Origin of the sequence: Streptococcus sp. FSL K6-1323 (genome assembly GCF_038630745.1) — a bacterium.
Taxonomy (GTDB): domain Bacteria; phylum Bacillota; class Bacilli; order Lactobacillales; family Streptococcaceae; genus Streptococcus; species Streptococcus salivarius_D.
The window spans coordinates 1,165,757-1,223,427 of the sequence record NZ_CP152039.1; the positions used below are offsets into that span (position 1 = coordinate 1,165,757).

At 37.5% G+C, this 57,671-nt stretch carries 56 protein-coding genes and 1 other annotated feature (2 of these 57 running past the window's edge); of the genes, 6 read left to right on the forward strand and 50 right to left on the reverse strand.

Going from position 1 to position 57,671, the window contains the following annotated elements; genetic code table 11:
• The 4 genes from lpdA to NST80_RS05200 all read right to left on the reverse strand — a co-directional run.
• Positions 1-1,358 carry the 5' portion of a dihydrolipoyl dehydrogenase gene (gene lpdA / locus NST80_RS05185; RefSeq protein ID WP_049529174.1) on the reverse strand. The gene continues 400 nt to the left of window position 1, outside the view, so 1,358 of the gene's 1,758 nt are visible here — the first part of the coding sequence; its start codon is at positions 1,356-1,358; its stop codon lies beyond the left edge, outside the window.
• Positions 1,359-1,529: 171 nt separating this feature from the next.
• Positions 1,530-2,912, reverse strand: a complete 1,383-nt coding sequence (locus tag NST80_RS05190; protein ID WP_004182553.1) for a dihydrolipoamide acetyltransferase — start codon at positions 2,910-2,912, stop codon at positions 1,530-1,532.
• 235 nt (positions 2,913-3,147) lie between these two features.
• The gene (locus NST80_RS05195) at positions 3,148-4,146 is read right to left on the reverse strand and encodes an alpha-ketoacid dehydrogenase subunit beta (protein ID WP_004182554.1); all 999 of its coding nucleotides are present in this window, start codon (positions 4,144-4,146) and stop codon (positions 3,148-3,150) included.
• 24 nt (positions 4,147-4,170) lie between these two features.
• On the reverse strand, positions 4,171-5,142 hold the full coding sequence (locus NST80_RS05200) for a thiamine pyrophosphate-dependent dehydrogenase E1 component subunit alpha (RefSeq protein WP_004182555.1): 972 nt from the start codon (positions 5,140-5,142) through the stop codon (positions 4,171-4,173).
• 186 nt (positions 5,143-5,328) lie between these two features.
• Here NST80_RS05200 and NST80_RS05205 point away from each other — a divergent pair, with 186 nt between their 5' ends.
• Positions 5,329-6,585, forward strand: a complete 1,257-nt coding sequence (locus NST80_RS05205; protein WP_004182556.1) for a membrane protein — start codon at positions 5,329-5,331, stop codon at positions 6,583-6,585.
• On the forward strand, positions 6,575-7,864 hold the full coding sequence (locus NST80_RS05210; protein ID WP_183138210.1) for a hypothetical protein: 1,290 nt from the start codon (positions 6,575-6,577) through the stop codon (positions 7,862-7,864). Before NST80_RS05205 ends, NST80_RS05210 begins: the two co-directional genes overlap by 11 nt.
• Positions 7,865-8,031: 167 nt before the next feature.
• Here the strand turns inward: NST80_RS05210 and NST80_RS05215 are convergent, their stop codons facing one another.
• The 3 genes from NST80_RS05215 to NST80_RS05225 all read right to left on the reverse strand — a co-directional run bounded on the left by NST80_RS05215 (position 8,032) and on the right by NST80_RS05225 (position 11,986).
• Positions 8,032-9,969, reverse strand: coding sequence for a DUF2207 domain-containing protein (locus NST80_RS05215; RefSeq protein WP_004182558.1), 1,938 nt, complete (start codon positions 9,967-9,969; stop codon positions 8,032-8,034).
• A 75-nt stretch (positions 9,970-10,044) separates the two neighbouring features.
• A complete protein-coding gene (locus tag NST80_RS05220) occupies positions 10,045-11,313 on the reverse strand; it encodes a dihydroorotase (RefSeq protein ID WP_004182559.1) in 1,269 nt (422 codons plus the stop codon).
• A gap of 19 nt (positions 11,314-11,332) precedes the next feature.
• Positions 11,333-11,986 (reverse strand): uracil-DNA glycosylase, encoded by a 654-nt coding sequence (locus tag NST80_RS05225; RefSeq protein ID WP_013990636.1) that lies wholly within the window; start codon positions 11,984-11,986, stop codon positions 11,333-11,335.
• Positions 11,987-12,199: 213 nt separating this feature from the next.
• Between NST80_RS05225 and NST80_RS05230 the strand changes: the two genes are divergently transcribed.
• Together NST80_RS05230 and NST80_RS05235 are read left to right on the forward strand one after the other, a co-directional pair.
• Complete coding sequence (locus NST80_RS05230) at positions 12,200-13,396, forward strand: cation diffusion facilitator family transporter (RefSeq protein ID WP_014633165.1); 1,197 nt, start codon at positions 12,200-12,202, stop codon at positions 13,394-13,396.
• A gap of 232 nt (positions 13,397-13,628) precedes the next feature.
• Positions 13,629-14,975: a DUF1958 domain-containing protein gene (locus NST80_RS05235; RefSeq protein ID WP_014633166.1), complete on the forward strand. Its 1,347-nt coding sequence runs from the start codon at positions 13,629-13,631 to the stop codon at positions 14,973-14,975.
• A 26-nt stretch (positions 14,976-15,001) separates the two neighbouring features.
• Here the strand turns inward: NST80_RS05235 and NST80_RS05240 are convergent, their stop codons facing one another.
• The 26 genes from NST80_RS05240 to pepV all read right to left on the reverse strand — a co-directional run bounded on the left by NST80_RS05240 (position 15,002) and on the right by pepV (position 42,607).
• Complete coding sequence (locus NST80_RS05240) at positions 15,002-15,853, reverse strand: patatin family protein (protein ID WP_004182564.1); 852 nt, start codon at positions 15,851-15,853, stop codon at positions 15,002-15,004.
• Entirely contained in the window at positions 15,850-16,470 is a 621-nt protein-coding gene (locus NST80_RS05245; RefSeq protein WP_004182565.1) for an SGNH/GDSL hydrolase family protein, read from the reverse strand. The genes NST80_RS05240 and NST80_RS05245 overlap by 4 nt, the downstream gene beginning before the upstream one ends.
• 3 nt (positions 16,471-16,473) lie before the next feature.
• Positions 16,474-18,051, reverse strand: coding sequence for a lipopolysaccharide core heptose(II) kinase RfaY (locus tag NST80_RS05250; protein WP_045001760.1), 1,578 nt, complete (start codon positions 18,049-18,051; stop codon positions 16,474-16,476).
• Positions 18,052-18,068: 17 nt separating this feature from the next.
• Entirely contained in the window at positions 18,069-18,347 is a 279-nt protein-coding gene (locus NST80_RS05255) for a hypothetical protein (protein WP_004182567.1), read from the reverse strand.
• Between the two features lie 247 nt (positions 18,348-18,594).
• A complete protein-coding gene (locus tag NST80_RS05260; protein WP_118171821.1) occupies positions 18,595-20,031 on the reverse strand; it encodes a glycoside hydrolase family 1 protein in 1,437 nt (478 codons plus the stop codon).
• 123 nt (positions 20,032-20,154) lie between these two features.
• On the reverse strand, positions 20,155-21,291 hold the full coding sequence (locus NST80_RS05265) for an AI-2E family transporter (protein WP_004182569.1): 1,137 nt from the start codon (positions 21,289-21,291) through the stop codon (positions 20,155-20,157).
• A 78-nt stretch (positions 21,292-21,369) separates the two neighbouring features.
• Positions 21,370-21,966 (reverse strand): histidine phosphatase family protein, encoded by a 597-nt coding sequence (locus tag NST80_RS05270; protein WP_004182570.1) that lies wholly within the window; start codon positions 21,964-21,966, stop codon positions 21,370-21,372.
• Entirely contained in the window at positions 21,963-22,571 is a 609-nt protein-coding gene (locus tag NST80_RS05275) for a histidine phosphatase family protein (RefSeq protein WP_004182571.1), read from the reverse strand. Before NST80_RS05275 ends, NST80_RS05270 begins: the two co-directional genes overlap by 4 nt.
• Positions 22,568-23,170, reverse strand: coding sequence for a histidine phosphatase family protein (locus NST80_RS05280; RefSeq protein ID WP_004182572.1), 603 nt, complete (start codon positions 23,168-23,170; stop codon positions 22,568-22,570). Before NST80_RS05280 ends, NST80_RS05275 begins: the two co-directional genes overlap by 4 nt.
• A gap of 18 nt (positions 23,171-23,188) precedes the next feature.
• Entirely contained in the window at positions 23,189-24,007 is an 819-nt protein-coding gene (locus NST80_RS05285) for a Cof-type HAD-IIB family hydrolase (protein WP_049554298.1), read from the reverse strand.
• 331 nt (positions 24,008-24,338) lie between these two features.
• Entirely contained in the window at positions 24,339-25,775 is a 1,437-nt protein-coding gene (locus NST80_RS05290; protein WP_004182574.1) for a flippase, read from the reverse strand.
• A gap of 2 nt (positions 25,776-25,777) precedes the next feature.
• Entirely contained in the window at positions 25,778-27,718 is a 1,941-nt protein-coding gene (locus NST80_RS05295; RefSeq protein ID WP_004182575.1) for an HAD-IA family hydrolase, read from the reverse strand.
• Between the two features lie 8 nt (positions 27,719-27,726).
• Positions 27,727-28,815, reverse strand: coding sequence for a UDP-N-acetylglucosamine 2-epimerase (non-hydrolyzing) (gene wecB / locus NST80_RS05300; protein ID WP_004182576.1), 1,089 nt, complete (start codon positions 28,813-28,815; stop codon positions 27,727-27,729).
• An 18-nt stretch (positions 28,816-28,833) separates the two neighbouring features.
• Complete coding sequence (locus NST80_RS05305) at positions 28,834-29,742, reverse strand: glycosyltransferase family 2 protein (protein ID WP_004182577.1); 909 nt, start codon at positions 29,740-29,742, stop codon at positions 28,834-28,836.
• The gene (locus NST80_RS05310) at positions 29,743-30,984 is read right to left on the reverse strand and encodes a hypothetical protein (protein WP_037605573.1); all 1,242 of its coding nucleotides are present in this window, start codon (positions 30,982-30,984) and stop codon (positions 29,743-29,745) included.
• A gap of 30 nt (positions 30,985-31,014) precedes the next feature.
• Entirely contained in the window at positions 31,015-32,094 is a 1,080-nt protein-coding gene (locus tag NST80_RS05315) for a glycosyltransferase (RefSeq protein ID WP_045769158.1), read from the reverse strand.
• 1 nt (position 32,095) lies between these two features.
• On the reverse strand, positions 32,096-32,965 hold the full coding sequence (locus NST80_RS05320) for a glycosyltransferase (RefSeq protein WP_004182580.1): 870 nt from the start codon (positions 32,963-32,965) through the stop codon (positions 32,096-32,098).
• A 4-nt stretch (positions 32,966-32,969) separates the two neighbouring features.
• Entirely contained in the window at positions 32,970-33,791 is an 822-nt protein-coding gene (locus NST80_RS05325) for a LicD family protein (protein ID WP_004182581.1), read from the reverse strand.
• Positions 33,791-34,531, reverse strand: a complete 741-nt coding sequence (locus NST80_RS05330) for a WecB/TagA/CpsF family glycosyltransferase (RefSeq protein WP_004182582.1) — start codon at positions 34,529-34,531, stop codon at positions 33,791-33,793. Before NST80_RS05330 ends, NST80_RS05325 begins: the two co-directional genes overlap by 1 nt.
• A gap of 5 nt (positions 34,532-34,536) precedes the next feature.
• Positions 34,537-35,904 (reverse strand): sugar transferase, encoded by a 1,368-nt coding sequence (locus NST80_RS05335; protein WP_004182583.1) that lies wholly within the window; start codon positions 35,902-35,904, stop codon positions 34,537-34,539.
• 80 nt (positions 35,905-35,984) lie between these two features.
• Positions 35,985-36,731 carry a tyrosine-protein kinase gene (locus tag NST80_RS05340; protein ID WP_004182584.1) on the reverse strand — a complete coding sequence of 249 codons (747 nt, stop codon included), beginning with the start codon at positions 36,729-36,731 and terminating at the stop codon, positions 35,985-35,987.
• A 9-nt stretch (positions 36,732-36,740) separates the two neighbouring features.
• Entirely contained in the window at positions 36,741-37,433 is a 693-nt protein-coding gene (locus NST80_RS05345) for a capsular polysaccharide biosynthesis protein (RefSeq protein WP_004182585.1), read from the reverse strand.
• Between the two features lie 8 nt (positions 37,434-37,441).
• Complete coding sequence (cps4B, locus tag NST80_RS05350; protein WP_004182586.1) at positions 37,442-38,173, reverse strand: capsular polysaccharide biosynthesis protein Cps4B; 732 nt, start codon at positions 38,171-38,173, stop codon at positions 37,442-37,444.
• Entirely contained in the window at positions 38,174-39,634 is a 1,461-nt protein-coding gene (locus NST80_RS05355) for an LCP family protein (protein WP_004182587.1), read from the reverse strand.
• Positions 39,635-40,575: 941 nt separating this feature from the next.
• The gene (locus tag NST80_RS05360; protein ID WP_004182588.1) at positions 40,576-41,160 is read right to left on the reverse strand and encodes a uracil-DNA glycosylase family protein; all 585 of its coding nucleotides are present in this window, start codon (positions 41,158-41,160) and stop codon (positions 40,576-40,578) included.
• A gap of 40 nt (positions 41,161-41,200) precedes the next feature.
• A complete protein-coding gene (gene pepV, locus NST80_RS05365) occupies positions 41,201-42,607 on the reverse strand; it encodes a dipeptidase PepV (RefSeq protein ID WP_004182589.1) in 1,407 nt (468 codons plus the stop codon).
• A gap of 361 nt (positions 42,608-42,968) precedes the next feature.
• Here pepV and NST80_RS05370 point away from each other — a divergent pair, with 361 nt between their 5' ends.
• Positions 42,969-43,154: a 4-oxalocrotonate tautomerase gene (locus NST80_RS05370; protein WP_002885057.1), complete on the forward strand. Its 186-nt coding sequence runs from the start codon at positions 42,969-42,971 to the stop codon at positions 43,152-43,154.
• A 71-nt stretch (positions 43,155-43,225) separates the two neighbouring features.
• Here the strand turns inward: NST80_RS05370 and NST80_RS05375 are convergent, their stop codons facing one another.
• The 7 genes from NST80_RS05375 to NST80_RS05405 all read right to left on the reverse strand — a co-directional run bounded on the left by NST80_RS05375 (position 43,226) and on the right by NST80_RS05405 (position 47,035).
• Complete coding sequence (locus NST80_RS05375) at positions 43,226-43,747, reverse strand: hypothetical protein (RefSeq protein ID WP_004182590.1); 522 nt, start codon at positions 43,745-43,747, stop codon at positions 43,226-43,228.
• Positions 43,748-43,832: 85 nt separating this feature from the next.
• Positions 43,833-44,306 (reverse strand): GNAT family N-acetyltransferase, encoded by a 474-nt coding sequence (locus tag NST80_RS05380; protein ID WP_004182591.1) that lies wholly within the window; start codon positions 44,304-44,306, stop codon positions 43,833-43,835.
• A gap of 43 nt (positions 44,307-44,349) precedes the next feature.
• On the reverse strand, positions 44,350-44,709 hold the full coding sequence (gene rplT, locus NST80_RS05385) for a 50S ribosomal protein L20 (RefSeq protein ID WP_002885090.1): 360 nt from the start codon (positions 44,707-44,709) through the stop codon (positions 44,350-44,352).
• A gap of 56 nt (positions 44,710-44,765) precedes the next feature.
• Positions 44,766-44,966: a 50S ribosomal protein L35 gene (gene rpmI, locus NST80_RS05390; protein ID WP_002885093.1), complete on the reverse strand. Its 201-nt coding sequence runs from the start codon at positions 44,964-44,966 to the stop codon at positions 44,766-44,768.
• A 38-nt stretch (positions 44,967-45,004) separates the two neighbouring features.
• Entirely contained in the window at positions 45,005-45,535 is a 531-nt protein-coding gene (infC, locus tag NST80_RS05395; RefSeq protein ID WP_004182592.1) for a translation initiation factor IF-3, read from the reverse strand.
• Between the two features lie 13 nt (positions 45,536-45,548).
• Positions 45,549-45,671 (reverse strand) — a sequence feature (ribosomal protein L20 leader region).
• A gap of 23 nt (positions 45,672-45,694) precedes the next feature.
• Positions 45,695-46,375 (reverse strand): (d)CMP kinase, encoded by a 681-nt coding sequence (gene cmk / locus NST80_RS05400; protein WP_002885119.1) that lies wholly within the window; start codon positions 46,373-46,375, stop codon positions 45,695-45,697.
• A gap of 21 nt (positions 46,376-46,396) precedes the next feature.
• The gene (locus NST80_RS05405; RefSeq protein ID WP_004182593.1) at positions 46,397-47,035 is read right to left on the reverse strand and encodes an SAG1386/EF1546 family surface-associated protein; all 639 of its coding nucleotides are present in this window, start codon (positions 47,033-47,035) and stop codon (positions 46,397-46,399) included.
• Between the two features lie 45 nt (positions 47,036-47,080).
• Between NST80_RS05405 and NST80_RS05410 the strand changes: the two genes are divergently transcribed.
• Complete coding sequence (locus tag NST80_RS05410; protein WP_004182594.1) at positions 47,081-47,278, forward strand: ferredoxin; 198 nt, start codon at positions 47,081-47,083, stop codon at positions 47,276-47,278.
• On the opposite strand, the gene NST80_RS05415 is transcribed toward NST80_RS05410, so the two are convergent.
• The 10 genes from NST80_RS05415 to prfB all read right to left on the reverse strand — a co-directional run.
• On the reverse strand, positions 47,262-47,762 hold the full coding sequence (locus NST80_RS05415; RefSeq protein ID WP_002884906.1) for an EbsA family protein: 501 nt from the start codon (positions 47,760-47,762) through the stop codon (positions 47,262-47,264). The two genes, NST80_RS05410 and NST80_RS05415, sit on opposite strands and share 17 nt — an antisense overlap.
• Positions 47,763-47,818: 56 nt before the next feature.
• On the reverse strand, positions 47,819-49,042 hold the full coding sequence (pepT, locus tag NST80_RS05420; protein ID WP_004182595.1) for a peptidase T: 1,224 nt from the start codon (positions 49,040-49,042) through the stop codon (positions 47,819-47,821).
• Positions 49,043-49,121: 79 nt separating this feature from the next.
• Positions 49,122-51,248, reverse strand: coding sequence for a GBS Bsp-like repeat-containing protein (locus NST80_RS05425; protein WP_118058188.1), 2,127 nt, complete (start codon positions 51,246-51,248; stop codon positions 49,122-49,124).
• A 157-nt stretch (positions 51,249-51,405) separates the two neighbouring features.
• Positions 51,406-51,963 (reverse strand): signal peptidase I, encoded by a 558-nt coding sequence (gene lepB, locus NST80_RS05430; RefSeq protein WP_013990669.1) that lies wholly within the window; start codon positions 51,961-51,963, stop codon positions 51,406-51,408.
• A gap of 121 nt (positions 51,964-52,084) precedes the next feature.
• Positions 52,085-53,314, reverse strand: coding sequence for a tetratricopeptide repeat protein (locus NST80_RS05435; RefSeq protein ID WP_004182598.1), 1,230 nt, complete (start codon positions 53,312-53,314; stop codon positions 52,085-52,087).
• Entirely contained in the window at positions 53,304-54,482 is a 1,179-nt protein-coding gene (locus NST80_RS05440; RefSeq protein ID WP_004182599.1) for an AI-2E family transporter, read from the reverse strand. Before NST80_RS05440 ends, NST80_RS05435 begins: the two co-directional genes overlap by 11 nt.
• A 9-nt stretch (positions 54,483-54,491) precedes the next feature.
• Positions 54,492-54,974 carry an 8-oxo-dGTP diphosphatase gene (locus NST80_RS05445; RefSeq protein WP_002885066.1) on the reverse strand — a complete coding sequence of 161 codons (483 nt, stop codon included), beginning with the start codon at positions 54,972-54,974 and terminating at the stop codon, positions 54,492-54,494.
• Between the two features lie 154 nt (positions 54,975-55,128).
• Positions 55,129-56,058 (reverse strand): permease-like cell division protein FtsX, encoded by a 930-nt coding sequence (gene ftsX, locus NST80_RS05450; RefSeq protein ID WP_003092823.1) that lies wholly within the window; start codon positions 56,056-56,058, stop codon positions 55,129-55,131.
• Positions 56,051-56,743 (reverse strand): cell division ATP-binding protein FtsE, encoded by a 693-nt coding sequence (gene ftsE / locus NST80_RS05455; RefSeq protein ID WP_002885005.1) that lies wholly within the window; start codon positions 56,741-56,743, stop codon positions 56,051-56,053. The genes ftsX and ftsE overlap by 8 nt, the downstream gene beginning before the upstream one ends.
• 77 nt (positions 56,744-56,820) lie before the next feature.
• The gene (gene prfB, locus NST80_RS05460; protein ID WP_096833329.1) for a peptide chain release factor 2 occupies positions 56,821-57,671 on the reverse strand; it runs 248 nt beyond the window's last position. Within the gene, positions 56,821-57,671 belong to an annotated coding region that runs on past the window's edge; the region does not span the whole gene.

The following is a 57,671-nucleotide window of genomic DNA, read 5'->3' on the forward strand; positions in this document are numbered from 1 at the left end:
ACATTGCCACGCATAGCATTTTCAGCTGCAACTTCACCCATACGGTAAGCAGCGTGAGCAAGCATCTTAGTTCCGTTAACATCACCCGGTGCGTAGATTCCTGGGATTGATGTTTCTTGATAAGCATTAACTTTGATACGACCACGGTCAAGTTCAAGGTTAAGATTTTCAAGACCATCCAATTGAGGGACACGACCGATTGAAAGAAGGGCACGATCCGCTACAATTTCTTCACCATTATTAAGTTTAAGGGTCAATTGGTTGTTAGCTTCTACAATCTCAGAAACCCCAACAGATGTCATGATCTTCATACCCTTCTTAGCAAGGATTTTTTGAAGTTCAAGAGATACTTCCTTATCCATAGCAGGAATAATGCGGTCAGCCATCTCAACAACAGTCACTTCTACACCGTATGAGGCATAAACAAGACCAAGTTCGATACCAACGACACCACCACCCATAACTGCAAGTGATTTAGGCAATTCACGCAAGTCAAGGATATCATCTGATGTCATCACAAGTTGTGACTCAATTCCAGGGATATTGATACGAGACACTTTTGATCCAGTCGCAAGGATAATATTACGTCCCTTGATTGTTTCTGAACCAATAGTAACTGTCTTATCTGGATTAACTTGACCAAGACCATTGAAAATAGTGACCTTGTTAGCCTTCAAAAGCCCTTGAACACCACCAGTAAGTGTCTTAACGACAGAGTTCTTAAAGTCAACTGTCTTATCCATATCGATAGTGTAGTTTGTTGACGCTAGGTTGATACCACGACCTGCAGCAATCTTAAGTCCATCAAGGATTTCTGCATTTTTAAGGTAGGTCTTAGTTGGGATACATCCTTTATTCAAACATGTTCCACCAAATTCAGATTTTTCAACGATAGCAACCTTACCACCAAGTTGCGCACCACGAATGGCAGAATAGTAACCAGCAGGACCACCACCGACAACGATAATATCGTACTCATTGTCAACAAGCGGTGCTTTTTCTGCAGTAGCTGCTGGAGCAGCTTGGGCAGGAGCTTTAGGAACTTCAAGACCAGCTGATTCCAACTGAACAGTTGCTTCTGCAACAGGTGCGCTAGCAGCGTTATCAGCCACAACTTCACCTTCTGCTCCAATATAACCAATAACCTCAGTAACTGGTACAGTTTCACCAGCCTGACGCGTAATCTTCAAAAGAACACCAGAATCTTCTGCTTCAAGTTCCATGTTCGTCTTATCTGACATGATTTCAAGGAGAATATCTCCCTCATTAACCACATCACCCTCTTGTTTTTTCCACTCGATGATTTCGCCTTCCTGCATGTCCACACCAAGCTTAGGCATAATAATCTCAAAAGCCATTTATAAGATACCAAGAGCGACCAGAAAGCGACTGAAAATTAGTCGTCTGACACGTCAGCCTGCTGACGTAGACAGACGGTCTATTTTCCAAGCTTTACGCTCGGGTTCAGTTATTCCCTCTGGTTCGCCCTCTCCTTTCTATTAAAACTTCAGTTTTTAGATATTTTTTTCTTAAATCAACAATTCCATAGGATTTTCAATCAAATGTTTCAAATCAACCATGAATTTGGCACCATTCATACCATCTACAATACGGTGGTCAATTGTCAAGCATAGACCCATGATTGGACGTACGACAACTTCCCCATCAACAACAACTGGAGTTTGAATCGTTGCTGAAACACCAAGGATAGCTGAGTTTGGTTGGTTGATGATTGGGTTAAATGATTTGGTTCCAAACATTCCCAAGTTAGTAATAGAGAAGGTTGAACCTGACATTTCAGCAGCCTTCAATTTACCAGCCTGAGCTTTCTTGATGACATCCTTAGAGGCCACAACAAACTCAGACAAACTCATCTTATCTGCACCGTGAACGACAGGTACAATCAAGCCATCATCGAGACCAACGGCAATACCGAGATTAACAAATTTGTGTAATTCGATATTTTGCGCATCGTCAATCAAGGATGCATTGAGGTAACGGTGTTCCTCTTTCATAAGGGTACGCACAACTGCCAAACCAATCAAATCAGTGAAGGTTACCTTCATGCCAGTCTTATTCATGATTGGATCAAGGACTTGCTTACGAAGAGCCATTAGGTTAGTCATGTCCACGTCATAGTTAAGGGTGAAGGTTGGTGCAGTCAAGTATGAGTGCGTCATTCCCTTAGAAATCGCCTTACGCATAGCAGACATTGGGATAACTTCCACGCCTTCTGGCAAGACTTTTTCAGGTTTAGCTTCAACCACAGGTGCAGCCGCCGCTTCCTTAACTTGCGCTGGAGCACTGATTGCAAGGATGTCTTCCTTAGTAATCTTACCACCAAAGCCTGTTCCAGATACGCTAGCTAAGTCAATACCAAGGTCCGCTGCAATCTTACGTGCCAGTGGAGTCACCTTAGGTTGAGCACCTTTAAAGTTCTCAACGTCATCAGCATGAACACGACCTTTTGCTCCAGTTCCTGGAACTTGAGTGAGGTCAATACCCAACTCACGCGCCACCTTACGGGCCTTAGGCGTTGCACGTACTTTTCCACCTTCGTGTACGACAGGAGCCTGGGTTGCCACTACAGGTGCTTCTACAGTAGCAACTTCTTCAACTTTTGGAGCAGGTTCAGCAGCTGGTGCGCTAGCTACGTTATCAGCCACCACTTCACCTTCTGCTCCAATATAACCAATAACCTCAGTAACTGGTACAGTTTCACCAGCCTGACGCGTAATCTTCAAAAGGACACCTGAATCCTCTGCTTCAAGTTCCATGTTCGTCTTATCTGACATGATTTCAAGAAGGATATCTCCCTCATTAACCACATCACCCTCTTGTTTCTTCCACTCGATGATTTCGCCTTCCTGCATATCAACACCAAGCTTAGGCATAATAATCTCAAAAGCCATATTTTATGATACTAAGAACGCTAAAATGCGACAGAATTTTAGGAGTTTTACGTTAGTGTGCTTGCACACCAGTAAAACTATCTAAATTCCGAAGCATTTCGTTCGAGTTCAAATCAACTCAAACGCTTTAACGCCCTCTCCTTTCTACTTTAAATTATAATTTCCGATACTCCCACAGTGAAAACAAGAAACACATTTTACTAGCGAGAAATATCACTTAACCATCGCTAGAAAGTTAGTTTCCTTTATTGGCCATCTTGATAATTGCAGCCTTAATCTTTTCAACATCTGGAAGAACCGCTTGTTCCAAGACACGCGCATAAGGTACAGGCACATCTTCACTTGCCAAACGTACAATTGGGTGGTCAAGGTAATCAAAAGCTTCACTTTCTGTAACCATAGCAGCAATCTCACCGATGAATCCACCTGTCTTATAAGCATCATTGACCAACATAAGTTTACCAGTCTTCTTAACTGACTCGAAAATCAATTCCTTATCAAGTGGGATAAGCGTGCGTGGGTCAACAACCTCAACATTAATACCTTGTTCAGCCACTTCTTCAGCAGCCTTAAGAGCACGTTCCAACATACGACCATATGTGACAATAGTAAGGTCAGTTCCTTCACGCTTGATTTCACCTTTTCCAAGTGGAATGTAGAAATCAGGGTCTTGTGTCACTTCCTCTTTTTTACCGTAAAGTGCTTTTGGTTCCATGAAGATAACAATGTTATTGTCTTGAATAGCAGATTTCAAAAGACCTTTAGCGTCGTTAGCATTACCTGGAGCAACCACTTTAATCCCTGGAATGTGAGTCAACCATGACTCAAGAGATTGTGAGTGCTGTGCCGCAGAACCAATCCCTGAACCAGAAGCTACACGGAAGGTTACAGGAGTCTTCAAACCACCACCAAACATGTAGTTGTTTTTTGCACCATTATTAACGATAGCGTCAAGGGCAATCGTGATGAAGTCCATGAAAGTCAAGTCAACGATTGGACGAAGACCTGTAATGGCAGACCCAACAGCTGCACCAGCGATAGCTGCTTCTGAAATTGGTGTATCTTTAACACGTTTCTCACCAAACTCTGCCAACATACCAACTGATGTACCGAAGTCACCACCATAGATACCGACATCTTCACCCATAAGGAAGATATTTTCGTCTTTACGCATTTCCTCGCTCATAGCAAGGTTTACTGCCTCACGCAAGGCCATCAATTTTGTTTCACTCATACTTGTATTCCTCAACCTTTCTCTTTAGTCTACCCATACATCTTCAAAGGCAACTGAAAGTTCTGGATCTGGGCTATTTTGGGCGAACTCATAAGCTGCATCAACCTCTGCCTTAACTTGGCTTTGGATAGCATCTAACTCTTCAGCGCTTGCGATATTTTCAGCAACGAGATAGTCACGGTATTTAATAATAGGGTCGTTATTGTTCTTCCACTCGTCAACTTCTTCCTTAGTACGGTAAACACCCGCATCGGCAGTTGAGTGACCGAACCAACGGTAAGATTCTACCTCAACGATAGCAGGACCATTGCCACCACGGACATGCTCAACAGCCTTGCCCATTGTTTCATATACAGCCAAAACATCGTTACCATCTTCACAGTAGAAACCAGGAATGCCATAAGCTTCCGCACGTGTATAAAGGTGAGGTGTATTTGTAGCCTTATGGATATCCATTGAGATACCATAACGGTTATTGATGATAAAGAAGATAACAGGTAATTTCCAAGTAGCTGCCATATTGACTGACTCATGGAATGAACCTTCGTTGGTTGCGCCATCTCCAGAGAATGCCACAACAATGTTTCCTGTTTTTTTGTATTGCTGAGTGAGGGCTGCACCTACGGCAAGAGCGTAACCACCACCAACGATACCATTAGTACCATAGTTACCTTTTTTAAAGTCTGCCAAGTGCATAGAACCACCACGGCCCTTAGAAACACCGGTTGCTTTACCAGCAAGTTCTGCCATCATTTTATTCAAATCCATGTCTTGGGCGATAGATTGTCCGTGACCACGGTGATTTGAAAAGAAGATATCGTCATAGCTCAAGTGTTGAACAGCACCAACGTTGGCTGCTTCCTCACCAACTGAAAAGTGAGTCATCCCTTGAACAAAACCACGACGAACCAATTTATTAATACGTGAATCAAATTCACGAATACGTTCCATTTTAGTGAACATCTCAAGATGTGTCTCTTTAGAAAGTTTTACCATATCGATCTCCTCTATCGAAATTTTTCTATACATCTAGGATAGGTTAAAAAAACTTAATGAGCAAGAAATATGCTTGAAAGATGAAAAGCCTTACAACCTTATCACTTATAGGCAATCCGTATGCTTTTTTTAAGCGCATTATGATATAATTGTATAGATTTTACCCGAATAGGAGAATATTGGACATTGAGTGACGTCATCGTTCACGGGCTTACGGCATGTATAGCTTTTATTTTACAAATTGTTATCTTCAAAGTGACCACACAGAGACCCCTTAGATACTGGATTCTTATTTTAGCAGGTTTAGCAATTTTTGCCTCTAGTTATTTTGGTATTTCCTTTCCAAAATCCGGTTTTATTGGACTTGTACTTCTTCTAGCTAACAAATCTTACAAAAATCTGAGACATACCATTTTGGAGACTTTCTTTATACCTTTCACCTTTGCCTTAATGGTGAGACTGGTCATTTTCCTGATTATTCCAATCTTTTTCCCTTCTGTCCTAGATTATTATTATGCTGGTCCATTTATACTTTTTCTTGCGTTTTTACTATGGTTTGCCCAAAGTGCCCTTCTTCAAGTGGACTACTCTCGAATGATGCAAATTGATAAAGCGAGACCTTGGTACAAATCAACCTCTGTCGCCCTTTGTGGCCTAGCCTTTATCTACTTTGCTTCTGAACTTCTTTCAACAAACATTCACTTTACTATTGCCTTTCTTATTATTACAGCTCTGATTCTATCTGGACAGGTTAATCTCTATAGAAAGGACCTCAGTGCACAAACACAAGAAGCTCAAGAGGAACATTCTCAGCTTCTTCAAAAATCAAGCCAGAACATCAATACTTGGTACCAGAAAAAGACTAGCCAAGAGCTCTTTATCAAGGACGAAGCTGAAAATCTCTACGATATCATCCGTTTCAAACAAAACGAGGAAGCTCAGGAGTTAATTGACTACTTGCTGACTCCGAATCCATTAGATAAGAAGATTGATCATTTTTATCGAGATAAACTTGAAAATATTAAACTTCCTGATTTGCGAGTCATCTTTGAAGCTAAATTCCTAAAGGCAAAAGAATTGGATGTTTGGGTTAGTATGGAGGTCCCAGAACCCATTACCGTTTATCCTATTTATCCTTTAGATTGGGTATATAGCCTTTCAACGATCTTGGATCATGTCATTGTCCAAGCACAAGATAGTGAACAGAAATACCTTAGCTATGCTTATTTTAAAGATGAGGATAGTCAACACTTTGTCGTTGAAAGTTCAAGCACTAAAGAAGATTCTGCCATTACATCTGATTTCTCTGATCCCGAACTAAAACGCGTCAACAGCATCCTATCCACATATCCAAACGTTAACATTGTTTCAAATACACGTGCTGGTATTTACCGCTTACAAATCGAGATTGACATGACAAAAGGAGGTTACAATGATTACTAATATTATCAATCCTCTCTTACAGGCTGTTAGTTTCATTTCTATTTGGTACCTCTACCAGACTATGTCTAAGGTTAAGCCACTGCGAGGACACCTCTTACTTCTATTTTTGTCCTATGTAGCTGCAGCATCCTATTTTAGTCTCGTAAAAATCGTTATAGATCCTCTTTTCTTCCTTGTTGCTGATTTGGCCCTTGTCAAAGAGCGTTCTTTCTATCATCGATTGCTTTACGCTTTTTATCCAACTATCCTTTTTGATATGGCTACACGACTACTTTCAATTGTCATTCTCCCTCACGTCTTACATATCAAAGGTGATATTACCCTCGACACTAACTTACATATCTTGACCTACATCTTAGCTCCATTAATCATTTACCTAATGCTTAAAATCTTCGCTGTAGACCTAAGTCAGATGAGTAGTCTTGACGAGGCTTGGGCTAGACGTAACTGGTTGCGAAGCACTGCCTTCCTTGCTGTCTATTATGTCTTCTTTACTGTTATCCATGGTCTTAACAGCATTCTTCCAACAGCCAATGACCCTAAAAATTTATTTGAAATAATTTTCAAGGTCAGTCCCAATAGTTCTGTTATCTTTGTTCTATATATTGCTCTACTACTATGGGATTTTTACAATTGGAACCAGGCTATCCACCAACAATCTATTGATAGGCTGAACAAAGAACGTCATAAATTGTTGGGAACTATGACTAACTACAGCAAATCCTTTATCCAAATTATCACGCAAAAGCAAAAATCCTTCGACCTATTCAAAAAAAATCTCAAGGACGTTTCTCTTGCCTTGGAAAATGAAGATACCGCCAAAGCTACTAGCCTACTTGAAATTTATAAAACGGACAATGCTAGCATTGGTAATCCAGAGACTCAAGAACACTTGGATAAGCTTAGCAATCCAATAATAGCAAGTTTTCTTTCAAATCGTATTTTGGAAATGAGAGCGTCGCATGTCGATATCTCCATTAATATCAGTCCTCAGTTTGGTGAGATTCCTTTACCTGACTTAGATTTATATCAACTGCTCCAAGCTTCGGATAAAGCGATATTTAAACTACTTCGTCCTGATATCAAGGTCAACAGTAGTTACCTTCAACTAGATCACTCACAACTCCTTGTCGTTGAATTGCCAGTTTTGGCTGATAAGGTTAGCAAAGATAAAGAACTGAATGAGTTGGTTAAGACTTTGCCAAATGTTGACTATCGTATCGGTTTACATGCAGGTTATCTGACTCAAATAATTGAAATCTTTGAACCTGGTTATTAAGATGATATTGAAAAAGAGCCGGTGGCTCTTTTTTTGTTGCTTTTTATCTCTTCACTCTCAAACTTCCTAGCATTTTTGAACGAAGATAATTCTTCGACATACAAAAAGACACCCAAAATCATATAGACTGAGTGTCTCTACAAATAGTAAACTCCGACTAGTGTAGCTTAGAAGGCACCGCCTCCGCCTCCTCCGCCACCACCAGAGAAGCCACCGCCTCCAAAGCCGCCACTACCACTGTTCGAATTGATAGAGAAGCTACTTACGCTATCTGAGGCAGAAACGTAAGATTCTAGATAATTGACATTATTCATCATGATAAACGGTGCTGCTGAATAAGTAAACTCATCTAGAGATGGATTGCTGAGGTGGATGTTGTAACGTTTTAACACATCACTAACTTTTTTCGCCTGTCCATAGAGTGTCGCATAAACCAAGATACGATTCCAAAGGATAACAGATTCTAGTTCGGATTCTTTAAAACTAGGAATACTCTTAATCATATTTTTAAAGCTATGCCACTGGTAATAGGTTGAAATTTGAGTTGCATCAAGACATCTCTGACGACGTCTTTTCACTAAGTACCAGAATAAAATGGTAACTCCTGCTATAGGTAGAAGACCAAGAATATAGTAAAAACCTAGTCCTGATCCAAAGGCAGCAAATAAGAACAAGGTTGAAAGAATACAAAGCACCATTGAAAGTACCAAAGCTGCTACTCCCAATATGTTAAATGTCTTTTCTTTCGGACTAAAATCTCTATAAATTTTAGGAAGTCCAAGCGCAAATTCCTCTTTTTCTACGCCTTTTGCTACTTGATAGCCGTCATTAGTGAATTGATATTTGACACGTTTTCCTTGGGAACGTATTGCTTCACGCTCATAGCTTGTTCTAGCACTCTTAAATTGTTTTTCTAAGCCATCTTTATCAAGATAATAGCGCGAGAACATTTCCGTATCTCTAATTTCCATGCGACCATCAAACAACATATCCAAGAAAGACACTTCAAATGAAGAGAGCACCTCCTTTTCAATACGTGTCAGAATATTACTATCACCTTCTTGTCTATAGGTGAGATGACCTCTATCAATCAAATCAAGGATGGTAGCTTGTACCATATATTTAAACTTCAGAGGACCCGTTTCTTCTTTTAGACCTGTTTTGTCGAACGACTGATTATAAACATTCTTGGCTAGGACCAAAGGTGCTAAATTTTGAGGGGCTTCATAAAGACGGGCATCTCGAGGGAAAGAAGGCATCCTAGTGCTATAAAGAACAATGAGGTAACAGAAAATACCAATAAGAACAAAGCTTAAGATCACAAGTGGTAAGATGACATAAAAAATGCGTCGAAAGTTTTCTTTAGATTTCTTGATATCTGCTTCTTTTTTTAGAAAGTCTGCCTTATTCGTCTTATTTAATAAGTAAGCCTGATTATTTTCTCGTAAAGCACTGGTCATCGGCCAGTAGGCGTGTAATTCCAATTTACCTGATGCTGGTAAATTGTCTACATGAACCTGATAACCTGTAGAAGTACGCTTAACCTGTGGGTCTTTTCCAAAATAGCCAGCGTGAGCGTAAAGCTCTCCTTGACTTGCATCCAGACCATCAACTGTGAAGTCAACTTGTCCAAATCCTTTATCCCAATCAGAAATAGGAAACCAATTTAAAACTGCAATATCTGAATATAGATTCAATAGGTGTTGGATCTGCCAAGTAACTTTGAGGACAACCCTATCACCATCTGAACCTGAATTATAAACTTTGAGTTTAACACCTTCATAGGAGTCTGTTTTTTCAACTGTAATATCTGTTTTTTCTTTCCCATTTACAGTTGCTGAAACCTTGGGATCATCCATAATAGAATAACCACCAATTTTCCCCAAGGTTACATACTGACCTTTATAATCACTATCAAAATCATAAGTCACTTCCTGAGTAAATGTCGCATTACCATCATCATGAATTGAAAGATGACCAACATAGGAAGGGAGACTATACTCTACCTCATCAGCTTTGACGTGATGCAAAGACAATGGCAGAAAACAGACTAACAAAACAGTTAAAGTAACATATTTAACAAGACCTTTCAGTATCTTTTTCATCATTTTGCTCCTTCAAAGATTAAAAAAGCAGGTGCAACACCAAGTGTCTCGATGTGCCCTGCTCTGATCCCTTATTTAGGCTTGATAAACAATCTCACCGTCACAGATAGTGTATTTAACACTGCCAGTAAGCTCTTCGCCTACAAATGGTGAATTAGCCGCCTTAGACTTAAAGTCTGCTGTGACCTGACGTTTTTCCTTGTCCGCAAAGATTACAAGGTCAGCTGGTCCATTTTCAGCCAAATAACCGGCATCGAAGCCATAAAGATCAGATGGGTTGCTAGTCATTACTTTCAAGAGTTCCGTCAAACTTAAGTGACCTGCTTCAACCAAGTAGGTCAATCCAAGAGATAGAGATGTTTCAAGACCAGTCATTCCTGATGGTGCTTTAGTCACATCATCGACATTCTTTTCATCGGCATGGTGTGGCGCGTGGTCTGTGGCAATAACTGAGATAACTCCAGATTTCAACCCTTCGATAACGGCCTGACGGTCAGATTCCAAACGAAGTGGTGGGTTCATCTTGGCATTAGCACCTTTTGAGAGCAAGAGGTCTTCAGTCTTAGAGAAATGCTGCGGTGCCACTTCGGCAGTAACTTGCGCTCCAAGTTTTTGGGCAAATTCAACCACTTTTACAGATTCAGCTTTTGACAAGTGTTGAATATGAACATGTGCTTGTGTATCATAAGCAATCATGACATCACGCGCAATCATACTGTACTCAGCTACACCAGTTGCCCCACAAATATGGAATTCTTTTTTAGCAATATTTTCATTGAAACCGAGAATACCATTTAGATCAGGATCCTCCTCGTGAAGGCTGATAAAGGTATTATTTTCTTTAGCAAGTTCCATGGCTTTTTTGACAATACCAGCATTGGTCAATGGAATACCATCATCTGAGAATCCGACAGCACCAACCTCAAGCAAGCCCTTGAAATCAGTGATGTTTTCACCATCAAAGTTCTTTGTAATAGTCGCAACAGACTTAACATGGATATTTTCCTTAGCTGCTGAAGTCAAGACCTCCTCCAAGGTTTCCTTGTCTGAAATCGTTGGATTAGTGTTAGCCATCATGACAACTGTTGTAAAACCACCGGCAGCCGCTGCCAAGGCGCCAGTATGAATGTCTTCTTTGTGGGTTTGACCTGGCTCACGGAAATGAACATGGATATCCACCAAACCAGGAGCAACCACAAGACCAGTCGCATCGATGACTTGAGCATCTCCAGCTTCGATGTTTTCCGCAATCTTAACGACTTTTTTACCATCAACAAGAACATCAGCTTGCGTATCCAAACCAGACTTAGGGTCTACAACACGACCATTTTTAATCAGTAACATAATCTTCCAACTTTCTATTTTACTTCAACCAATCAATTGGGGATTGGCCTTGAGATACAAGGTAGGCATTGGCTTTTGAAAAAGGCTTGCTGCCAAAAAAACCACGATAGGCCGACAAAGGACTCGGATGGGCACTCTCAATAATGGCATGCTTTGGATTGGTAACCAGAGCCTTCTTCTTACGAGCATAGCCACCCCAAAGTATAAAGACAACAGGAGTATCCTTTTGATTGAGAACCTTAATCACAGCATCTGTAAATGGTTCCCAAACCTGACCAGCATGCCCATTGGCTTGACCAGCTGGAACCGTCAGACAGGCATTAAGCAAAAGCACCCCCTGCTCAGCCCATGAAGTTAAATCATGAAAGGGTCTAGGACCCAAATCTTCCTCTAACTCCTTAAGAATATTTTTCAAAGACGGGGGAGCAGGAAGGCTATCAGGTACTGAGAAGGATAGTCCCTGTGCTTGATGAGGCCCATGATAAGGGTCCTGACCAAGAATTACCACCCGCACTTCTTCAAATGGAGTCTCCAACAAGGCATTAAAAACCTTTTCACGTGGCGGATAAACCGTTCCCTGACTATAAACCTGATCCATAAACTGATTTATCTTTGAAAAATAATGATCTGGCAGTTCCTCTTTCAGAAGCTTGTGCCATGTCGAATGTTCCATAAAAACCTCTTTTTAGACTGTTTTACACCCTAAATTATACCATAATTTGTAGGGAATATTCGGAAAATACTGAAAAAGCATCCTGAATACGAGGCATTTTCTATAAAGTTTAAAAAATGAGTGACTCCACAAGTTTAAAGGGCTTACAACCTTTAACTCGTTATAGTTTTATGCTATAATTTAAACTTGTATCTTAACAGAAAAGGTAACCCTATGACTACGTATGAAAATTTAAGAGCAGCCAGACGAGGTCCTATTGTCAGCATCGCCGCCTACGTTCTTCTTACCATTGCAAAACTTCTAGCTGGACACTTTTTAAACTCTAGCTCTTTGATTGCCGATGGTTTCAATAACTTGTCAGATATTTTAGGGAACGTTGCCCTACTCATTGGATTGCACCTAGCTAGTCAACCAGCTGATGCAGATCATAGGTTTGGTCATTGGAAGATTGAAGACTTATCAAGCCTAGTCACTTCCTTTATCATGTTCGTGGTAGGTTTCCAGGTCCTCATTCAAACAGTCCGAAAGATTTTTCTAAGAGAGGAAACTGTGGTTGATCCACTTGGTGCCACTGTTGGTATCCTATCTGCTATCGTCATGTGTGGCGTTTACTTTTACAATAAAAGACTTGCTAAAAAGCTAAAATCTAGTGCTTTGATTGCTGCTGCCAAGGACAATCTCTCCGATGCTGTAACTTCTATTGGTACCTCAATCGCTATCGTTGCAGCATCCTTCAACCTGACGATTATTGACTATATTACTGCTATTATCATTACCTTCTTCATCCTAAAGACAGCCTATGATATCTTCATGGAAGCAACCTTTAGTTTATCAGACGGTTTCGACGAGAGAAACCTCAAGGCCTATGAAAAAGCCATTCTTGAGATTCCAAAAGTCACTAAGGTTAAGAAGCAACGTGGCCGTTCTTATGGTAGCAACGTCTATCTTGATATTGTGGTTGAGATGAATCCTGACCTCTCTGTTTACGAGAGTCATGCCATTACCGAACAAATCGAGGAGGTCCTCAGCAAGCGTTTCTCTGTCTACGACACTGATGTCCACGTAGAGCCCGCTGCCATTCCCGAAGACGAAATTTATGGCAATGTCCTTCACAAACTCTCTCGTAATGAAAAGATTATTCTGTCAAAAATTCCTGACTATGAAAATCTCTTGGCACCTGACTTCTACTTAATCGATGAAAATGGTCATCACTACACTCGTGAAGAAGTCATTGCTAATCAACAACCACTTCTCAATAACTTTGACAGCTTCAAGATGACATCTGTCAGCCAAAAAACGAAATTAATTAGTTATGAGTTGGGAGGAAATTTCCACACTAGTATCTGGCGTCGAAATGAAACCTGGTTCATGATTTACCACCAAGTAACAACGATAAAAGATGAAAACTAACGAGCAAGTAAGCTCGTTTTTTTTTCTGCTTTCAACTATATTTTATTTAACATTCAATCGAATCTAAAAATTACATTAAAATACCGAATGTTAGGAAAACTCTAACTTTTATATGTTATAATGAAGGTGTTTGTCATTACTGAATTTAGGGTTTTGACAGGCAAATGTTATTAATAGATAGAAATAGGTTCTGCCAGCTACAGAACCCCATAGATATTAAAGGAGACACATTGTGAAAAAGAAAATTGTTGCCGTCCTTTTAGCAGCTTGTCTAGCTCTAGCACCGAGTTTGTCTAGTGCAGACGAATTGATGGATATCACACGCGCTGCTGGTTATACTGAAGCCACTGAGGCCTATCGCCCCAAATCAACCCTCTTAATTGATGGCAATACCGGAGATGTCCTCTGGGAAGAAAATGCTGATGAGGTGCGTGACCCTGCTTCTATGTCTAAGGCCATGACACTCTATTTGGTCTTTGAAGCTATGTCTAAAGGAGAGATTTCTGAAGATACTGTTATCACAGCTACTCCAACCGACCAAGCTATTGCCGATATTTACGAAATTTCCAACAACAAGATTGTTGCTGGGGTTGATTATACGGTTTCAGAACTCATCACTATGACGGCGGTGCCTTCCTCTAACGTTACAACCGTGATGCTGGCCAACTACTTGACCAATAATGATCCTGATAAATGGCTTGACATGATGAATGAAAAATCTAAAGAGCTAGGGATGACCAATACCAAATGGTTTAACGCTTCTGGTGCCGTTGCTGTTGCCTTCAAAGGTTACTACAGTCCTCAACGTTATGATAACAACCAAACCAACCAAACAACTGCACGTGATTTGGCTATCATGACCTATAACTTCATCAAGAAATACCCTGACATTCTCAAATACACTAGCAAACCTGTTGTCACAGTTAAAAAGGGAACACCTTATGAGGAAACCTTCGAGACTTACAACTACTCTATTCCAGGAGCTAAATACGGAATTGATGGGGTTGATGGTTTGAAGACAGGATCAAGCCCAGAAGGTGCCTTCAACTATATTGATACTATCAAGCGTGGTGATCAACGTATGATTGCTGTTATCATGGGTTCTGGTGATTGGTCTGACCAAACAGGTGAAGAAATCCGCCATACCTTTGGTAATGCTCTCGTTGAGAAAATGTATAAAGATTTCTCTTACAAGAAAGTTCTTAGCAAGGGTGAACAAGAAATCGACGGTAAAAAATACAATGTCCAAAAAGATGTCTACGCCACAGTCAAAAAAGGCAAAGACCCTAAAATCTCTGTTAAAGATGACCAAATTGTTATTGATAATGGTCTGAAGCCAGTATCACCTAAGATCAAGGCTACTTCTGTTAAGGCAACTAAAGTTAAGGGATGGTTCGATTTTGGAAGTAACCAAAAAGATAAAAAGGCTACTAAAGCAACAAATAATGGCCAACTCCCAGTTTATTTCTGGTTGCTATGCCTTATCCCAGTTGGTCTCCTCTACTTGATTTACCTTAATGAAAAAGGACGTCGTCAAAAAGTCAAAGAACGCCGTCAAGCTCGACAAATCAATAACTAAAAGAACGTGCTCAACCGAGCACGTTTTTAGTTGTCTCCAAGAAATGTTTTGAGATGAGACATCTCATTTCGCATTTGTTCCAATCCCTCTTGATAGATGGCCTCAAATTTTTCAGGATCCTTCTCCAATCGACCAACTTCAAGCGCATGCGCTGGACGAATGGCATAAAGATTGCCAGTTTTTTCCAAAGCCTCAATCTTTTCAATACTCTTATTGTAGTGGATATGGCGATTTGATGCCACATCAACGAATTCAGGATATTTGCAGTAAAAGAGCTTGTAGATCCGCTTACTCGTTTTAGATGGCTCTTTACGGTAGCCCTTAGGACGCGTCAGAACGACAATGAGTTTGTCAAAGCCCAAATTTTCCATAAAATCAATGGGAAGACTATCAGACAGTCCACCATCCATGTAGCGTTTACCCTTGTACTCGACAATTTCAGAAACCAAAGGTAGGGCGGAACTTGCACGAAGAGCTTCCATCTGCTCAAAGACATGGTCAATCTTGATATAGTCTGGTTTGCCGGTCTCAATATCTGTAGTAACCACATAGAAGGGAACGCCCGAATCAGCAAAGGCCTCCTGATCAAAAACGTCTAACTCCATTGGAACCTTATAATAGGAGAACTCCTTATTAACGAAGTTACCGGTCGTCAGCCATGACCAGAAACTCATGTAGCGACGGTCTCCCATGAATCGTTTGTTGTAGCGAAGGGCTCTTTTGGGCTGGTTAGAAAGGTAATTAACACCAAAAAGCGCTCCAGCTGATACTGATACAACGCCGTCTACTTTGATTCCAGCTTCTAAAAAAGCATCTAAAACACCAGCAGTGTATAAGCCACGCATGCCTCCGCCTTCAAGGACTAAGCCTACCTTCATTCTAAAATCTCCTTCTTGATTGGTTCTGCTAGGACTTGATAACCTTGTGGACTCAAGTGTAAACCATCCGTTGTGTAAGTGTCATTTAACTGTTCTTGGGCATCTGTCAGGTAATCATAAAGATCAACATAGGTCACACCAGGTAGAACAGCTAATTGTTGATTCAGTTCACGGACAGTTGCATTATTTCGAATCTTAACCTTAGAAGCATATTGTGATTTTTCACTAACTGGAAAAACACTCAGCAAATAGACCTCAGTAAGGAGAGATTCCTGACGAACTGTCATGATAATATCGGAAATACGATTGACAATATCTCGAATGGGGTAACCCCTTCCGATGTCGTTAATACCAATCAAGAGTACCAATTTACTGGGTTCCAAATCTAAAACTTGCTCTTTAAGGTGTTCTAAAAGCCAAACTGAGTCTGTTCCTGCAATCCCACGGTTTATCAAGGGAAAATCTCGACCCAAATATTTTTTCAACGCAAAAAACTCCGTGATGGAGTCCCCTGCAAAAACAATTTGGCCTTTGTCTAACTTCTGATTTTCATTCACAAATTTGGCTAAACGCTCTTCTTGATAGGCCACAAGCTCGGGCCTAGTTGTTTCAATCATACTTCATCCTTTTTTCTTAAATATTATACGCACTACCGTGATTAAAGCTAGAAAAGTTCCAAGTCCAAGAAATAGCCAGGCAAGATTTTCAAAACCTGATTTATTGGCCAAAAGGGCACCGGAAAGTAGAAATCCCAATGTCAGCAAGGCTAAAACCAGATTATTTAAAACTTTCTCAAAGACTTTAATTCGACCTGAAAAGTTAATAAAATCATGGTTTACCACAATTCGTCCGTTTAAAATCTGCTCCAAGAGCTGATGCAGGCGACGCGGAATATTTTTCCCATTGCGAATCAGATAAAAGAGTTCAATCAAGATACTCTCTTTATTCAGGGCCTGCTTAAGCATATCAGGGCCCATATTTTCTAGGAAATAATCCTTGGCCAAAGTCATCAAATCCATATTTGGGGCCAACTCTCGGAAAATACCTTCGATTTGAAGCGAAGCCTTCTCCAAAATGGTAATTTGAGACGAGGCTTTAAGATGGTTCTTCTGGAAAATAGCCAGTAAATCCTCTAGCAAATCTGTCATCGATAGACTTCCCAAGTCAACACCAGAATAACGACCCAACATCTGCTCGACATCCTGACTTAGAACCGCACGGTTTAGGCCATTATCAAACTGGGTGACTGACAAGATAGCCTTAGTCATGCCGTCAACATCCTGAGCAGTAAAACTATATAGGATGTCATTTAAGGACGCACGCATCCCCACTTCTAACTCACCCATAATACCAAAGTCAATGAAACAAATCTTGCCATCACGTACCAAGAGATTTCCAGGATGAGGGTCACCATGAAAATAGCCATCTTTGAAAACCTGCTTGATAAATGACAGCATTAGTTTCTTACCCACATCTTCCAGGTCATAGCCAGCCTCAATCAGTTGGCTGTAGTCATTAAGTGGAATCCCATCGATGTACTCTTCGACTATGAGGTGTGGCGTCGTAAAGGAATCATAGACCTCCGGGACACCTAGACAAGCAACAGCCCTGTTATTTGCCTTAAAACGCTTCATGGCCTCTGCTTCATTTCTGAAATCAAGTTCCTTAATTAGGGTTTCTCGCAGATTTTCCAAAACCTCCTGAACATCGACCATAGGTATAAAGTGCTTTGGAATATGGCGTGCAAGCTTAATGAGAAGCTGAATATCTTCCTTAACGACCTCATCAATACCAGGTCGCTGAATTTTTACAATCACTTCCTGAGCAGACAACAATCTAGCCCTATGGGTCTGAGCTACAGAACCAGAAGCCAAGGGCTCTTCCGAGAAATCAAGGAAACTGTCAGAAAGCCCACTGGGTAATTCTCGCCTAATGGCAGTCATGACTTCCTCTTTATTCAAGGGAGGAACTGAGCTCTGGAGTTTTGATAATTCTCTGATATAGGCCTCTGGCAAAAGGTCAGAGCGTGTGGATAGGATTTGACCAATTTTAACAAAACTAGGTCCCAATTGCTCAAAGGCTTGGCGTAGCTTGACAGGTGTTGTCTGTTGATCTTGAGGAAGGTGTTTTTCACGATAAGAAAGGAGACCAACTGACGAGAAAACCTTCAACACATGTCTCAATCGTTTACTTGCCATTTTAGTCTCCTTACATTTTATTTATTTTGACTGAGCAAAGCGTCAAGTTTTTCTTCAAGACGTTTCACGTCATCCTTAGTCGCATACTCAACTGAAGATTTCTTAGCATCAAGTTTATTCAAAAATTCTTGAGCTTCTTCCTTACTTTGACGTTTGAGCTCTTGTTCCAGTTCCTTACCTTCTTCAACAGTCAAGCGCCCCTTTTCAACCAACTCTTTGACAAAACTATCAGCTTTATCTACTGTCATAGCAGTCAATCCGATTCCAGCCAAGAGAACTTTTTTCAAATCATTCATTATCGTTACCTCCATCTAAGTAGGAAAAGCAAAGAAATAGACTAGCTACTTCTTCAGAAAATATAAGAACGTTTTCACACTTTTATTCTACCACTTTTTCAGAAAATGTGTTAATTAACATAAATTGCATTCTGTAGTAGTTTAATACTCGATATGCAAATATATTCGCCGAAATACTTATTTATCAATGTTGTACCCAAATACTAAATAAGAATCTCGAGCTTTTGCTGAGATTCTTAACGATTTTCTATTTGTAAAGAGCTTCACCATTACTTTCGATAACAGACTTATACCAAGCTAATGATTTTTTCTTATAACGAGCCAAGCTACCACTACCATCATCATTACGATCAACGTAGATGAAGCCATAACGCTTACTGAGTTCAGCCGTTGAAGCTGAGACCAAATCAATTGGTCCCCAAGTCGTATAGCCCCAAAGCTCCACACCATCTTGAAGAGCTTCACCTACTTGAATCAAGTGTTTTTGAAGGTAATCAATACGATAATCATCTTCAACTGTTGGACCATCAGGACCATCAACAAGGACATCCTTAGCACCCAAACCATTTTCGACGATAAACAATGGCAATTGATAACGATCATAGAAGTCATTCAAAACTAAACGAAGACCGATTGGATCGATAGCCCAACCCCACTCAGATTTCTCAAGGTAGGGATTTTCAACACCACCCATAATATTTCCTTTACCAATCGTATAGTCTTCTGGATTATATGCGGTTGCCACAGACATATAATAAGAGAATGAAATGAAATCAACAGTATTTTTCAAGATTTCTTCATCTTCAGGAGAGAATTGTATTTCAATACCATTATCTTTAAAATAGCGTTTAATATAGTTTGGATATTTCCCACGCGCATGGATATCTGAGAAGAGATAGTTTTGATTTTCAAACTCGTGAACAGCCAACTGATCCAAAGGATTAGCTGTCATACCATAGGCAGGCATGGCAAGAACCATACAACCAATCTTAAAATCAGGGTTGATGTCATGTCCGATCTTGGTTGCTGAAGCTGATGCGACTAATTCATGGTGGACTGCTTGGTAAAGATCCTGTTTAGAGAGCTCTTCCATAGGTGTCGCAATACCACCTGACATGAAAGGTGCATGTAGAACAGAGTTCACTTCATTAAAGGTCAACCAATATTTGACCTTATCTTTATAGCGTGTGAAGACTGTACGGACATAGTTTTCATAAAAACCAATCAATTTACGATTTGTCCATCCATTGTATTCACGTGCTAAGTTTAGAGGTGTTTCATAGTGAGACAAGGTTACAAGCGGTTCAATGCCATACTTAGCCAATTCATCAAAGACTTTATCATAGAAGTCTAGACCAGCTTCATTTGGCTCAGCATCATCACCATTTGGGAAAATACGAGACCATGCAATTGACATACGAAAGACCTTGAAGCCCATCTCTGCAAAAAGTGCTATGTCCTCTTTATAACGGTGATAGAAATCTATACCTTCTAGCTTTAGATTATCTGGTGTTGGTTGGTCTGTAATCAAAGGATTCAAAGACCCAGGTTCAAGTGGAACACCGCCCTTTGGCGTCACATCCTGCACAGACAATCCTTTGCCATCTAAGTTATAAGCACCTTCAAATTGGTTGGCAGCTGTTGCACCACCCCAGAGAAATTCTTTTGGAAATGTATAAGTCATCTTTTATCTCCTCGTCTTGTTTAATATACTAATAGTATAACACTTAGAAAACGATTACACTTATACTATCTTATTGACATCTGATACTATAGTACGAAAAAAACAGACCCAAGTCTGTTTTAATTAATCATTATTTTCAATAGTATTTGCTGCTTTGGCTTCTTCTCGCCTAACAACATTATCTTTAACAATCTGATAAAGGGTAGCGGCTACTGGCACAGAAACCAACATGCCCAAGATACCACCCAAGGCAGAACCTATGGTGATAGCGAAGATAACCCAAATACCAGGAAGTCCGGTAGAGCCACCAACCACATAAGGATAGATGAGATTTCCTTCAAACTGCTGCAAAATAACCACGTAGGCAATAAACAAAAGTGCCAAGGTCACAGAGTGCGTCATAATCAAGATGGTACCAATCGTCACACCGATATAGGCCCCTACAACTGGAATCATAGCTGAAAAACCAATCAGGATAGAGATAGTCGCAGCGTATGGAAAATCAAAGATACGCATCCCAATATAACACAAGGTTCCCAAGATACAAGCCTCAATCGACTGATAAACAAAGAAATTGCGGAAGCGATTATTGAGAATAGCAACCACATAGTGGAAAGTCTTACCATAACGTCCTAAATAGACATCTACCAAACGATTGACCTGATTTCCAAGTTTTTCTTTCCCAGCCAAAACATAGCAAGAAAAGACGATACTAATAAAGAGATTAATCAAAGTTGATGGTAGACTCGTTAACGAAGTCAAGAAGCTTGTCAAACCATTCATGATTTGTTGAAGCAACTGAGCACTGTAGCTATTGATTAGCTCTCTAACCTGTGTCACACCACCAAGATCTTGAATAATCTTTTGCAAGGACTTGTTTTTAAGCAGCCAATTAATCAAGTTATTAATAGCTGAACGGTCTTGACTAATCAAGGTGTTGATACTGTCAATCAAATCGGGAAGAACAGTGAATACGACCCAAGTAAAGACCAAACCAATGGTAGCCAATGCAGAGAGCAGAGCAATTGGACGCTTGATCTTAGCGATAAAACCAAATGGAATAAACTTAACCAGTAGCTTCTCATAAAAAGACATCAGGATATTGACCACAAAGGCAATCCCTGCTCCAACCAGGAAGGGCTGACTGGCAATGTAAATAGTGTTACAAATTGAAACAACGGTTTCCCAGTAAGTATAAATCAAGAAACAGCTGAAAAAGAGGACAGCTAACCAAATGAACTGATTTTTTGTAAATTTCATAGGTACTCCAAAATTTAAAATACCCTTCCATTATACACTAAGAAAGGGTTTCTTACTATCTTTGATCGTAGAAAGCCGCTAAAATTCCACCAACTCTTGATCAGCTATTGGATCAATCAGCTTGACAAAGTAGAAGCTAGATCCATCGTAATCAAAAACTAAGATGGCACAATTGCCTGGACACGACTCAAAGGCCCTCTCTGGCTCCACGGCATGAAGAAAAGTCATCAAGGCTCCAGCGTGACTAACAGCTAAAATAGATTGGTTAGGATGCTTATCTACTATCTCCTTAGCACTCGCAACCACACGCGCAACGAACTGATCTTGACTTTCTCCACCAAACTGGGCATAGTGGTCACCAAAATGCCCCACAACAGATGTCTTGGGATGAAGATACTCTGGCTGACCCTCAAAGATACCAAAATGCATTTCTTTAAGTCCCTTAACACGTTGATAATCAGAACGCCCAGTCGCCAATTCAATGGTATCAGAAGCTCTTTCGGTTGTCGTGCAATAATACTGATCAAAGGTCATATCATGTTTTTCAAAATAAGCACGGACCTGACGAGCTTGGTCCCGACCTTTCTCAGTCAAGGGAGAATCACACCAACCTTGAATCCGATTAAGTGTGTTAAAAAGTGTTTGTCCATGTCTCATTAAATAGAGTCGTGTCATTCTTCGCCTCCATAGATATACTCTTCTTCTACAGGATTATATACTGAAAGCAATTCAAATTGACCTTTATCATAAGTAAAATGTAAGATGCAACAATTTTTAAGACCACGAATATCTAGGTCGGGATTTAAAACACGTCTACAGAACTGCAAAATAGATGGTCCATGACTAACTAGCAAGGACTTAGAACCATCGGCCACACTCTCCATGATGGCCCTAATAGTTAACTCCATACGATCCCGAACCTGGGTCGTACTCTCACCACCAAATTGAACAAAGTAATCACCAAAGCCTTGGCCATCAGGTAAGGTTTTAGGAGTAAGATACTCTGGCTGGCCCTCAAAAGCTCCAAAATCCTGTCCCTTAAGACCTTTAAGTCTTTCATAGTCTGTTCGTCCAGTCACAATTTCTAGAGTATCACTGGCTCTCTCAGAAGTTGACGTAAAGACATGATCAAAAATCGGCTCCTGCTTGACTAGATACTGACCAGCCTTTTTAGCCTGTTCAATCCCGACTTCCGTCAAAGGGGCATCGCAGACCCCCTGAAGTCTATGCTGAACATTAAACCGTGTTTGTCCATGCCTCATTAAATAAAATTCTTTCATAATGTTACCTCTAAACCAGAAATCGGATCAATCACCTGAAGAAGCTCCAATTGACCTTGGTTATAATCATAAACACAAATATTACAATTTCCAAAGCCCACTCCTTCAGGAAAGGCCAAATCCATGAAAATGATTAATCCCCATAGAGCCGCCCCATGACTGACGAATAGGAGATTCTCAGCACCATCTTTAGTGTGTGCTTCTGCTTTCTCTAACACAGTCTTCAAGACCCTCTGACCGACCTCGCGAATATCTTCACCACCGTATGGGACCAAGAGATCTTCAAAGGATCGTGAACCTGGTCGATGTTTGGGGAGGAGGTGCTCTGGTTGAGCTTCAAAAGATCCAAAGTTCATTTCTTTTATTCCCTTGAGCTGGGTTACCGAATAGTCAGGCGCCACAATCTTTGCCGTATCAGTCGCCCTCTCTTGCGTAGAGGAGTAGACAGCATCAAAAGAAATACCTTTCTTTGCAAAGTACTGTTTCGCTTGTTCTGCCTGCCAAATCCCATTTTCAGTCAAGGGAGAGTCACACCAGCCCTGAACACGCTTTTGCGTATTAAACAGTGTCTCACCATGTCTCATTAAATATAACTTCATTACTCTACCACCCTATCTTTAAACCAATCCTAAATAATCTTCTAAGACAGTCAATACTCCTTGGTCTTTGTGGTGGGGAGCAATCTGATCAGCCACTTGTAAAATAGCTGGACTGGCATTTTCCATAGCATAAGAGTGGCCAGCCATTTGCAAGAGCTCAAGATCATTGTCTCCATCACCGAAAGCCATGACATTGGACTCAGACAAGCCCCAGTGTTTAAGAAGCTGCTTGAGTCCCCAAGCCTTATGCATGCCTTTTTGAATGAAGTCAATAGCACCAAAACCACTGGGAACAGCAACTAGATTGCCATCAAAATCACGATTAAAAGCCTGTGAAACACGATTAGCCTCTTCAGGACTCAGCAACATGGTAATCTTGATAAAATCATCATCTAAATCCTCCAGCCCATTCAAACGTTGAATGGATGCTTCCATGGCGGCTTGCTCTTCTTCTGTTATCATCTCAGCAAAATTGACCCTAGACCCTTTTAACATATAGGAGCCTTGAGCACCATTAAATATAGTTGGCCTATCCAACAAATCATAATTAAAATAGCTTAGCAAGTTTTCAACATCATTTAATGCCATGAACTCCTGACACAGAAGTTTGCCATAGCTAACCACCTGACCACCATTTTCAGCTACAAAATGCAGTCGGTCAAAAGTCTCCGCAAACATGGGTTTAAGGCGACTCATACTATTACCTGATGCAACGACAAAGTGCATATCACGCGCATCCATAGCATCTAAAATCTGACTAAAACGCTCCTTGTCATAGCTCCCTTTATCGTCTAAAAATGTACCATCCATATCTGTTGCAATCACCTTAATGGTCATAAAGCACCTCCTTGACTAACTTATCCCTATTATAACCCTTTTAGAAAACGCTTACCAGTACCATGCTAGGAAAAACTGATACTATTCTTGGATATAAAAAAAGATTCCATTGGAATCTCTTAAATAAGGCTCTATAATTTCTGTAGTGGGTAAAAGTACTGTAGAGATTATAGAGCTGCTTTTTAAGTGTACACAAAAAGTCCCGAAAAAGACAATCGACAATAGCTTCAACTAAGCCACATACGATTGCCTCTATACATCGTCTCATTCGAACAATATATTACCTCTTTTTGATCTTTACGAAAAAAATTTACTTTTTATTATATATAGTCTACTTTAAATTCCCAAATACATTCTTTATTGTTTTATCCCTAAGTAAAAGAAGTAAAGAAACATAAATTAAAAAGAACAACAAGCCTGATACAGTTAACTGAATAAGAGCATCCTTATAAATAAAAAGTGACCTAGTTAATAATAATATTAAAGCTGAAATAATAGCTGAAATAATAAATTTAAAGATTGAGCTAACAGAGATACTTTTTTGTAAGAAATCTATAGAGTATTTAACCTGTATAACCATCTGAGTAATCTCTGCAAACAAGGTTGCTAAGCCTCCCCCTAAGATTCCATATTTCGGCATGAGCAAAAAATTTAATATTAAATTAACAAATGCACCACTGCTTACTGCAAGCATAAAATATTTTTCTCGTCCTGTCGGAATCAAAATTTGATTTCCAGTAATATTTGAAAAGCCTGAAATTAACAATATAGGCATTAGAACTTGCATAGTTAATGTTGCATCTAGATATTTATTACCTCCTAAAAGTAATATACTATCTCTTGCTTCGATTAGAAAAAAAACAGTTAATGGTATTGATATTAAAAAAATCACTGAAATGGATTCTCGTAAAACTTCTCTAAATTTTGAAATATCTTTCTGACTAATATAGAACGAAAAGCGAGGTAATAAAACAGTGCTAATAGAAGTAACTAATGATAGTAAAATCCATTTAACTTTAGTAGCAACTGAATAAAGACCGACTGCTGAATTACCACTAATAAACCCTAACATCACCGTGTCTAAGTTTGTATATACATTTACCGCCAAAAGAGATGCGAATAAATACCACATGGGTTTTAGATGATGTTTGAATTTAAGATCATTTCTTAATTTAAAAGATATAAATTTCCTACTTTGAAGAATATTTAAGATATTGGAACTTAATATAGAAAATAAAGTTATACTAGCATATACGATATAATCGTTGGGCTTTTTAACCAATAAAAAAGTAAGAATCAATGATATAAACTTTAATAAGATTGACCTTTTTGTTATATAAGAATATTCTTCTATGCCACTGTAAAACCAATTAAGTGAAAAAGGTGAAGCCAATACAGTAACACAAGTAATGACTAACAACGCCATTTCAGATCTTAATTGTTCTATCCCCATTGCTAATAACAATAGTAAAACTGAAACAATGATTGCCATAAATAAATTAACTAATAATAACTCTTGAAATACTTTAGTTAATTTATTTTTATCATTACGAACCTTTGCAATAGCACGAATACCATAGGTAGAAATTCCGAGCGATGCTACTAAAGTACAGTAACTACTGATTGAAGTAAAAAAAGAAGTTACCCCAACTCCAGTGGGGTTTAAAACTCTAGAAATGTACGGAAAAGTAATTAGAGGAAAAACAATATTTGACAAAGTTAGTAAAACATTCAATATTGCATTAATTTTAATTGATTTCTCTTTCATTATTATATTCCATTTCTCAATTTCAAAATAAAGCGTTTTAAAAAGAAGACGAAATAACAATACATTTTTGAGAAAATTTTCCCAAAACTTATCTTATAAAAAGCCATATATGCAAAATCGACCCAAAGAAAGTCCATCTTTAAAAGAAATAATGATTTCTTTGAAAGTCTTACTTTCTTTTTTATAACAACTTCACCAAAATTTTCTATTACATTATCACGTAATCTTTCCTTTAAAAGGAATAATTTAGGAGCGAAGACACATTCCTTTTTTAAAGAATTAATAATAAATAAATTATAACAATCATACGGAAGTTTACAAGAATTACTATACCCTTCCAATAAAGTTTTAAATCCCGTAATCATATTTTCTTGGTAGCTATGTACCATTTCATAAACTTTAACATGTTTCCGGTCATTATCAAGGATTGGAATTACTTTTCCATTAGTTGACTTATACGCAATTGTCGGGCCATGATCAGCTACAAAAATATCCTCATAAAATTCATAATTTCTACTAATAATATCAAAAAACTCCGTCTTCTCAGGAAAATCATTAAACATTATACCGAACTTATTCTTTTTCGAAATGTTATCATTATCTTGATATTTAAGACCAAAATAATACCCTATAATAATTTTATCAGATAACGCCCTTTGAATATTATCTTGAATTGTACCTTTCCAACCTATATCAACCAAATAAATAGTATCATCACTAGTTAAACTATTCACATAATCTCTAAAATTCGAGCTCTTTGATTTCTCAAACATATATCTCTTAAGAAAAACAGGGTTGGATTTCAGTAACTCTAAAAGCTTGGAATTTTTTTCAAGAGTCTCCTTAATTTCAACTCTTAAATCACCAGCTATCTGTTTAATCTCTTCATCTGAAAAATTTAAATTCAGAAGAAAATTTTCTAAACTAATTTTTTTATATTGTCTAAAAATGATATCAAAATCTTCAACATCAGGATTAGTTAAAGATGGAATTAACGTTGAACGTCTTGAAACATAAAAATAATATGTTTGAATCTTATTCTTATGTAAAAAAGTACTTTGATAAAGATCAAATAATTCCTTTAATAACTGACCTTCACGTGAACAGAATAAAACTTTGGTCACTCTATCCTTTGTAAGTTGAACATGTAATTTCGAAACAAAATATAAAATGTCTGCTAAGAATCCATTAAATGGAGCATTCTCGGCATCGGAAAAAAGAACATCTTTATAAAGTTTCTCAAGTCCTTTATCGTCAATTAAACTATCTTCAACTGGAGTATACTCTCTAAAATATGCGTTTAACCCTATATTACTGGGATTAACGAAGTCAGAGATATAATTATCACCAATCATAGTTACTTGGTGAGGCTCCAGTCCTGTTATAGATAAGAATTTTTCAAACAACCTACCACTAGATTTACGTGCATTATATTCGCTAGAAACTATAATATCTTCGAAATAATGTTTTATACCTAAATGTTCCAAAATCTTACCTATAAGCTTACTATCGGCATAGAAATCGGAAATAACGTATAATTTTTTCCCATTTTCATAATGAAATTTTATAATATCTAAAATTTCATTATCTATATAAATATGCTCTATTTCTAAAAGTACTTCTAACTCTTTCGAAAACTCAACAAAATCTTCAATATCAGGAAAATATTCTGATTTAGAAAGATTCTTTAACCTATTATAAAGCTCAGCTAAGAGATCTTGATAAGCAACTTCTTCTAAGCCATTACTTTTTTTTTCAGTTTCAATTTTCTTTCTTATTTGATAAATTACAGATGAACTAATCGAAAATCTTAAATAGCACGAAACCTCTTTGGCCCACTTAAATAAAATAATTTCAGGATTACAATCACGATGAACAATAGTATCAAAGAAATCGAACGCGACAATGTTGGTCTTAATTTTTTTATAATCAATTACAGACATCATTTCACCTAATTATCTAATAAAATTTCAACAATCTGTTTACAAGCCGTACCATCACCATAAGGATTGCTAGCTTCACTCATTTTATTGTACTCAGTTTGATCTTCCAGCAATCGCTTGAAATTATTATAGATGTTTTCCTCACTTGTTCCAACTAATTTCAAGGTTCCGGCAGCGACACCTTCAGGACGTTCTGTTGTATCTCGCATCACTAACACAGGTTTGCCTAACGAAGGTGCTTCTTCTTGAACGCCACCTGAATCCGTTAAAATCATATAACTTTGGTTCATGAAATTATGAAAATCAATCACTTCCAAAGGTTCAATAATTTTTATTCGTTCATTATTTCCAAATACTTTATTGGCTAATTCACGAACTTTGGGATTCTTATGAATCGGATAAACCACCTTCACATCTTCGAATTCATCCAAAATACGATTGACCGCTCGGAACATATGCTCCATTGGTTCACCCAGATTTTCACGACGATGCGCTGTCAACATAATGAGCTTACTTCCTTTGGCCCAATCTAAAATAGGATGGCTATAATCATTTTGAACTGTAGTCTTCAAGGCATCAATTACAGTATTCCCAGTAACGAAAATGTTCTCTCGACCTTCTCTCACTAGGTTTTCTTTTGAAACCTCTGTAGGAGCAAAGTTGTAATCAGAAACTATAGACGTTGCTTGACGATTAAATTCTTCTGGAAACGGACTATGTAAATTATAAGTTCGAAGGCCTGCCTCAACATGCCCTACTTTAATACCTTTATAAAATGCTGCTAGAGCTGTTACAAAGGTCGTCGTTGTATCACCATGAACTAGAACAATATCTGGTTTTTCTTCATCTAAAACTGATTGTATTTTATCTAAAATAGATGTTGTTATTGTAAATAGTGTCTGATTGGTTTTCATGACACCTAGGTCATAATCAGGTATAATCTTAAAAACATCTAAAACTTGTTCTAGCATTTCCTTGTGTTGACCAGTAACGCACACTACTGTTTCAATAGTAGTATGCTGTTTCAGTTCTTTAACTAAGGGACACATTTTAATCGCTTCTGGGCGCGTTCCAAAAACCAACATTACTTTTTTCATTTTACACCTTCCAATATATTAATCATTTTCAATCACAATAAACGGATATTTCGAATCAATTACTCCTCTTATACCATCAACGTAATACCTAATAATCTTAATATTTTTTTCTTTTCCTAAAAGAAGACGATAAGTAAATCTAAAAAGTAGATACATCAGAAATCTAATATATTTAATTTTGCTATTTATATTTCTTTTAACGAAAACTACTTTATTTCTATTCATCAAATACTCTTGTAATCCATTTATAGCATTAATAGATACCGATCCCTTGTGGTAAATATAGTAGTCCGTTAGACATATATTTTTAAACCCTTGTTCTTTGGCCTTGTAACACCACTCGGTCTCCTCATAAAATAAAAAATAACTCTCCGGTATATACCCTAACTTTTTAAGAACTTCAGTTCTGAATAACATACAGGCACCACCGATATAATCGCTCTCAACAATGGGAGGTAATTTTCTTCTTGAAACTTTATTATTTTTCAGATTAACGTATCCTTTTTCAATACAAATATCACCTCCAGTAGATTGAACTAAATCATCATCTTTATATTCCACAAGTGCTGGACTTATAAAAGCAATTGAACTATCATTCTTCAAGAAATCAACACAGGGTGTTAAAAAATCAATATCAATAACAGTATCATTGTTTAATATACATATATATATATATCCTCGGCTTTCAGCAATTTTTATACCAATGTTGTTACCATTAGCATATCCTCGGTTCACCTTATTGGGAATAATTTCAACATCATTCAAGCATTTTCTCAATTGACTAACACTATCATTAGAAGAGTTATTATCAACTACAATAATGTCGTACATATCACGTCGAATCGTTGACTGTAAACTATGAATACAATTAATCGTATCGGTGTAATTATTATAATTTAGAATGATAAAACATACTTTATTTAACATTTATCTCTCCTTAGTCAACTGATAATCATAAAAGAATATTAATGCAAAGATCAACACTAAAGAGTAAATCCTCTGACTACCAAATATGTTTAATGATGCGGCAGTTACCAATATGTTAGTCAACAAACCTATAAATAGAGAACATTCACATATATATTTTTTATTCTTTGTTCTTCTTATCAAGGTCACCAATTTATATATCAAATAACCATATAAAAAGAAAGAAAGTATTCCAAATTGAACGAAAAGTTCTACGAATCCCAAGTCGTCAAGATACATCTGAACCATACCGGGACCAAACAGTATAGAAAAACTATTTGCGTTTAAGGAGGTTAATATACCTAATCCGTATATCCAATGATTGTCTCTCAACAAACTCAAATAATACTTAAGTTCCCAATATCTAAATCCTAAGCCCAAATCAGTAGATCCATTATTAAACAGATTAATATACCCTTTTATCAAGTCTAAGCCACCAGTTAATAAAAAGCATACTATTCCTGCAATAATACAAAAAAGATAAAAATGCATATAAGGTTTTTTATAGTATAAATACATTAAAAACATTGATAACAACTGAGGGAAGATTAACATACGAGTTTGATTTACAAAAACTACAAAAATCATCATAAAAAGTAGTTTATAAAAATACTTTCTTTCACCATACTTTAAGAAAAAGTAAAAGGATAAAAAAAGTGCTATAGAAATTAGAGGTGTGCCATCAATTCGAATAGAAGTTTCATTTCTATACCATAACTTTCCAAACTCCATCAATATTTTTGGAAACAATTGAAATTTAAGTAATGAAAATGACAGCCATGATATAAAACGAATAACCAATGAAACAAGTAAAATGTTTATTGTATTATCAATTACTCGTTTCATCTTTTTTTCATTATTCCCAAATAAATAAATTAAAGTAAAGAATAATAAAACCCAAATATATTGTCTTATAGCATAAAAATATTCGATAAATGAATAAGAATAAGAACTTGCGGCTTTTATCGATGAAAATAATACACACAAAATATATGCAGCACCAAAAAAAAACGCAGACCTAGATATATACCTTCTATTAGCTATTAAAAGTGGAAGCATAAGGATAATAATAAAAATAGAGATAAGTGTAAGTAAATTCCTATGAATAAATAAACTTACATTTAAAAACAAGAATAATCCCACCGAAAATGCTACAGAAATGTAATACAACAGCTCCATTAATTCTATACGAAAGCTTCTCAATTTTTCCTCCCAGAATATGTTAAATACAGATTATAATTTTTCAATCAATGCTTCTATTCTTGAAATTCGATTTTCCCAACTATTACAATTCAAGAAATCTTCTCTCATCTTTTCATTGTATTTAATTTCTTTTGATTGCATTAATATTTCAAGCTGACTCTTAAATTCGTCATAACCATCGTAAGAATAAGTAAATTTACTAAATCTTTCTATCTCCTTATAACTTATCGTCAAGATATCCTTATTAAAGTTTATGTACTCATACAATTTTACGGGATCAACTGCTTCCACAATATCATTTAATTTAAATGGCATAATCAACGCATCAGCATCTTTGATATTAGAATAGATATCTTTGTGATCTACACTACCAACATACTTTATTCTTTCATTTTCGGGAATTGTAACTCCACTTACTGGTCCTATCAAACGATATTCAATATTCTTAAAATCTTTTAAACTTTTCAACAAAATATCGAAATCAAACCAATGACTTATTGTACCAACATAAGCTAAAACATATTTTTTTGCTTTTCTTTTTTCAGCCGGAACATCCAATACATCTCCATTATAGCCGTTTCTAACAACTTCAATTTTAGACTCATCTAGTACCTCTTGATAATCTTTCAACAGATTTGATAGTAATCTTTCACTAGATACTAAAATTAGATCTGCCCTAGCAATTAATTTAGTTTCAAGTTTCTTGATTCGTTGCTGCTCGTTATTTTCAGTAATGAAAGCAGTATGATAATCCATACAGTCATAAATGACCTTTCCTTTATAGTTATTATCAAATTTCTCAAATTGATTAGGATGTGTTAAATAAACAATATCTGGATCAAACTTTCTAGCTACTTTTTTTATCTTTCGGGAAACAATCCAATCATTTACTGCCTTAAGTTTTGCAAATCTAGTTACAAAGGGGATACTATAAATTCGAGAAAGCTTCACACTATTTTCATTCCTATTTAGAGTAAGACCTTTTCTATTATACCAATACCGATAAAGAACTTCCACATGGTGATTCTTAGACAATCCTTCTGCAATAAAGTGAGGTCGTTGTTTTATCCAATTCCACTCAACGTTCATTACATAAAGTATTTTTTTCATGTTATTTTTCCTTCCCCATCAATTCTAAGAAATAACTAGTAGATTCAAAATTACACTTGTTTGAAAAGATGGTTTTTTCTACCAAATTTGAATATACCTGATTTGTCGCAACATTTTGATGATGGAGAACTTTAATCTCTGGTGTATATAAACGCTTGTATCCTTTTTTTTCACATTCATAGTCCAGAATTTCTGTTTCAAAATAGAAAAACGTATTTGGATTAAAAGCAAACTCCTCATTTTTTATATAATCTTTAGAGTATACGATAAAAGAGCCATGTAAAATTGGATTTACGACGGTTTTCTTATAATTGGTTTCTGAGTTTCTTCTTTTCTGATAGATAAGTGTTCGTAATTTTTTACTTGCTTTAAGCCAACACTTTATTTTCAAAGAAAGACTAATCTGACTTTCTTTTTTAAATTTTTGATTCAGTTTCTTGACTTCATCATAAGTATAATGCGAACATCGTTTTGGATTCTGATGAAGATGATAAGTCGTTGAATAAATATCAGGACCGAGTAAATGAAATTTTTCTCGCTCATATATTTCACTAACTTTTTCCTCAAAATTGTTAGTTTCTATTTCTACATCATTGTTCATAATGACAATAAAATCCGGTTTATATTTGAATTTAGAATATTGATAAGCGACATTATTTCCTCTAGCAAATCCTAAATTTTTATCATTTATTAACACATCAATTTCTTCATCATCTTTATAAAATTCCTGTAACTGTTCACCTGTTCCGTTATTTGAGAAATTATCAATGATGATTATTTTTTTCTGATTGCAATTACTTTCCTGTATAGATTTCACACAAGAAACCGTCTCATCATAAACCTTGTAATGTAAAATAATATAACAAAACAAATTCTTACCCTCCTATATGCGACTTTCTATCTTCTTCAGCAGGTTCTTCGTAATAATAGTTTTCACCATACAACCTCTTCAGATAACTATCATAATCAGACGGAACTCTATACTCTGTGTCTTCAAATCTCAAAAAAACACCTTTTCCCCAAATATCGGAAGGCATCACTTCTTTAGTGAATAAAGAAGCATTTACTGTACCAGCATAATGTTGTTTCTTCCAATCATATCGCTTATACAACCTATCCAGTCGGTTGTATACTGAATTTTGAGGAAACAGTTTTGCAAAACCTAATTTTTTAAATAATCCAATCAGCAATTTCTGCTTTTTAGAATGCATATCAATATGATCGCCTTTATAAGTTGTTCCCAAACTAGCTAAAAAACGGTACCAATACACTTTAAGGTAATACACCTTTCTGACTAAACTATTGTTAGGAGCGCCATCAAGAGGTATGATATCAATAAGATGCAAGCCAAGATTTGTATTCCTGGGTAGTCCCAATTTTATTCTCTCATCTTCAAGTAGAAAAAGACGTGGAAAATAACAGTGTAATTCTTCACAATACTGATGACAAAGAACCTGATACTTACCTGCAATTATTTTATTTTCAAAAATTTGTGGTAGCTGATCATAATCTTCTCTGGGAACGGCAATATCCACATCATCATCCCAAGGGATAAACCCTTGGTATTTAACTGCTCCCATCACACTTCCGCCTCTCAAGAAGAACATTAGATTATTTTCTTTACAAATCTTGTTGAATTCTTTTAAAGCATCCAGCTCAATTTCTTGAATTTTTTTTAAGACTTCAAACTGTCCCATTATTTCACCCGCTTTTTCTCTTTTACAACTTTATAAATAAAACTAACATTTCCCACAAAATAACGCTTAAAGAGCCGTTTGGGTTCATTGGCCACACGAAACAACCACTCTAAATTTGCTTTCTGCATCCACATTGGCGCGCGCTTGATATGACCTGATAGGACATCAAAACTTCCTCCAACTCCCATAAACACAGAGTTTACTCCATTATCCATAAACTTCTGGATCAAGTACTCCTTTTTAGGAGAAGTAATGCCGACAAAGACAAAATCTGGATTTTTTTTTCGAATATCTTCTTGAATAATTTCTTCCTCTTCAGCAGAAAAATAACCATTTCGATGGCCAACTACCTGTAAATTCGGATAATTCTTTTTAAAAATGGCCAACATATCGGTTAAGACTTCTTCTTTTGCTCCAAAGAAGTAGACAGAGTAACCTTTTTTATTGGCTAGAACAAGCAGTTCTTGCATCAAATCAATCCCAGCTACACGCTCAGGTACTGAGTATCCTAAATAGCGAGCAGCGATTACAACAGAAGCTCCATCTGCATTGATAACCTCAGACTCGTTGACAATCCTCTTTATCTCGTCATCAGAGTGACACTGGTTTATTTTATCAGCATTCACTCCCATTAAGTGAAGGGGCCTCTTATCTGAAACAAATTGTTCCACAACACTAATCGTTTCATTCATTGTTAATGGATCAATATTAATGCCAAGTAATTGAATTCTGTTTTTCATACTATTTATTTTGCTCCATCTTTCATTACTACAACTTTAATCGTTTTCAGTAAGATTTGAATATCTCGCCAGATTGTCCACCCATCCATATAAGCAACATCCAGTTTAACAACCTCATCAAAGTCAGTGATTTCACTTCGTCCACTTACTTGCCAAAGACCTGTGATACCAGGTTTAAAACTTAAACGACGTTTCTGTTCAGGTGTATATTTTTCATACTCATCAACTGTTGGAGGACGTGTCCCAACCAAGCTCATATCCCCTTTTAATACATTCCAAAATTGTGGAAGTTCATCTAAGCTAGTTCTCCGAATAAAATGCCCAATTTTTGTAATACGGGGGTCATTGTCTATTTTAAACATCCCCCCCTTCATTTGATTTTTATCCATCAATTGCTTTTTAATTTCCTCAGCATCAACACGCATTGAGCGGAATTTATAAAATCTAAAAATACGTCCATTCTGTCCAACACGATTCTGTACAAAGATAGCTGGTCCTCCGTCTTTTCGAATAAGAGGGTAAAGAAATAATCCTGCAACCCCACAAATTACAAGGCCAACTAAAGATCCTACAATGTCGAGCAAACGTTTTGCAAGTACGTCAACATAACTATAGAATTGAGCAGAGAATGTAATAACATTAAAAGGCCCTAGTTGTTGTAATCGTTTTTCACTCTCACTCAAAAACTCGATCACATTAATATTGATAGATACAGGGATACCCATTAATTCAAACGAAGAGATAAAATCCCATATCTTATACTTCTCACTTGGGAGATTAACAAACACCTCATCTACCACTGAATGAGTCGCATATTCAGTAAGATTTTCCTTGGATAAAGTTTTTAAAATAGGATCTGAAAAATTTGGATCATCTAGGACACAAACTGCTGTGATTTTACCATCCATATTATCTCTCATCCGACTCAAGACAGTATCCAATCTAGCTCTGTCAGTAATTAAAAGAATATTTTTATTAGCTTTACGACGCGTATAAATTGAAGATCTAAAAATTTTTAAACACGTATTTGTTATATAGAGAAACAAAGCATTTAGAACAACAAAAAAGAGGAGACCTCGGCGAGATATAGAAAAACCACCGTCTGAAAAAAAGGATATAAACGTAGCAATCAATACAAATAACAAACTATATTTAAATGTTGCCACAAATTCTTGTAAATATCCTCTATACTTGAGATTATTATGGTAGTTACTTAAATAATATGTCAACATATGAATTACAGCTAATAGTACTATACTACTTTTGCCAATCTCTGAATAAGGAATTTTACTGACTCCCCATGCAACAAAAGCAACTACTATCAACTGGACCATACCAATCTCAAAACGGCGTATATCTTGTTTTTCTTTCACCTTAAACTCCTTCTCTTCCTTTTAATAATTTACTTGGAAGTTATGAAAAAGTTGCCTTCCCCCTTTCAACTTTTACAGTTCTATCCTCTCTTTCGACGATGTTTTCTCGACTTGTTTTCAGTATGTTTATCGCCTCCATACTCTCCATAAGACCCGTATGAGCCATAAGATCCATATGAGCCGTACTTATCAATCGCTAAATCCACCTTATTCAAAACAACACCAAGAAACTCTGAGCCACTTTGTTGCAATTGTTCTACAGCCTTAGTAACAAAACGACGCTTAATTCTTCCAGCTGCTGTAACCAGTAGACTAGCATCTGCTTGGTGTGCAATAATAACAGCATCAATCACCAAACCAATTGGTGGTGTGTCAATGATAACGTAATCATATTGAGCACGAACAATCTCTAATAATTGTACAAAATTATCATTTTGTAACAGACTTGTTGGATTTGGTGGCACTGGACCTGACGAAAGAACATGAAGTCCGGGAACATCAGTTTCACAAATCACTTCGCCTAATGAAGCATTCCCAGATAAGAAGTTAGACAACCCCTTATAAGGTTCATTTGACTTAAATGTTCCTGACAATACAGAATTACGCGTATCCGCATCGATAAGAAGTGTCCTAAGACCAACACTAGCAAAGGAAATTGCTAAATTAACAGATGTTGTTGATTTTCCTTCACCAGGTTGAACAGAGCTTACTGCAATCACTTTAAAATTTGCACCAGAAAACTGGATATTTGTACGAATAGCGTTATAATACTCTTCCGTCTTTTTAGCAAAGTCTGCTTTTGATTTAACTAACTTTAATAAAGGCATTTCTTCTCCTTAAATTTTATCTGTATCAGGAACAATTCCAAGAAGTGTCATTTCAAGCACGTCTTCAACATCTTCAGGGCGACGAATACGATCATCTAAAACTTCACGAACTAACACAGCCACAATTGCTACAAAACCACCCAGAATAGCACCAAGTAACACGTTCCGTTTAATATTTGGTGAAGATGGTGAAGATGGCAACTTAGCCTCTTCAAGTGTTGTGACATCTTCAACTTTAGTTACAGTTTTAATTTTTTTAGACGCTACCTCACGTACTTTATTAGCAAGCACTTGAGCATCTTGACCAGTTTTGGCTTTTACTGAGATTGAAATAAGACGAGTATCTGTAGGGATATTAACTGAAACCATTTTAGACAGTTCTGCCTCACTCAAATTCAACTTTTCATCTTTAATAACTTCTGATAATACATCATTTGATGTAATAATCTCTTTATAGTCATTTACCAAATAGGTACCAGCTTGCAAATCTTGAGCAGAAAGATTCTTATTATCTGTTGCCTGATTAACAACATAGATACGCGTTGTTGATGTATATGTTGGTTGGATAAAGAAATAAGTACCTAAGAAACTGAAAGCAGCGAAATAAAAAGCTGTGAAAAGAATCAAAAGCTTCTTCGTCCAAAGTTTATGTAGCAATGCTAGTACGTCGATTTCAACACTTTTAGTGTTATCTTGATTCATAATATCTCCTATAAATATTGATTTTCTAGTAATGTTTTGGGATTTTCAATAAAAAGATTCTTAGCACGTTTGGGGCCGTAGTTCTTTTTAACAATTTCATAAGCATCTTTCATAAATGGTGGTCTCGGCCCAAGATTATGCATGTCGCTAGCAACCATATGAACCAAATTTTTCTCCAAGAAAAAGCGAACACGTTTCTTTCTTACTTTATCTTTATCTCCAAAGAGCTTTGGTTTTAGAACATGTGAACTATTGACTTGAGTATAGCAGCCCATATTGATGATTTCTCGAACACGGTCAGCATTTTCTTCGAGGGCATCATAGCGCTCAATATGAGCAACAATTGGTGTCACACCTGCTCGTAAAACATTGCTAAGCCCAGTATGAATTTCTTTCCAAGATGTGCGAGCACTAAACTCGATTAAAGCAAATTGAGTGTTGTGCATGCGTGGAATGAGCTTCTTTTCAAGCTTCTCCACAATGTCGGAGGTGTAATAAAGTTCACCACCATAAAAAATAGTTAAGTCTGGATAAAGTGCTTCAGCTTCTTCTTTTACTTTTTTAAAGTTTGCAAAGATTTTATCCTCTGGTGTTTCAAACATTCCCTTACGACGATGAGATGTTGAAACAATCGTACGCACTCCTTGCGCAAAGCTTTCGCCAATGAGGTCAAGACTTTCTTCTAAAGTTTTAGGACCATCATCAACATCAAAAACAATATGTGAGTGAACGTCAATCACTTATTTTTCCTCCATCAATTTTTTGATAGCTTGAGAGGCGCTTTCTACACTAGAATCATCCAGTTTCATCATGTAGAGACTAGAATTTGGCATAGCATAAGAGGTCAATTGTCCAGTTGAACCTGTACCTGTTACTGCTTGAGAAGCCACCGTAAATTTAGAACCTGAATCAAGTTGTGTATTGGCCAAAGCATTAATGGTATCTAAAGACATATTCGTTTGAACAGAATCTTGAAGATTATTAACGATTGAAGTAAAGTTTGATACAGAATTTAGTGAAGCCAACTTGTTTACAATCGCAGAAATCACTTTCTCTTGGTTTTTACCACGATCATTATCACCTCCATTCAAACTATAACGCTCACGAACAAAGCCAAGGGCTTGTTCAGAATTCATTTGGATATCTCCCACTGGGAAATCAAACTTCCCATGAAGACTCGTGAAGGCTTGATCATTATGAACTGTCACACCACCAAGTTGGTCAATCAGTTTAAGGAAAGATGTGAAGTTAATTCGTGCATAGTAATCAATCTTAATGCCATAAAGATTTTCCAGAGTTTGTTCAGACGTTTCAACGCCATAAATACCTGCGTGGGTTAATTTATCATACTGGTCTGCCCCACCACCAGGAATCTTAACGTATGCATCACGTGGAGTAGTCGTCAAGAGAATCTTATGTGTGTTCATGTTAACTGTCATAATGATATTGACATCTGAACGTGACACTGTTGAAATTGAACCGTAGGTATCAATACCACTAATATAAATATTGAAGACTTTTGAATCTACTTGTTTTGCAGAGTTGTTATTCTTCGTTTTAATTTTATAAGTATAGATTGTTTTTAGATGTGAAGCATAGTTACTATCAACAGACTCTAGTAGGCTTGCATAAGAACCACTCAAGACCATAGCTTTAGATTTGCCAGACTTAAGATTGTCATATGCTTCTTGATATGAAGCAACATCATCAACTTTGACATCAACTTTTTTATCTTTTTTTAGAGCTGACATCAAAGTGTCGACATTGTTCTTATCAACCTTAGTAGGTGCCTGTACGGTAGTAAGCTGATTCACATCTTTGATGTCACTATCCTTAGGAACAACAATGCTCATTTCAACTTCTGAAAATGCTGCCGTTTGATTCATACGGTTAGTGATATCAATCATTTGTTTAAAACCAAAGACACCGACCAAAGAAATAAGTGAAAAAACTACTAAAATAATAGTAGTCACTAGCGTTGATTTTTTAGCTTTCTGAAGGAAGATGCTAATGGCAAGAACTACCAATAAACCAATAGTGATAATAATGTTCAAAAACCTAAATGATAGGAAATTATAATTGAACATAATGAATAACAAAAATGCTACTAAAACAGTATACAGAATAGTCAACCCGATGTTAACCATTCCCCACATTTTTTTACCCGTTCGTTTCTGCTTACGATTCGTACGCGAACTCATATAAAATGCTCCTAAATATTAAAATTAGATATTTCCCACAGTAATTATAACATTACTATAACTTTATTTCAATTGTCATTCTTTTTAAAAAAGAAGAAACCGTATTCAATGAGGGTATTGAGCTTTTATTATCTACCTTTTTTTGTTATTTTATAAGCTTTTTTTCACATTTTTAAAATTTAATTTTGAATTGTCAGTTAATTGTTATAATTTTTCCATCAAAAAAGCTCGCGAAACTTGACTTTCTAAAATCCAAGATAAGGCCCCTTTTTTTATAACTAGGGTCATCATTTCAAACTTTTTCGAGGTTTATTCGTATATATGTGAACATCTATAATGCAACGATTAATAGATTATCGGTGAAAATCAATAACACAATATTTTTCAATCATAACTTCTCCCATAATAAAAAACCTCCCACTACTATTGAACAATAGAACAAGAGGTTGATTGTAAGATATTTTCTGACTAAATTTCTTGTCCATCCATTTTTTGTACAAGCTAGCAAAGTCCTCCCTACTATGGACCAAAAATTTATATTGTTCACCTTAATTATAAGAAGGACAATCTTCTCTATCATGAGTTAGCTGACTGAACAAGCATAGGATTCTATACCTAGTCAACAATTAGCTTTTTATACCATGGTCTTAACTACTTTAGTTTTTCAATTGGCTCAAACATCTATACTGTAACTCGTTTAGATTTTCTTATCATTGCAGTATAAGCTTCAATGCATAACTGTATAGTATTCGTTTTACACCTTCAGAACAACATAAACTGAAAATTGTATAATAAGATAAATATTAGAAAACAATATTTGTCCTTATTCTGATTAACTAAAAGCCTTAAAGTTTCTATCCAATTTTGAACACGTTTAGGATATTCAGTTTGATGACAGAATAAAGCTTACTTGGCACTCCCTGAATCAATGACTAAAAAAATCATTTAATCAAAATATCTTTAACTAAATTCTTCAAATCTGGGACTACTTCTTCCATAAACCACGGATTTTTGGCTTGCCATATATTATTTCGAGGAGAGGGATGAACGAGAGGAAAAAACTCTGGAAGATAATCTTTATAATGCTTAACTGTATCCGTTAATTTTGCCGATGATTTTTGATGCAAATAGTAACGCTGTGCATAGTTACCTACTAATATCGTCAATTGAATATCAGGAGCTAAAGCAAGAACTTTCTCATGCCACTTGTCTGCAAATCCTTTGCGAGGAGGTAAATCACCTGATTTCCCATGGCCTGGGAAGTAAAAATCCATTGGCACAATAGCAAACATGCCAGATTCATAAAATTCTTCGCGTGAAACACCCATCCAATCCCTGAGATTATCACCGCTAGGATCATTCCAGTAAAGGCCGGACTCTTGGGCACGAATACCAGGAGCTTGTCCTACAATATTAATTCGTGCGGTTTTTGGAATGGTAAACAAGGGTTTTATACCTTGTTCCGTAAAAGCTTTATTTTGTTCATCGGACATGATTGCTTGCGTTAATTCTTCAAGTGTTTCCATATTTTCCTCCTCAAAAAAGAGACAAAACTGTCTCTCTTTTTTATTTGATTAACTCATAGATAGCTTCTGCATAAATGGCAGCTGCACGGTACAAGTCTTCGACCTCAGTAAACTCATTTGCTTGGTGCATCGTGTTGACATAACCAGGGAACATAGCTCCATAGGCAACACCACGTTTGAGGAGACGTCCAAATGTTCCGCCACCAATAATTTGTTCATGACCTTTAAGGCCTGTTTGTTTCTCATAGACTGAAAGAAGAGTCTCCACCATAGGATCATCAACTGGTACATAGTGTGGCACATGACCATGTTCTGAGAGACTAACCGCCTTAGGATCTTCGAGTTTTTCAAGATCAGCCTTAATAGCGTCCGTATCAACCCCTTGAGGATAGCGGAAATTCAGAGCAATCGTATTATCTTCTGATTCCTTAGAGAAGTTAAATACACCTGCATTCATGGTCAATTCACCCATCTTAGGATCTGTAAATGCAAGACCTGTCTTTTCAGCAAAGAAATCTTTATGAAGTGTTTCAGCAATTATATCCAAATACGTTTTAGCATTGCCTTGGAAATCAAATTGACTAAGGAAGAGTGCCAAGTAGGTTGCCCCATTAATACCATTTTGAGGCATCATACCATGAGCTGATTTCCCATGAATAGTCACATGGAAAACACCTGCTTCTTCGGTCACTTGACCAGTTACTTCTTGTTCCGCAACAAAGTCGGCTAATTTGCCCTCAAGTTCTTTCAAAGTGATAGGTCCAGTAAAATCTGCACTTGCAGACTCAGGAACCATATTTTCACGCAAACCACCATTAAAGGACACAAGACTAAATTCACCATCATTTTGACCCTCAAAATGAAGATAGGCTGTAATATTACCCTTTTCACCATTGATAATTGGAAATTCTGCATCAGGAGAAAAACCAAAATCAGGATCCTTCAACCCATTATGAGCAAAGTAATAATCCATATCACCCCAACCAGATTCTTCATCTGTACCAACAATAAAGCGAACACGCTTAGATACAGGGAGACCTAGTTCTTTGATAATCTTCAAGGCATAGTAACAAGCCATTGTTGGACCTTTATCATCTGATGATCCACGAGCATAAAGTTTGCCATCTTTGATTACGGGTTCATAAGGGTCTGTATCCCAACCACTCCCAGCTGGAACCACATCCAAGTGCGCGAAAATACCTAAAACTTCATCACCTTGACCAAATTCAAAATCACCAGCGTAATTATCAATATTACGTGTTTTATAGCCATCACGCTCAGCTAAAGCAAGAAAATGTTCCAAAGCTTTTACTGGTCCAGGACCAAATGGGTGCTTATCATCAACCTTACTGTCATCACGTTCTGAGTTAATACGCAAAAGACCAAAAAGGTCCTCCATCAAAGCATCTTTGCGCTTATCAACTTCGGCACGAAAATCAATTGTCATAATTTACTCCTTACTGTCTCTAGTTAGCATTATTTTACCATTTTTAGTAAGAGTTTTCATCCCTTATAAACAAAGCCAATAAAAAATGCAATCACTTACCTATCATTACAAGACGCCATACGATTTTGAATAGCATGTGAAACATTTCCTAAATCAGGAATGATCGAATCAAAAGTAATACTATTGCTTTCAACTAGGAACGCTTTCCCTTAGCTACCGGCCTCTTTTTACTTTAGGCTCTTCTATTGAAATCAGTCATGTTGTAGCATTGCGATATTATCATTTCAAGAATTTCCAAAAACTTTAGAATATTCTCTTAATTAATGCTATAATAGGACTATCAAAACTAAGGAGATGCATTATGCCATTTGTAAAAATTGATCTCTTTGAAGGTCGCACTGAAGAACAAAAAATCGAACTTGCTCGCGAAGTTACTGAGGTTGTATCACGTGTTGCAAAAGCACCTAAAGAAGCTATTCATGTTTTCATTAACGATATGCCAGAGGGAACTTACTACCCACATGGTGAAATGAAAAAGAAAAACTAGTCATCATTAAGCAGTCACATCCGTGGCTGCTTTTAATATAAAAAAACTGGAGTTTCTCTCCAGTTCTATACTTAGATTATAGTTGGTAATTCGTCATCGTCTTCAAAATTCTCCACAACTTCTTCACCAGGCAATGGTTTTTGCAGTTTTCCCAAGATAAAGCGTGAGATGGGACCAACTACTAGAAAATTAAGTGGTAAGGCCATGATAACATTTGTCAACCAAGCACGACCATAGGATGAGAGCGTCACCGACTGACCGTTGTACACTAATCCATAGAGCGACATAAAGGTTACCATGAATAGCGCCATGGTTCCAGAAATCACTAAAATCTTCGCCCATCGTTTATCATGGGCTTTTACTTTATGTAAAATTGCAAATGCAATTGTCTTGGCTAGTGGTCCCACCAAAAGCATATCCAGTAAGAAAGCAACTACAAATCCAGGAAGATAACCTTGGAAAAAGTGACCCCAAGCAAAGGGAACTACTCCAGTCCAATCAAGGATAAGAAGATTCCAGAGACTCATCCCACAGACCATCATTCCACACATTAAAATCGTAAAAAGCAAAGCTTCTTTAAAATTACGAGGCATTAAAATTCTCCATTTCTAAAAGTTCTCTTTCAGCATATCAAAAATTTTTATTCCTCGTAAGTTAAATTTCTCTCATGAAAACGTATTATTTTAGGATAGTTTCCATTTCTGTATATCTCGGTTTCATACCTAAACGTTCGTAAAAACGTACAGCTCCCTCATTATCATTCCAAACGTGAAGTGTCAGATTATAACAACCTAACTCCTTAGCATAGTCCAAGGCAAATTGATAAAGCTTCTCTCCCAATTTTTGACCTCGAGCCTCCTTATCAACGCATAAATCATCAATAAAAAGAGTCTTAACAGCCTTTTGTGGACCATTATTATCTGCTACTTCTTTAATCATTAAGAACAGATGGCCTAAGATACAGCCTTCTTCATCCTCATATACAAAAATAGGTTTATTTGGATCATTAATCACTGCTTCTAAGTCTGCATCTGTAAATTTACTGCCCTCTGACTTAAAAACATCAGGACGTGCATAATGATGCACTAGAAGAATCTGCCCCAATAACTCCTGTAATCTTGGAATATCTTCTGCTCTTGCTAAACGAATCATAATTACCTCCATAAAAAAAGATGGGTAAAACCCATCTTAATTCTTATTTACCAAGTTTTGCTTTAGCTGCATCTGCAAGAGCTGTGAAAGCTGCTGCATCGTTAACTGCCAAATCAGCAAGCATTTTACGGTTAACTTCGATTTCAGCCAATTTCAAACCGTGCATCAATTGTGAGTATGACAAACCGTTCAAACGAGCTGCTGCATTGATACGTGTAATCCAAAGTTTACGGAAATCACGTTTCTTTTGACGACGGTCACGGTATGCATAGTAGTAAGAGTTCATTACTTGTTCTTTTGCAGTACGGAACAAGATGTGTTTTGCACCATAGTAACCTTTAGCAAGTTTCAATACACGTTTACGGCGTTTGCGTGATACAACGCCACCTTTAACACGAGCCATTTATATATTCCTCCGAATTAATTCTAGTTTAGTTAATTTGTAATGCTTTTAGCGGATTAACGCATTTGTGAAAGCATTGATTTGATACGTTTAAAGTCACCTGAATGTACCATTGACGCTTTACGAAGGTGACGACGTTGTTTTTTAGTTTTACCGTGGAAACGGTGAGATGTGAAGGCACGGAAGCGTTTCAATCCACCTGAACCTGTACGTTTGAAACGTTTAGCTGATGCGCGGTGTGTTTTTTGTTTTGGCATTTTAAAATTCTCCTCTTAAAATAGTGTTAGTTTGACAATTATTTTTTGTCAGGAATTGGTGCAAGTTGCATGAACATTTGACGTCCATCCATCTTCGCTCTTTGCTCAATAATCGCAATATCTTGCGTTTTTTCAGCAAATTCCGCCAAGACCTTAGCTCCGATTTCTTTGTGAGTAATCATACGACCTTTGAATCGGATAGAAACTTTAACCTTGTTTCCTTTTTCAAGGAACTTACGACCGTTACGAAGTTTAGTTTCAAAGTCACCTTTATCAATAACTGGACTCAAACGAACTTCCTTAACGGTAACAACGCTTTGTCTCTTACGTTGTTCTTTTTGTTTCTTTTGATACTCAAATTTGAACTTACCATAGTCCATAATCTTCGCAACAGGTGGCGTAGCTTGTGGTTGGATGAGAACCAAGTCAACATTTGCATCATCTGCAATAGCTTGCGCTTCTGACAATGGTTTAATTCCCAATTGTTCACCATCAAGACCAACAAGACGAACTTCGCGAACGCGAATTTCATCGTTAATGAATAGATCTTTCTTAGCTATGATCTTCACCTCTTTATTTTTTTAGAGAAAAACAAAGCGGACTTGATATACAAGCCCGCACACATAATATCCCTATAGGGATTTGACATGTTGGGCCAGACAACCTAAGTCGCAAGGCGAGAAGTTCTCACTTCTGCTTTTCTCATTGTTAATAGTATAACAAGTGAGTCATCCTTTGTCAATAATTTTTTTTGCTTTTTCTTGAATAAATTCCACAACACCATCAATAGATACACCTGTAGTGTCAAAAGTGATGGCATCTTCCGCTGGTTTAAGAGGTGAAACTTTACGATGACTATCTTTATAGTCACGTTCAGCAATTTCTTTTTTTAGAGTCTCAAGGTCAGCGGGAATACCTTTTTCGATATTTTCCTTATAACGGCGTTCCGCACGTTCATCAACTGAAGCAATCAAGAAGATTTTGAGTTCTGCATCAGGCAAAACCACAGTACCAATATCACGTCCATCCATGATAATAGCACCATCTTGAGCAATACGTTGTTGTTGTGCAACCAGTTCTTGGCGCACTTCAGGAATGGCTGCTACCCAAGAAACATTATTTGTGACTTGGTTATCACGAATGGGGTGTGTAATATCAACATCACCTACATAAACTTGCTGACTACCATCTGCTGCTTTTCCGAATGAAATCGGATGTTGAGATAGTTGCTCCAAAATTTCTGGTACATTTTCCTCAGTCAAACCATTCTGCAAGGCCAAATAAGTTGCAGATCGGTACATAGCACCTGTGTCAAGATAAGTATAGCCAAGATTTTTTGCAATAATCTTGGCTACTGTACTTTTTCCACTTGACGCAGGACCATCAATAGCAATTCTAATATCTTTCATGATGTTCCTTTGCTTTTAAAATTATTGAACGTTAACGACGTCACCTGGGTTAGCATACCAGTAACCACTTGTCATGTGATCAGGGTTAAGACGTTCCAACTCATCTACAGAGATACCTGCACGTGCAGCGATAGAACCAGCACCTTCACCAGATTGAACAACAATTGATGAACCATCTGCTGCTGCCGTAGCACTTGATGGTGCTGACTCAGTTGCATCTTCTTTTTCTACATGTTTAGAAGAGCTTGATGCTTTAGTTGAAGATGATTTCTCTTTTGAAGATTTTTCTGTAGTAGATTTCTCACTTTCCTCATCTTTGTTTGAGTCTTTCTTGCTAGATGAAGATTTAACAACTTTGCTAGTTGAAGATGAGTAGAATCCAGATGATTCCTTAGATTCCGCAGTTTTGTTTCCACCGACATTTGAAGTATAGAAAACAAAGAACAAAATACATACAACAATAACAAAGAATAATCCAAGCAAGACAGTCAAAAATGATGAATTAATGAAGCCGCCACCTTTTTCGCGTTTTTCATCTGAAGGAGTGACATCCTCTTCTTCATAATCCTCAAACTCATCTTCATCATCTAGAAAATCAGCGTCAACTACTTCTTCCAACTCTTCGTCAGAAACCTTATCTTCCCATGGTTTTTTACTCATGATATTCTCCTTGTAAAAACAATAAATCTATTTTAAAATAATACTATGAAAGTATCATTAATTCCAGAAAAATGTATCGCTTGTGGTTTGTGCCAAACCTACTCTCCCGTCTTTGATTATGATGACGAAGGTATTGTTAGGTTCAAAGACAGCGACCAACTCAATCAAATTATTGAAAATAGCCCTGAGACTTTGACTGCCGTCAAGTCTTGTCCCACTAAAGCCCTTATTTGCGAAGTTTAAGCTTCAGGGCTTTTTTTGATTCCTCATAAAAGGCAAAGTAATCAAAGTTTGTCATGTGATCCAATAACTCTACCTCACCTTTGAAATCAGGGTGAAGGGCTAATGCATCTAAGAAATATTTCTTAGGCCACTTTCTCATATAAAACTGACGTTTTTTACCATTTTTAAAAATAAGGCACAGGCCAGTTTTAATCACTTCGACTTTTTCAATATCACTAATTTTCACTTTGCGTGGTCTAAAAATATTGAAAGAAACAATACGCAGAATCCCATGATCTTCAATAATAAAGTATCGATGGAAACCTAAACCAAACAAGGCAACGAAAATAGTAAAGAGCATCAAAATATGTGAGGGCACCGAGTACAACTCGAATAGAAGGGCCGCCGCAATAAATATTGGCGTGATGGCTAAAGACCAGTAGATAATCAGCCAAGATAATTCGGGTTGCCAATGGTAACGATACTTGCCGAAAATTTTAATCATCTCAGCACCTCCATTACTTCTAATTTTACCATAAAATCAGTATTTAGCAAGCTCAATTAAGGTTTACTGACAATTCCAAGAATAACATCTACGGCTTTTTCCATTGTCTGCAAGGAAACGAACTCATATCGACCATGCATATTTTCGCCACCAGCAAAAAGGTTTGGAGTTGGAATACCCATAAATGAGATTTTTGAGCCATCTGTTCCGCCACGAATAGGTTCAATAACTGGCGTAATATCCAATTCCTCCATAACGCCCTTAGCTAACTCAACAGGTGTCATATCTTTTTCAATCACCTGACGCATATTATAGTATTGATCTTTAAGTACCAAATCAACTCGTGTCTGACCGTAAGCTTTATTCATTTCATCGGCAATTTTTTGGAAGACTGCTTTACGATTTTCAAAAGACTCTGTTTCAAAATCACGGATGATATAAGAAGATTTTGCTTCTTCAACAGTACCTGTCATGGTTTGAAGATGGTTGAAACCTTGATAGCCATCTGTCAACTCAGGGCGTTCTTCTGCTGGCAACTGATTATGAAAATCAATTGCCAACTGCAGGGCATTGACCATTTGGTCTTTTGCTGTTCCAGGATGAACATTACGTCCGTGGAAGGTAAGTTCTGCTCCTGCTGCAGAGAAGGTTTCATACTGTAATTCACCCAAAGGTCCACCGTCAACTGTGTAGGCAAAATCGACATCAAAATCTTCGACATCAAATTTATCTGCACCGATTCCAATTTCTTCATCAGGACCAAAGCCTACACGAATCTCACAATGTTTGATTTCAGGATGAGCCTTCAAATAAGCCAAGGCTGTCATAATCTCAGCAATACCTGACTTATCATCAGCCCCAAGAAGAGTGGTACCATCTGTCGTAATAAGTTTCTGACCGACATAATTCTTAAGATTTGGAAAATCAGCAGGGTCTAGGTTATAACCTGAATTTCCAAGAGGAATGATACCTCCATCATAAGAGTCAATGACTTGCGGTGACACTCCCTCTGCATTAAAATCAGCGGTATCCATATGAGAGATGAAACCAATCTTACGTGTTAACTTGTCATCGTTAGCCGGAAGGGTTGCCACTAGGTAACCATTACTTTCCAAATAATGAATATTACTTAAACCTAGTTCTTCTAATTCTGGTTTTAAAACCTTCAAGGCAAAATCCACCTGGCTTTGTGTCGTTGGCGTTCTTGTCGCATTTTCATCACTACGTGTATTGATTTTGACGTAACGTAAAAAACGCTCTAAGAGTAAATCGTAGACCATAAGCACTCCTTTTGTTGTATTTAGTATTTACCTCAATTATAGCATAAAAACCCATCATAATGATGGGTTAACGTATAACTTAAACTTTAGATTCTTTTTCATAGTAAGACTTAATCCCTGCTACGATGGCATTAGCTAAAGTCTCCTGATAAGCAGAGGTATTCAAACGAGCGGCTTCTTGTGGATTTGACAAGAAACCAAGTTCAAGAAGGACTGCTGGAGCTGTTGTCTCACGCAAGACTGCAAAGGTTTGACGTTTCACACCTTGGTTCTGAGCGCCAGTCGCATTAATCAGGCTAGACTGGATAGCATTGGCCAAAGTGTCACTCATGCTCAATCGAGTTGGATTAGCATGGTAGGTTGCATTAATACGTGATGGGTATTCTGCATAAGGTTGGTAATAATAAGTCTCGATTCCTTGTGCTGCAGAACTTCCTGAAGCATTGATGTGAATACTTACGAAGATATCAGATTCAGAGGCATTAGCCGCACGTGAACGGTCCGCCAAGTCAACATAGGTATCACTTGTGCGTGTGGTCACAACTTGATAACCTTCTGCTTCTAATTTAGCTTTCACACGACTTTGGATAGCCAAGGTCAAGCTCTTTTCAGAAATACCAAAGTAAGAAGCACCTGGATCATAGCCACCATGCCCAGCATCCAGATAGACAATCTTATTTAAAACATCGTAGTTTCCTCTTGATGCCGAACCGATTTTCTTAGGTGCTACCACATCAGATGAAGTTGCCCCAAAGCCGATATTCTTACCTGAAGCATCAACAATATAGCCATGAACGATGTACTTGCCTGAATTCCACTTGTGCTGGCTTGCTGAAATAGTCACTTTATAAGAACCATCATCCTGTTTTGTAGCATTATGCCAAACAAGATCATCCTGACCATTTTGCTCAGACCAGACTGGGATAAGGACACCTGAAATACCACTTGGATTCGTCAGATTGGTGATAAGAACATCAAAAGTTCCACGATTTTTATCATTATTGACAATAGTCAAAGTTCCCTGAGTCTTAGTGATATCAAGTGTCACTTGTTTGCCACCTAGGCCAATGTATTTACCATCATTGTCAACCAAATAGACATGAGAATTATAAAGACCGCTATCACCCTTATGGTTGCTTGAACGAACGGTTACCTTATAGTCTCCATTAGCTTGCTTAGCTGCCTTGTACCAGATGATATCATCTTGACCGTTTTTTTCTGACCAAGTTGGAACTAGAACTTCTTTGAAACCTTGTGGCGCAACCAAGTTTGAGATAACAAGATCATAGCTACCAGTAGCATTGTTGAGACCAGTGATAGCGAGGTCGGCTTTGGGATCTTGGCTCTCTACTCCTTCATTTTCTAGGACGGAGTTGGTCGTATTGCTCACTGCATCCCATTCATAAAGTTTATAGGCTTCAATCAAAGAGATAAGTTTTCCAGCGTAACTTGGATCTGTCGCATATCCTGCATTCTTAAGTTCCTGAGCCGCAATGCGATAATCTGTTTCATTTACAACTTTTCGGTAATTGTTTTTTCGCCACTCGGTACTCGTGAAAAATTTTGCATGGTCTACTACGCTATCATTCCATGAGGCATATTTTCGAAAAGCAGCATTGACTGTGATATAGTCACCATTAACATATTCCTGGGTAGGCACAGTCACGATTTCTCCATTCCAGTCCTCTGAATCCTTAATGCCAAAAAGATTATTGTTGGGAGCCTTAGCAAGCTCAGAGCTTCCCCAACCACTTTCTAGGATAGCTTGTGCTGCCGTAATAGAAGGAAGGACTCCTTCCTTGGCTCCATCCATAGCTCCTTGCTTAATGGCACTAAGAAAATAACTTTGATTCTGATCAATTTCGCTAGGATCATCTGCCTCTTGATAAGAGCTTGTGGTCACAGAACTATTGGTTAAGACAGCTATTTTTGAAGAATCTGCCAGACTTGTTTGCTCCTCCTCTAATACCTTTTCACTTTGTAGATTCATTTGGCTCGTTGAATCATCGTGTACTCCCACTTCAGAATAACTTGCCTCATGATTATCTGTACTTTCTTTCAAAGTTGAAGATGTATCAGTTGGTGACAACATTTCATCTGCTTTCGCCGATTGACCAGACATTCCTAAAAATAAGATTGCTAGCATAACACCGCACAGTCCATAAGCTTTGCTTTTCTTAAATCCAAAATGAAATCCTAATTGCATCTTAATTTCCTTTTCTATTTACAATTTCTGCTGATTCATTTTAAGACGATTAAACTATCAGCATCATAAAGTCTTAAAATAAACCTTCACCAATTTATTCGCAAAAAAAGCTAGAAACTTATCAAAAGTTCCTAGCTTTTTTAGTAGTATTGAAATATTAATCGACATCAACGAAACCAAAACGTGATAGAGGATACAATCTGAAAGAGATAACACCTTTAATTTGGTCTTTTTCAATGAGACCAAACTTACGACTATCATCTGTATTACGGCGGTTATCGTTCAGTACAAGGTATTGACCTTTTTCAATCTTAGTTTGTTTATTATCTGTCAATGTTGCAATGGAAAAATCATCAGTAAAGAAATTCCCAGGTGAAACTGTCGCCAAATAAGCTGATTTATCCTTGCTAATATAGGCTTCGTCAACTGACTTATCATTGACATAAAGGAAATCATCCATAGCTGTCACGCTCTTGCCCTCACCAGCAATAACACGACCAATATAATCCTTGCCATTAACTGTATAAAGAATAAAATCTTTTTTCTGAGGTTCAACATTTTTATTGAAAGTAACATAATCACCAGCATGAATATAGTCATTCGCCTGACCTTCAGTCACACGGTGTGTTGAAAAGACAAATGCTCTTAACAACAAAATCACTACAATGGCAAGAACTGCTATGATAATATTTCGAATTAAATCTCTCTTAACCATACTTACTCCTTATGGGTTCTAATAAAATCATAACATAAATAGAGAAATAAAAAAAGAGGGAGTGAACAAGCTCAATGTATCTCTCCCTCTTTTTAAACCAAGGATTAAAGCCTTTCGCAGCTTAATAATCCTCAAGAAATGTTTGCATATTGACATCATCTGGAACTAAGGCAAGGTATTTTTCTGCCGTTGCACGCGCCTGATCTCTGTAACCAAATTCCCTCAGGATATATGCATAATCATGGAGGAATTCAGGATTTTCAGATAAATCTGTAGCCAAATCTTGATAGATTTGAAAAGCTTCTTCTTCATCATCAAGTGCTTGGTAGGCCTTGGCAATGTTCCAACGAGCCAAAACAGAATCAACTTCGTAATCGGCTAAAGCTACCAGATCCTCGTAACGTTCTTCTTCTAAATAAAGAGTACTTAAACGTAAGACAATCTCATCTTGGTCCTCAGCTAGCGGTAAGGCTTGCTTCAGATAAGATTCCGCAGATTGAGTGTCATGCAATTCGTAGGATAACTGTGATGCTAACAAAAGTAATTGAACATCAAAAGCATTTTTTGAAATCCCTTGTTGTGCCATACGTAATGCTTCTTCAGTTTTATGTTCTGCATGTAAGGACAAGGCGTAAAAATACTCATAACCCTCGAAGTCAGCAGACATGATTTCTATCTGCTTAAAGTAAAAATTAGCTTTTTGATACTCTTCTTGATCATAGAGCAAAGTGGCTAATTCAAAAGCAATGGTATCATCGTATTCAATTTCAATGGCTTTTTCCAAAAATTCACGAGCAGCTTCAAACTTACCAAGACTGGCATAAGCCTTACCAATGCGCTCATAAGTAGAAACGCCAGTCATTGCCAGGAGGTCACGATTATCTAATTTAGCATAGTATTGAATAGCTTGTTCAAAATTTCCAAGTTCAAATTCCATCTCAGCCAAACCAAAAATAATCAATGAGTCATCTGATAGTTGACTTGCCTCCAACAACTTATCACGTGCCACATCAGTTAAGCCCTCCATTTGATAGAGGTCTGCCTTTACAATTAAAGCAGACAAATAGTCGTCAGAATCTTCAGGTATGGCATCCAAATAAAGAAAGGCCTCTTCAATATCGCCATCTTCAGCCGCAATTTGTGCTAGATTGACATTAACCTCTGGAAAATCAAAACGAACTTTTTCGTAAATTTCTTGTGCCTGAGGTAAGAAACCAATAGACTCTAAGTATTGACCTAACTCAACAAGAACCTCTGCAGGGTCTTCTCGTAAAGCTTTTTTAAAATATTTGTCTGCGTGGTCTAAATCTTGGTTTCCAATAGAGGCAACCATTTTTTCACTATTTAACATCGTCTTTTTGCCCTTCATTTTCTAGATCATCTTGATAAAGATTACTTACAGAACGGTACCAATCAAAAATCTCTCTAACAACAACCTTGACAGAAGCATAGATTGGAATCCCTAATAGAACACCCCACACACCGTAAAGAGATCCTGCTGTCAAGAGAATAAACATAATGGTGATAGGGTGAATGCTTAGTTTATTTCCCAAAACAAGCGGAGAAACAAAACGTCCTTCAATAGTTTGCTCGATGACAAAAATGATGAGGACCTTAATCAACATCGCAGGTCCTTGTACCAGTCCCATGATTACAACTGGTACCATAGCAAGAAAACTTCCTAGATAAGGAACCATGTTTAGAAAACCTGCCATAATACCAAAAGTCATACCATATCGAAGACCTACAATCTTAAACATAATACAGAACATAATGGCAACGACAATAGCGACTGTAACCTGGCCTTGAACATACCCTTCGAGCTGACTATTAATATCTGAAAGCATACGAACAGTTGTTTCACGAAAGCGAGTTGGTAAGGCTGAGACAAAGCTATGTTTCATCTTTTGGCTATCTCTTAAAAGGTAGAAGAGAATGAAAGGTGCCAAAATAATAGCTACTGTCACCCGTGCTACTGTGCTCGCAAAAGTTCCAACCCATGTCAGAGCAGATGAAGAAAAGTTCTCAGCATAGTTGACCATTCTCGCTGAGAAATCACTAAGCATGGACTCTAGATCACCGTGGAAGTTGGAAAGAATAGGAAGATTAATCCAACGTTCCGTCTCACTATTGGCACGTGCAATATATGATGGTGCATTTCTTATTAAGATCAAAATTTGATTTTGTAAGCTAGGAATAGCCGTCGAAATTCCCCAAACCAAGAGCAAACCAAGGATAGCGTAGATGACTAAGATAGACATGGTTCGGTTTAGTCCGGTTCTTTCTACAAGTAGTACCAAAGGTTTTATTAAATAATAAAGGAGCATGGAAATAACCAATGGCAACATAATAATGGTCATAAACTGAATGACGGGTGAAAAAATAGGACTTATCTTGGTGAAAATCAAAACCGTCAAACCAATCAAAAGTAAGATGAAAAAGGCTACAACAGCCTGATTATTCAATATCCACTTAAAAAACCATGTTTCTGAAAAATGTTCTGTTTTTTTACGCTTCATAGTTCCTCCCTATTTATCATAAAAGGTTACAGTCTTGTCTACTAAATTTTGGTTACGATCATAGACAAATTTTGCAGAGAAGAAAGGCTTATCTTCAAGAATCCACTTGAAGATCTCGTAGTCACCTTCCCAAGTTGGTTTAGATAAGACCTCATCATAAGGTACCCATTCAAGCGTTCCTTCACGAGACTCCTCATCTGAGATGAGTTCTCCTTCAAAACCAGTTACCTTAAAGACATAGGTATACCAATCATGACCGGGGGTAAATTCTGGAAAGGTAATCATCCCTTTAAAATCCATCTCAGTCACTGTAAAATGGGTTTCCTCGAGAATTTCACGACGAGCACATTCGTCAGGCGTTTCTCCCGCTTCTAGTTTTCCCCCAACAGAAATCCACTTTCCTTCATGAACATCATTAGGCTTTTTATTACGATGTAGGAGCAAAAGCTCCTTTCCATTGTCAATATAACAAATGGTAGCTAACTTTGTCATAATGCATCTCTTTTCCAATGTTTTTTAAATATTATACCAAATATGGGATTGGATTTGGGCTTTGAGCAAACGATTTTGAGATATAGTTGAAAATCTGCTTTCTGATTCTCTTGACAAACAAAAAGAGAACCAATTTGGTTCTCCTTTAATCTCTTTAGTATTTCAAATAACGGCGCATTGCCATACGTGACCCAATCGAACCGATAATGATACCGACTGCAAAGAGGGTTCCGATAACCGCATAGACAAACCACTCTGGATCATACATCGAAATACCACCTTTGACAAAATCAGGGTTCAAAGATGAGTAAACCATGTGATACAAAAGATAAATCAGTCCTGAAGGAATGATAGCACCAAGTGCACCAATCCAAGCGCCTTCCATCAAGTAGGGACGACGAATATATGAATTCTTGGCACCTACCAAACGCATGATTTGAATTTCAGTCGCACGGGACATAATGGTAATACGGATGGTATTTGAAATCAATAGGACAGCCACAATCGTTAAGAGAGCTGTAGCAATGATGCCCCAGAACTGAACACGTTTCATAGTAGACATCAGAATTTCGGTATCTGACCCACCAAAGTTAGCATTATCAACGCCCTGAATGGCTTTAGCTTCCTTAGCAACTCGACTGACATCATCTGGTGATTTCGTTTGAACGATGTAAACATCTGATAGTGGGTTAGCATCCCCAGTCGCTGTCTCGAAACTTGACCCCATTGTTTCAATGAGTTGTTTCTTTTGTTCTTCTTTGCTAGAGAAGGTAACCTTATCTACACCTTTGATTTTGGTCAAAGCATCATAAATCTTATGGTAGTCTTTATTAGCTACAATCTGTCCAGAAAGTTCCTTAACTGTTTTCGAGGCATCTGATGAATCTGGATCCAGGTAGACATTGACCTGAATATTCTTTTCAATATCTGAAGCCAATTTCTGTGTATTTAAGATAACAGAGCCAAAGACACCTAAAAGTGAAAGAACAATCATTACCGAAAATACTGCCGTAAGTGTCGACAACAAATTACGTTTGAGATTCTTAATCGATTCTCCTAAATGGCGGAAAAAGCGTCTAATCATGGTAACCGTACTCTCCTTCCTCTTCATCACGAACAATACGTCCTTCTTCAATCGCTACGACACGATGACGAAGGTTATTAACGATAGTTGAGTTATGGGTCGCCATTATAATGGTAGTCCCTTGCAAGTTAATACGTTCAAGGACCTGCATAATTTCCCAAGAAATTTCTGGGTCCAGGTTCCCTGTTGGTTCATCCGCAATCAACACTTTTGGATTATTTACAATAGCACGCGCAATAGCGACACGCTGTTGCTCACCACCAGACAATTGATTTGGAAATGAACGCATCTTGTGTTTAAGACCAACCAACTCGAGTACTTCTGCCACTCGTTTCTTGATATGACGAGGTTTCTCACCAATAACTTCCATGGCATAAGCAACATTTTCAAAAGCTGTTTTCTTTGGAAGGAGTTTATAATCCTGGAAAACAACTCCAATGGAACGTCTCAAGAGTGGAACGTCTTTCTTACGAAGTCGAGTTAAATCAAACTCTCCAACCTTCATAGAACCACTCGTTAATTTTTCTTCTTGGTAGAACAAGCGAATTAAACTTGATTTACCAGCACCAGAAGGGCCGACTAAGTAAACAAACTCACCAGAGTTAACAGACAAATCAATGTGTCTAAGGGCTGTTGTTGACTTATCATACTTCTTAGTAACATCTTTTAATTCAATAAGAGCCATAATGTCAGTATTCAACTACTACAGTAGCTGAACGCCTTCCTTTCATTGAGATAGAGTATAAAATAAGTATGTTATTACTATTCTTCCATGCGCCACTTGAGGTAGGCATCGATGAAGCCTTCAATATCTCCATCCATTACCTTATCAACCTGGGCAACTTCATAGCCTGTACGGTGATCTTTAACCATGGTATATGGCGTGAAAACGTATGAGCGAATTTGACTTCCCCAAGTGATTTCTTTCTTATCACCCTTCAAAGCATTCACTTCTTCTGCTTTCTTTTCTTGCTCCATTTGATAGAGTTTAGCTTGAAGCATTTTCATCGCACGGTCGCGGTTCCCATATTGTGTACGGTCAACCGTTGAAGCAACAACAATACCAGTTGGAATATGGGTCAAACGCACACCAGTTGAAACCTTGTTGACGTTCTGACCACCAGCACCACCTGAACGGAATGTATCCATCTTGATATCATCATCACGAATCTCAACTTCAATGGTATCATCTAATTCAGGCATAACTTCCACAGATGTGAATGAGGTATGACGACGTTTGGCAGAGTCAAATGGTGAAATACGAACCAAACGGTGGACACCCATTTCTGACTTGAGGAAACCATAAGCATTAGGTCCTTCAAAAGCAAGGGTTACAGATTTGATTCCAGCCTCATCACCAGCCTGATAATCCAAAGTCTCAACCTTGAAACCTTTGGCATTTCCATAACGTTGGTACATACGGAGCAACATATCAGCCCAGTCCTGAGCTTCTGTACCACCAGAGCCTGGGTGAATTTCCAGAATGGCATTGTTATGGTCATATGGTTCAGACAAGAGCAGTGTCATCTCGTAACTTGTCATAATCTTATCAAGTTTTTCGAGCGTTTCTTCCAGCTCTTCTTGAACACTATCATCTTCTTCCAACATTTCTA

Coding starts and splice junctions, on each gene's coding strand:
- NST80_RS05190 (WP_004182553.1), bottom strand. CDS start 2,912: ATGGCTTTTGAGATTATTATGCCTAAGCTTGGTGTTGATATGCAGGAA.
- NST80_RS05195 (WP_004182554.1), bottom strand. CDS start 4,146: ATGAGTGAAACAAAATTGATGGCCTTGCGTGAGGCAGTAAACCTTGCT.
- NST80_RS05200 (WP_004182555.1), bottom strand. CDS start 5,142: ATGGTAAAACTTTCTAAAGAGACACATCTTGAGATGTTCACTAAAATG.
- NST80_RS05210 (WP_183138210.1), top strand. CDS start 6,575: ATGATTACTAATATTATCAATCCTCTCTTACAGGCTGTTAGTTTCATT.
- NST80_RS05215 (WP_004182558.1), bottom strand. CDS start 9,969: ATGAAAAAGATACTGAAAGGTCTTGTTAAATATGTTACTTTAACTGTT.
- NST80_RS05220 (WP_004182559.1), bottom strand. CDS start 11,313: ATGTTACTGATTAAAAATGGTCGTGTTGTAGACCCTAAGTCTGGTTTG.
- NST80_RS05225 (WP_013990636.1), bottom strand. CDS start 11,986: ATGGAACATTCGACATGGCACAAGCTTCTGAAAGAGGAACTGCCAGAT.
- NST80_RS05230 (WP_014633165.1), top strand. CDS start 12,200: ATGACTACGTATGAAAATTTAAGAGCAGCCAGACGAGGTCCTATTGTC.
- NST80_RS05240 (WP_004182564.1), bottom strand. CDS start 15,853: ATGAAGGTAGGCTTAGTCCTTGAAGGCGGAGGCATGCGTGGCTTATAC.
- NST80_RS05245 (WP_004182565.1), bottom strand. CDS start 16,470: ATGATTGAAACAACTAGGCCCGAGCTTGTGGCCTATCAAGAAGAGCGT.
- NST80_RS05250 (WP_045001760.1), bottom strand. CDS start 18,051: ATGGCAAGTAAACGATTGAGACATGTGTTGAAGGTTTTCTCGTCAGTT.
- NST80_RS05255 (WP_004182567.1), bottom strand. CDS start 18,347: ATGAATGATTTGAAAAAAGTTCTCTTGGCTGGAATCGGATTGACTGCT.
- NST80_RS05260 (WP_118171821.1), bottom strand. CDS start 20,031: ATGACTTATACATTTCCAAAAGAATTTCTCTGGGGTGGTGCAACAGCT.
- NST80_RS05265 (WP_004182569.1), bottom strand. CDS start 21,291: ATGAAATTTACAAAAAATCAGTTCATTTGGTTAGCTGTCCTCTTTTTC.
- NST80_RS05270 (WP_004182570.1), bottom strand. CDS start 21,966: ATGACACGACTCTATTTAATGAGACATGGACAAACACTTTTTAACACA.
- NST80_RS05275 (WP_004182571.1), bottom strand. CDS start 22,571: ATGAAAGAATTTTATTTAATGAGGCATGGACAAACACGGTTTAATGTT.
- NST80_RS05280 (WP_004182572.1), bottom strand. CDS start 23,170: ATGAAGTTATATTTAATGAGACATGGTGAGACACTGTTTAATACGCAA.
- NST80_RS05285 (WP_049554298.1), bottom strand. CDS start 24,007: ATGACCATTAAGGTGATTGCAACAGATATGGATGGTACATTTTTAGAC.
- NST80_RS05290 (WP_004182574.1), bottom strand. CDS start 25,775: ATGAAAGAGAAATCAATTAAAATTAATGCAATATTGAATGTTTTACTA.
- NST80_RS05295 (WP_004182575.1), bottom strand. CDS start 27,718: ATGTCTGTAATTGATTATAAAAAAATTAAGACCAACATTGTCGCGTTC.
- wecB (WP_004182576.1), bottom strand. CDS start 28,815: ATGAAAAAAGTAATGTTGGTTTTTGGAACGCGCCCAGAAGCGATTAAA.
- NST80_RS05305 (WP_004182577.1), bottom strand. CDS start 29,742: ATGTTAAATAAAGTATGTTTTATCATTCTAAATTATAATAATTACACC.
- NST80_RS05315 (WP_045769158.1), bottom strand. CDS start 32,094: ATGAAAAAAATACTTTATGTAATGAACGTTGAGTGGAATTGGATAAAA.
- NST80_RS05325 (WP_004182581.1), bottom strand. CDS start 33,791: ATGGGACAGTTTGAAGTCTTAAAAAAAATTCAAGAAATTGAGCTGGAT.
- NST80_RS05330 (WP_004182582.1), bottom strand. CDS start 34,531: ATGAAAAACAGAATTCAATTACTTGGCATTAATATTGATCCATTAACA.
- NST80_RS05340 (WP_004182584.1), bottom strand. CDS start 36,731: ATGCCTTTATTAAAGTTAGTTAAATCAAAAGCAGACTTTGCTAAAAAG.
- NST80_RS05345 (WP_004182585.1), bottom strand. CDS start 37,433: ATGAATCAAGATAACACTAAAAGTGTTGAAATCGACGTACTAGCATTG.
- NST80_RS05355 (WP_004182587.1), bottom strand. CDS start 39,634: ATGAGTTCGCGTACGAATCGTAAGCAGAAACGAACGGGTAAAAAAATG.
- NST80_RS05360 (WP_004182588.1), bottom strand. CDS start 41,160: ATGGAAACACTTGAAGAATTAACGCAAGCAATCATGTCCGATGAACAA.
- pepV (WP_004182589.1), bottom strand. CDS start 42,607: ATGACAATTGATTTTCGTGCCGAAGTTGATAAGCGCAAAGATGCTTTG.
- NST80_RS05370 (WP_002885057.1), top strand. CDS start 42,969: ATGCCATTTGTAAAAATTGATCTCTTTGAAGGTCGCACTGAAGAACAA.
- NST80_RS05375 (WP_004182590.1), bottom strand. CDS start 43,747: ATGCCTCGTAATTTTAAAGAAGCTTTGCTTTTTACGATTTTAATGTGT.
- NST80_RS05380 (WP_004182591.1), bottom strand. CDS start 44,306: ATGATTCGTTTAGCAAGAGCAGAAGATATTCCAAGATTACAGGAGTTA.
- rplT (WP_002885090.1), bottom strand. CDS start 44,709: ATGGCTCGTGTTAAAGGTGGCGTTGTATCACGCAAACGCCGTAAACGT.
- rpmI (WP_002885093.1), bottom strand. CDS start 44,966: ATGCCAAAACAAAAAACACACCGCGCATCAGCTAAACGTTTCAAACGT.
- cmk (WP_002885119.1), bottom strand. CDS start 46,375: ATGAAAGATATTAGAATTGCTATTGATGGTCCTGCGTCAAGTGGAAAA.
- NST80_RS05405 (WP_004182593.1), bottom strand. CDS start 47,035: ATGAGTAAAAAACCATGGGAAGATAAGGTTTCTGACGAAGAGTTGGAA.
- NST80_RS05410 (WP_004182594.1), top strand. CDS start 47,081: ATGAAAGTATCATTAATTCCAGAAAAATGTATCGCTTGTGGTTTGTGC.
- NST80_RS05415 (WP_002884906.1), bottom strand. CDS start 47,762: ATGATTAAAATTTTCGGCAAGTATCGTTACCATTGGCAACCCGAATTA.
- pepT (WP_004182595.1), bottom strand. CDS start 49,042: ATGGTCTACGATTTACTCTTAGAGCGTTTTTTACGTTACGTCAAAATC.
- NST80_RS05425 (WP_118058188.1), bottom strand. CDS start 51,248: ATGCAATTAGGATTTCATTTTGGATTTAAGAAAAGCAAAGCTTATGGA.
- lepB (WP_013990669.1), bottom strand. CDS start 51,963: ATGGTTAAGAGAGATTTAATTCGAAATATTATCATAGCAGTTCTTGCC.
- NST80_RS05435 (WP_004182598.1), bottom strand. CDS start 53,314: ATGTTAAATAGTGAAAAAATGGTTGCCTCTATTGGAAACCAAGATTTA.
- NST80_RS05440 (WP_004182599.1), bottom strand. CDS start 54,482: ATGAAGCGTAAAAAAACAGAACATTTTTCAGAAACATGGTTTTTTAAG.
- NST80_RS05445 (WP_002885066.1), bottom strand. CDS start 54,974: ATGACAAAGTTAGCTACCATTTGTTATATTGACAATGGAAAGGAGCTT.
- ftsX (WP_003092823.1), bottom strand. CDS start 56,058: ATGATTAGACGCTTTTTCCGCCATTTAGGAGAATCGATTAAGAATCTC.
- ftsE (WP_002885005.1), bottom strand. CDS start 56,743: ATGGCTCTTATTGAATTAAAAGATGTTACTAAGAAGTATGATAAGTCA.